Here is a 55944-nt window from a genome sequence, read left to right as displayed (position 1 = left end):
CCGGTCTGGGCGAGCCGGCGGGTCTCCAGCCCCAGACGGTTCAAGCTGGTGTTCACGGCGATCACCCCCGCCAGACCCTCCTGATACGCCAGCCGGGCGATCGTGTCGATGGCGTCGTCTTCCAGATCGGGAGCGATCTTCACCAGCAAGGGCGGGCAACCGGGCAGGCGGCGCAACCGCTCCACCAGCCGCCGCAACTGGGTGGCATCCTGCAGATCCCGCAGGCCAGGGGTGTTCGGCGAGCTCACGTTGATCACCGCGTAATCCGCCAGCGGTGCCAGCAGCTCCAGCGTCGAGGCGTAGTCGTCGGGGGCGCGCTCGAGCGAGGTGATCCTGGATTTGCCCAGGTTGAGGCCGAGCACGGCAGGCCGCTGGCCGGCAGGAGGCAGCTGCTGATCTTCCAGCGTGCGCTTGGCGGCCACGGCGCCGTTGTTGTTGAAGCCCATCCGGTTCAGGGCCGCCCGCTCCTGCGAAAGGCGGAACAGGCGGGGGCGCGGATTGCCAGGCTGGCCGTGCCAGGTGATCGTGCCGAGTTCGGCGGAACCGAAGCCGAACAGATGCCAGATGCCCGCCGCCACAGCGTTCTTGTCGAAGCCGGCCGCCAGGCCCACCGGGTTGCTGAAGCGGCAGCCGAAGAGGGTCTGCTCCAGGCGCAGATCCGGCCGCTGCAATTCCGCCCCCAGGCCCGCCAGGCTGCCGGACACCAGCGGCCAGTGCCGGCGCCGGGAGGCCAGCCCCAGGGCGGTGAGCGTGAGCTGGGTGAGCTGCTCGGCGTCGGCGCCGTCGTCGCGGGCCAGCAGGGGACCGACCCAGCGCCGGTAGAGCGCTTCGGTGCTGGACATGGGCGGGACCGAGGTCATGGCGGGTTCCATCAACGACGCTCCAGGCGCCAGCGGCTGGGATCGAGCGAGCGGACGTGCCAATCCCGCCACACCCAGTCACCGGGGCGCTCCGCCAGCCGGGCAAGGGGAAGATCCACCAGCTGGGCCAGCTCGGCTGCCGAGAGGGTAAACCCGCCTTCGGCCAGGCGATCCGCCAGTTCCAGGCGGCTGAGCAGGGCGGTCAGCGCCGGTGGCGCGGGGTCATCGTCGGGCGCGGGAGCCACCGCATCAGGGGCGGCGAGCGCTGGCCGGCCGCCGCGGGAAAAGGCCACGGCGATCACGTCGCAGCGGTCGTTGTCGGGGTCACCGCTGTGGCCGCGCACGTGCACGAGCGGCACATCCGGCAAGCGTGCCCGGTCCAGCGCCTCCCAGAGATCTTTGTTGAGCACCGGCCCCCCCGAGGCGGTGCGCCAGCCCTTGCGCTTCCAGCCGGCCATCCAGCGCTGCAATCCATCGATCAGGTAGCGACTGTCGGTGCGCAGGCGCAGATCCGGATGGCGCGGCAACTCCCGCAGGCGCTCCAGCACCGCCAGGGCGCCCGTCAGCTCCATGCGGTTGTTCGTGGTGGCCGGATCCGCCCCGCCTAGTTCAATCACGCTGCCGTCTTCAAAGCGCAGCAGAGCGCCCCAGCCCCCAGGGCCAGGGTTGCCACTGCAAGCGCCATCGCAGGCCGCTGCCACTACCCGTTTTGGCTCAGCACCCACTAGGCGTCAGGCAAAAAGTTCGGTAAACATTGGTTCTTTCTGCGGCCAGGACGCCAACCACCATGAAGCGAACTTACCTGGCCCTGGCAGGACTTGGCCTGGCGATGGCGGCCGGGCCCGCGCTCAGGGGCTCCGGCGCCCTGGCAAAGGGCGTGTTCAACAGCGTGCCGGTGGATGGGTCACGTTTTGCGGTGCTGGCCAAGCCGGTGGGCTCAGCCGACTGGTCGCTGCTGGTGCTTGAGCAGCTGGCCCCCCGGCCGCTGTGCTGGGAGCAGCGCCCGGACGGCCTGGTGGACCCCTCGCTCAACCGTTTCGATTTCAGCGGCATCTGCAGCCGCTACCTGGACAGCAACGGCTATTCCCTGCGCATTGCCGACCAAGATCTGGCCAGCAGCTACCGGCTGCGGCTGCGGCAGGTGGGCCAGGAACTCCAGCTGCAGGCCATGACCCCCATGGAAACCGCCGTGCTGGTGGTGGGGCGGGCCACGGTGCCGCAGCGCGACCGGGACGCATTCGTGGCGATCACGCTGGAACCCGACTGGCAGCTCAGCCGCCGTGCGTTCGGCAACCGCACCTTGAGCCACATGTATTTCGCCAACGGCACCCCCCTGGAGGAACTACTGGCAAGGGCCACCCAAGCGGAGGGTGGTTCCGCCGTGGCGCGCCGGCAACGCCTGCTGCAAGTCCGCGAGCGGCCACCGCTGGGCCGCAGGGATACCAGCAGCCCCTCCTACGAAGCGACCGATGGGCCGATCGCTCTGCAGGTGGTGCCGTTCGTGGAGTGAGCGCGCCGATGGCAGGGAATGGCAAGGCACCTGGCAGCGGTTGGCAGCAAAGCGGCGGTGACAGTTGAACCAGCGACCCATCCCGCCAGCTCCCCCCTTCCAACAACGTTATGGTTCGGGGGTGTGAGGGGTGAGGGACGACCTTCAAGGGTCGAAACAAGGACAGACTCCCTGAAACGTCCCACCTCTAAAGCCCTGCCTTCGGCGGGGCTTTTTTTTGCCTTGATGGCCTCACTGCCGCAGGGGCGGCCAACCGCTGGCGCAGGGGCGGCCAACGTTTCGCGCCCACAAAAAAGCCAGCCTCGGGGGCTGGCTTTTGGCCAGTAAAGGCCGGAAGCCGGTGGGGTGGGGCAGCCGTGGGGCCGCCCCCGGCGATCACTTGACGGTGACCTTGCCGCCCACGTCTTCGATGGCCTTCTTGATGGCTTCGGCTTCGTCTTTGGAGACGCCTTCCTTGATGGCCTTGGGAGCCGCTTCGACGAGAGCCTTGGCTTCGCCGAGGCCGAGGCCCGTGACTTCACGGACGGCCTTGAGCACCTTGATCTTGGAAGCAGCATCGAAGCCGTCGAGCACGGCATCGAATTCGGTTTGCTCCTCGACGGCTTCAGCGGCAGCGGCAGGAGCCGCCATCATCACGGCGCCGGCGGAAGCAGCGGCGGAAACGCCGAAGGCTTCTTCGATCTGCTTGACGAGCTCGGAAGCTTCCAGCAGGGAGAGGGTTTTGAGCGACTCGAGGATGGAGTCAGTGGTAGCGGACATGGTTGGGAATCAGCAACAGATCGGGGGAATGGGGAGCGAACGAATCAAAGATTCGCCGCAGTCGGCGGTCAGCCTTCGCCGGATTCGGCGTGCTGCTTGAGCGCTCGGGCAAGACCGGACGGAACTTCGTTGATGCTTACAGCCAACTTGGTGGCCACGGCGTTGATCGCGCCTGCGATCTGCGCCAGCAGCACCTCCTTGGAGGGCAGCTCACCGATGGCCTTGACGTCGTTCTGGGAAAGAAGCTTGCCTTCGAAAAGGCCTCCTTTCACTTCCGACTTCTTGGTGTCCTTCTGGAAGGACTGAACGGCCTTGACGGCTGTGCCGACATCGCCCTTGATCAGGACGAAGGCGTTGGTGCCGGTGAGCAGGGAATCAAGTTCCGACCAGGCACTGTTTCCATCGATCGCTCGGCGCATCAAGGTGTTTTTGGTCACCTTGCAGATGCCGTTGCTGGCCCGCAGGCGGGTGCGCAGGTCGGTCATCTCCTTGATCGACAGGCCCTTGAAATCAAGGACCAGTGCCATTTCCGATGCACCGAGGAGCCCCTTGAGCTCTTCGACGATCTGTTGCTTGCTCTCCAGTTTGCGGCCCATAGGAGTGGAACGAATCGGTGGGAACAAGCTGGGCCCGCGGCCCCTGAAGCCCTCCACTGGGTAGTGACGGACCCGCTCCCGTTTCAAACGGGGGCGCGACGAGGCCGCCTGACGATTCGCACCACCGAAAACCGGAGTGCCAAACCTTCCGCGAGCACCTCGGCAGGACTTATGAACAAACGGGCCACAGGAGAAACTCCCGGAAGCTCGATCGATCACCTGCTGTCTTGGGTTGGGCGCGTGCCCTCTGGACAAGCCAGTTGTTCAGCCTACACCGGCATCAGCACTGGTTCCGGGCCGCTGCCGCTCAGCTGTCGCGCTTGATGTCCTGCAGCAGGGTGACATCCACCTGCACCGACGGGCCCATCGTGGAGGTGAGGTAGAGGCTCTTCCAGTAGCGTCCTTTGGCGCCGCTGGGTTTCTGGCGGTCGATCACTTCCTGCAGGGCCTTGAGGTTCTCCAGCAGTTTCTCGACGCTGAAGCTGGCCTTGCCGAAGCGCACGTGCACGATGCCGGTGCGGTCGGCGCGGAACTCCAGCTTGCCCGCCTTGAACTCGTTGATCGCCGCCGCCAGATCAGTGGCCACGGTGCCGGCCTTGGGGTTCGGCATCAGGCCGCGCGGGCCGAGCACCCGGCCCAGCTTGGCCACTTTGGGCATCATGTCCGGGGTGGCGATCAGCAGGTCGAAATCGATCTGGCCGCCGGCGATGGCTTCCACCAGATCTTCATCACCGGCGAGGTCGGCACCGGCGGCCTTGGCTTCGGCGACCTTCTCGCCACGGGCGATCACGGCGATGCGGATGCTCTGGCCGGTGCCGTTCGGCAGGGCGACCGTGGTGCGGAGCTGTTGGTCGGTGTACTTGGGATCGATGCCGAGGCGGGCGTGGGCCTCGATCGTTTCGTCGAATTTCGCGGTGGCGTTGGCCTTGACGAGCTCTAGGGCCTCAAGGGGCTCATAGGCACGGTCTTTGACCGTTTCGGCCAGGGCGGCGTAACGCTTGGAAGGGTTTGGCATGGTGGGGTTGGGGTGCGGGCGACGGAGCCGGCGGGCGCTTGAGGCCCGGGCCCTGGGTCTCCCCCGGGTGGGGTGAAGAAGGAGGGAGCGGAGAAACTGGAGTTGGCGCAGGGGCCTCAGCCAGTGGCGCGATCAGGCCAGGGGCCTTCAGTCGCTGATGGCGACGCCCATGTTGCGGGCGGTGCCTTCGATGATGCGCATGGCCGCCTCGACATTGCTGGTGTTGAGGTCGGGGAGCTTGGTCTTGGCGATCTCCTCGAGCTGGGCACGGCTGATGGCACCGGCCTCTCCCTTGGCGGAAGTGGCGGCGCCTCTGGGAATGCCAGCGGCCTTGGAGATCAGCACCGACGCAGGCGGGGTCTTGGTGATGAAGGTGAAGCTGCGGTCTTCGAAGACCGAGATCTCCACCGGGATCACGTACCCGGCTTTGTCTTGGGTGCGGGCGTTGTACTCCTTGCAGAACGCCATGATGTTGACCCCGTGCTGACCGAGGGCAGGGCCCACGGGCGGTGCAGGGTTGGCTTTGCCGGCATTGAGGGCCAGCTTGATCACGGCTACGACTTTCTTGGCCATCGGCTGGTCTGGGGAACGGAAACTCCCTCGCGGGAGGTGGGGGCGTACGCCCCGGTGGGCTGGAGCGGATCTCCCCGGGGGGAGGTGTGCGGATCGCCGTTCGCGGGGAGCGGCGGTGTGGTGTGTCCGCCGCAGGCGGCGGACACACCCAGGGCCGCCCTCCGCAGGGAGGCGGCCCTGGTGATCAGCTCTGTTTGCTGATCTGGGCGAACTCGAGCTCCACCGGGGTTTCCCGGCCGAAAATCGAGAGCAGGGCCTTGAGCTTGCTGCGCTCGCCCGACACTTCGATCACCTCGCCCTGGAAATCCTTGAAGGGACCGGCGGTGACGAGGATCTGATCGCCCTCGGTGATGTCGACCTTCACCAGGGGCTTCTTCTCGGCGGCGCGCTTGAAGATGCGCTCCACCTCGGGCCGGGTGAGGGGCCGGGGCTTGATGTGGCCGCGGGCGCGGCCGGTGGCGCGGCGCTCCTCAGCCCCCACGAAATTGATCACGTTCGGGGTGCTCCGTACCGCCATCATCGTGTCTTCATCGAGCACCATGCGCACCAGCACATAACCGGGAAACACCTTCTCCTCGGTCGACTGCCGGCTGCCGTCTTTCTTGAGCTTGATGGCAGGCGTTTGCGGGATCTCGATTTCAAGGATGCGGTTGCTGACGCCGAGGGTGATCGCCCGCTGCTCCAGGGTGGCCTTCACCTTTTTCTCGCAGCTGGAGGCCACCTGAATCGCATACCAGCGGGCCACCTGCGGCTTGGTCTCGGCTTCAGGAGCTGCCGTCATGTCGGGGTCGGCTGCGCTCAGGGCGTCACCGTCCGTGAGGGCACCGGCGGCGAGATCAGCAGCAGCGAGTTCGGCGGCAACGGGGCTGGTGGCTGCGTGGTCAGCGGCAGCGAGATCAGCAGGGGCGAGTTCGGCTTCTGACACGGGGTTGGGGGAAGGACGACGAGGCGGCGTGGGGGGTGCGCGGCGGGAGGGTCAGCGGAAGATCTGGGAGGACAGCCAGCCGAAGAGGCGATCGATCGCGGCGATCGAGGCGGCCGACAGGCCCACCATCAGAATCACCGCCACCGATTCGCTGAACAGTTGCTGGCGGCTGGGCCAGACCACCTTGCGCAGCTCTTCCAGCAGCGAAGGGAAAAAGCCCGTGGCAACCGCCCCTGCCGGCGGCGTGGGCTCTGCCTCCGGCAAGGGTTCAGAGGTGGTGGTGGAGCGGGTAGGGGATTCCACGGTGGCCTGCGCACCGGTGCGATCGCACGAACCGGCAAACAGACACCCTACCGGACGTCACTGCCGTGCCCGTCAAGCGGTGTGAAGCGGAAGCGGGCCGCCGGGTCACCCTCGGCCGCATCGGCCAGGCTCACGCGCACACCCCAGGCGCCGCTGAAATGGTCAGCCAGCAGCTCGGTGGCCAGCGGATTCTCCACGCTGCGCCGCAGCAGGCGCCGCAGCGGCCGGGCGCCGTACTCCGGCTCGTAACCCTGCAGGGCCAGCCAGGCCACCACCCCGTCTTCCACCTGCAGCTGCAGGTGCTGCTCCGCCAGCAGGGCGGCCAGATCGGCCAGCTGCAGGCGCACGATGCGCGCCAGGTCGGTGGCGGCAAGCGGGCGGAAGCGGATCACCTCATCGATGCGGTTGAGGAATTCGGGCCGGAACTGGGAGGCCAGCGCCCGCTCCACCGCAGCATCGAGCGCGGCATCCAGCGCCAGGGCATCCGGCGGGGCGGCACCAGGGCTGCCGGGATCTGGGCTGCCGGGATCGGGGGCTGCGGCGGCACCAGCGCGGGCCCGCTCCAGGATGGCGCGGCTGGCCAGGTTGCTGGTCATCACCACCACGGTGTTGCGGAAGTCGACGGTGCGGCCCTGGGAATCGGTGAGGCGGCCGTCGTCGAGCACCTGCAGCAGCAGGTTGAACACCTCCGGGTGGGCCTTCTCCACTTCATCGAGCAGCAGCACGGCATAGGGCCGGCGCCGCACCGCCTCGGTGAGCTGGCCGCCTTCCTCGTAGCCCACGTAGCCGGGCGGAGCCCCCAGCAGGCGGGCCACGGCGTTGCGCTCCATGAACTCACTCATGTCGAGGCGCACCAGGGCCTCCTCCTCATCGAAAAGCGCCGCCGCCAGCGCCTTGGCCAGCTCGGTTTTGCCGACGCCGGTGGGGCCGAGGAACAGGAAGGAGCCCACCGGCCGGCGCGGATCCTGCATGCCGGCCCGGGCACGGCGGATCGACGCCGCCACCGCCGCCACCGCCTCGGGCTGGCCGATCACCCGTTCCCCCAGCCGCGCCTCCAGTTCCAGCAGCTTCTGGCGTTCGCCGGCCAGCAGCCGCTGCATGGGAATGCCGGTCCAGCGGGCCACCACATCGGCGATGTCGCCCTCCTCCACCTGCTCGCGCAGCAGGGCCAGCCCGCCTTGCTGGGCGCTCTGCAGCTCTTCCTCCAGGGCATTGCGCCGCTGCTGCACGCCATGGAGTTGGTCGTACTGCAGGCGGGCCGCCTCTTCCAGATCGCCGTCGCGTTCGGCTTCAGCGATGGCGTGGCGCAGGTCTTCGTCTTGCTGGAGCAGCTCGCGCAGCTCGGCCAGCCGCTCCCGCTCCGCCTGCCAGCGGTGCTGCAGCTCCTGCAGCCTGGCCAGGGCGAGGCGGCGCTCCTCCTGGCGCTGCATGCGCTCGGCCAGCGGGGCCGCCTCGGCCGCCAGCAGGGCCAGCTCCACGCGGCGCAGCTCGGCTTCGGCCAGCTCCACCACCTGGGGCTTGGAGGTGACCTCCATGCGCAGCTGGGCGGCGGCCTCGTCGATCAGGTCGATCGCCTTGTCGGGGAGGCAGCGATCGGCGATGTAGCGATCGGCGAGGCGCGTGGCCGCCACCAGGGCGCCATCGGTGATCGTGACGCCGTGGTGCAGCTCGTAGCGCTCCTTGAGGCCGCGCAGGATCTCCAGGCTCACCTCCAGGTTGGGCTCCCGGATCACCACCTGCTGGAAGCGGCGGTTGAGGGCCGGATCCTTCTCGACCGTGCGGCGGTAATCCTCGGGGGTGGTGGCGCCGATGCAGCGCAGGTCGCCGCGGGCGAGGGCCGGCTTGAGGATGCTGCCGGCGTCGGCGCTGGAGCGGTCGGTGCTCACCACGGTGTGCAGTTCGTCAATGAACAGCACCACGCCCGCATCGGGATCGCTCACTTCCGCCAGCACGCTGCGCAGCCGTTCCTCGAACTGACCGCGGAACTTGGCACCGGCGATCAGGGCACCGAGATCGAGGCCGATCAGGCGGATGCCTTTGAGCGAATCGGGCACTTCGCCGGCCACGATCCGCTGGGCCAGCAGCTCGGCGATGGCGGTTTTGCCCACGCCCGGTTCGCCGATCAGCACCGGATTGTTCTTGCCGCGGCGCGAGAGCACCTGGATCAGGCGGCGGATTTCGGTGTCGCGGCCGATCACCGGATCGAGCAGGCCGGCGCGGGCGGCGGCGGTGAGGTCGCGGCCGTAGTGCTCCAAGGCGGGCGGCTCGGCCTCCAGCCGCAGGCCATCCGAACGGTCGTCGGCATCGGGGCCTGAGCCAGGAGCCGGGCCTGAAGCAGGGCCAGCAGCAGGGATCGCCCGGGCGGCACTGGGGGCTGCAGCGCGGGCGACCGTAGGAGCGGCAGCACGGGCAGCAGCCGGGGCCGGGGCTGAAGGGGCCGCGGCGCGGCCGGCAGACTGGTAGGCGACAGGCGCAGGGGGAAGGGCGTCGATCCAATCGTCCGCTTCCCTGTCTCCCTCTGCATCCAGCTCCGCCTCAGCCGCTCCGGCGCCGGCAGAGGCGGCAGCGGACGGGGCGGCCAGGCGACGGGCTCCGCCGCTGGCCTCCGGCCGCAACAGGCGCAGCAGGCGTTCTTCGCTAAGGCCCTCATCGGCCAGCAGGCCGCCGCCGAGACGGGGTTCGTCCAGCAGGGCCAGCAGCAGATGGGGCACATCGATCAGGCGGGAGCCCCAGCCGGCGCGGCGTCGATCGGCCGCCTCCAGCAGATCCTCGAGGGCGTCGCCGACGAACAGCTCCTCCCCCGCAGCACCCGGCTGATCGGCGCAGAAGGCCTCGATGCGGTCGAGCAGACGATCGGCATCCAGCGGCAGCGGATCGATCCAGGTGGCATAGCGGGGGTCCTGGAAGAGCACCTGCAACAGGTGTTCCACATCCAGCTGGCCGTGGCGCCAGCGGCGGGCCTGATCCTGGCCGGCCAGCAGCAGCTCCCAGGCCGCCTCGCTGAAGCGGTCGGGATCGGCGGTGAGGCTGGCCGGCGGCGAGGCGGCAGCGGCAGCCGAGGCAGCAGCGGTCGTGACGGCGTAACGATCAGGCGGCTGCATCCGCCCCCACCGCAGCGGCCTGAGCCTCAGCAACTGGCGCCTCAGCGGGCCGCTGGATCAGCTCCACCTTGTAGCCGTCAGGGTCTGCCACGAAGGCAATCACGGTGCTGCCGTGCTTCATCGGCCCGGGCTCACGCACGACGCTGCCCCCCTTGCCGGCGATGGCGGCGCAGGTGCCGTAGATGTCTTCGACACCGATGGCGATGTGGCCGTAGCCACTGCCGATCTCGTAGCTGCTGGTGTCCCAGTTGTGGGTGAGTTCGAGCACGCAGGTGTCGCTCTCGTCGCCGTAGCCGACGAAGGCGAGGGTGAAACGGCCGGAGGGATAGTCGCGGCGGCGCAGCAGGCGCATGCCCAGCACCTCCGTATAGAAAACGAGGGAGCGCTCCAGATCGCCCACCCGGAGCATGGTGTGCAGCAGACGCATCGACGCGGAGCGGGATTGCCCCATTCTGGCCGTGTGCCAAGGCACAACGAACACAGCCAAGGGCCAGTGCTGTGCCAACCAGCACGCCGCGGGGGGAGGGGGTGCCCCATAAGATCCGCTCGCGTACCCGTTTGCCCCGAGGCCATCGTGATCGACACCCTCGACCTCGTGATCGACTCCATCGTTGCCCGGGAGGTGCTCGACTCCCGCGGCACCCCCACCGTGGAAGCGGAGGTGCGGCTGGAAGGCGGCGCCGAGGGCCACGCGATCGTGCCCAGCGGCGCCAGCACCGGCGCCCATGAGGCCCATGAACTGCGCGATGGCGGCAGCCGTTACTTCGGCAAGGGCGTGCAGCAGGCCGTCACCAACATCGAAGAAAAGATCGCCCCGGTGCTGTGTGGGCTGAGCGCCCTGGAGCAGGTCACGGTGGATGGCGCCATGGCCGAACTCGACGGCAGCGACAACAAATCGGCCCTGGGGGCCAATGCGGTGCTGGCCGTGAGCCTGGCGGTGGCGCGGGCGGCGGCCAATGGCGTGGGCCTGCCGCTCTACCGCTACTTGGGCGGCCCGATGGCCACGCTGCTGCCGGTGCCACTGATGAACGTGATCAACGGCGGTGCCCATGCCGCCAACAACATGGATTTCCAGGAATTCATGCTGGTGCCCCACGGCGCCCCCAGCTTCCGGGAGGCGCTGCGCATGGGCGCCGAGGTGTTCCACACGCTCAAGGGCCTGCTGAGCGCCCAGGGGCTGTCCACGGCGGTGGGCGACGAAGGCGGCTTCGCGCCGGATCTGGAGAGCAACGACGCCGCCGGTGCCCTGCTGGTGCAGGCGATCGAGCAGGCCGGCTACAAGCCGGGCGAGCAGATTTCCCTGGCCCTTGATGTGGCCAGTACGGAGTTCTACAAAGACGGCCTCTATGCCTTCGGCGGCGGCAGCTACAGCGCCGCCGAGATGGTGGATCAGCTCGAAACGCTGGTGAGCCGCTATCCGATCGTGTCAATCGAAGATGGCCTCGCCGAAGACGACTGGGAGGGCTGGGCCCTGCTCACCCAGCGGCTGGGCAGCCGCGTGCAGCTGGTGGGCGACGACCTGTTCGTGACCAACACCACCCGCCTGCAGCGGGGCATCGAGCAGAGCATCGCCAATTCGATCCTGATCAAGGTGAACCAGATCGGCTCGCTCACCGAAACCCTGCAGGCGATCGACCTGGCTGGGCGGGCGGGCTACACCAGCGTGATCAGCCACCGCAGCGGCGAAACCGAAGACACCACCATCGCCGACCTGGCGGTGGCCACCCGGGCCGGCCAGATCAAAACCGGTTCGCTCAGCCGCAGCGAGCGGGTGGCGAAATACAACCGCCTGCTGCGCATCGAAGACGAACTCGGCAGCCAGGCGATCTACGCCGGCGCTGAAGACCGGGGCCCGCGCGGCCGGGGCTGAGGGTGCTCCCTGGGAACCAGGTTTCCGGCCCGCTGCCAGCTGCTTTCATCGGGAGCAGCAGAGGCTCACGCCAGCCGGATCCGAAGCACCAGCCTCACTGAATGTGGCTAAAGCCTTTAGGCAACTCTCAGCCTTGCCTAAAAGCGTCGGTGCTACGGTCACAACTTCTAGTTATGGATTGCAGGGCGCACCTACGCGGGTTTGGCCCTCATTGCCGGATTTGCCGTTGCGGCTTGGGCTAATCCGGCCTCAGCGAGCGGCTTTCTCTACGGCGCCGGCACCGATGGCAACATCTACGAAATCAATACCCACACACGCACGTCCAAATTCCTCACCACTACGGGCTTCACGGGTCTTGGGCCCTACGGCACAGGCGCGGCCAATGCCCTTGCCAACGACCGTGTCCGCAACAATCTCTTTTTCATCACTCCCGACAACAACCTGAGGGTGCTTCAGCAGGGATCAAGCACCCCCACATTGGTTAGTGGTGCCACCCCTACAAACCTTGGAATCAAAGGGCAGCTTCAACCTCAAAACGGCGCCTTTTACAACAACGAATTCTGGTTCTTCTCCCGTCTGGAACCTGGCACCAAAGCCCATATCAACCCTGTCACGCTCAACCGTGTCAGCTTCTCCTACGAAGACAGCACCCCCTCCTTCCTCAGAAGAATTTCTTACAATCTTTCTGCGGTTCCCAATAACACCACCGGTCACAAGGGAATTCTTAAGAACAACTTCGGAGACATCAGCATCGTTACGGGCGGGCACAAAGATGGCTATCTCTTCGCAACAACAAACAACGATTACAACAACAACGGAAGATTCTTCCGGCTCAAGCTTGCCAATCTTTCTGAGGATCCAATCAAAGGCGCTGCTGCGCTCAATCACAGCTACAAGCAAATCAACGGCAACCTCGGAGCCGGCGCCCTGCAAACTGCCTTTGATAGCAGCTACAGCACCTTGTTCGCCAACGCATCCACCACTGGCAACTGGTTAACCGTCAACATCCACACCGGAGTTGCCAAAGCAATGGCTGTGCCCCTGACGGGCAAGTTTCCAGGGGCATTCCCCGGGGTTGTTGATCTGAGCGATTCAATCACCAATGTGCCCATTCCTGGCCCCCTGCCTTTGCTTGGCGCCGCCGCCGCCTTTGGCTGGAGCCGCAAAATGCGCAAGCGCATCAACACCACGTTCCCGTCAACAAATTCTGTCGGCTGACCAGCCCATCTTCACTTGACCGTGAATCAGGTCAAATCAAGCGGTGGGGCCCCGATGGTTCCACCGCTTTTTTAGGCTGATCATTGAAGGATCAGTTCAGCTGTGGCGGTGGCCACGACGGGAACATCGATGCAAGCGGTGGACTTTGGTGCCATAACCACGACCGTGCTCACTCCCACAGGCTTTAGCGATTTGGAAGGCCCCGGTGTGGCCGATGGGCCTGGCCAACAACCAACGACACGGCTCGCAACAACCTCTTCTACTTTGCTCCTAACAACAAGCTCCAGGCTCTCGGCCAGGGCCAGGGAAATTTCGGCAGGTGGCAAGTGCCCCACACAACCCAGCCTCAGAGGGCTCCCGCTCCAGAACGCGGCACTCTGGAACAACAGAGCCTGGGTCTTTTCGAGCGAATCAAACGCGCTGAAACTGGTAAGTCTCTTGCCCAGTGTTCAACACACCCATCTTTAACACCATCACGCCGTTCACACGCTGCAAGGCTCCCAACACGCTCAACAGATCCAGGTGCTCGGCACGCTGCTGCTGTGCTGGTGGAGGTTGCCGCAAGCATCGGCTCCTGATCGCGCCCCCACCTGCCGCTTCAGCCTCAGATGGGGGCGCGACTGGCTCCCAGAATCCCTGGCTGAGCCCAGAGCTCCGGTGGCAGGAGCAGGGGGGAGAGGGCAGGGCACCAGGGGCGATCCGCTCACCGACGGGCTGAGACAAAGCGAAGCGTTGCATGGTATAATAATTAGAATTCAACACTGGTTCATGAAGGGCTTACGGTCTTCCCTGGGTCTTGGGCTGCTGCTCGGCGCTTCAACCATCTTTCTTGGCGGCGAAGCCAAGGCCAATGAATTCATTTACGCAGCAGGCCGCGACGGCAATATCTATGAGGTCAACCTCCAACTCCCTCGAAGTTTCAGTTTTGTGACCTCAACGGGCTTTACAGGGGTTACCGGCACAGGCGTTGCCAACGGCCTAGCCGTCGACAGGGTCCGCAATAGCCTTTTCTACTTTGATCCGAACGGCAATCTGCAGGTATTGAGGCGGGACCAACCCATTGAACAAGTGGCAACCGCCACCCAACTCTCTCTCACGGCACAGCCCCAAAACGCTGCTTTTTATAACGGTGATCTATGGTTCTTCACGCGCACATCTAACGTACTGAACCGCATCGGCTTCACCTATTCAGGGAACACGCCAGTTTTCAACCCAGCTGACTCTGAGCAATTCACATTGAGCAGCGTTCCCAACGACCAAACTGTGGGCAACGTCAACTCAAACAGCTTCGGAGACATCGCCATAACGAGCGATGGGCTTCTTTTTGCGGCAACTTCCTATGCCAATCCAGCCCTCGGCACCGGCATCAATGATGGGCGCTTTTTCCAGCTGAATTTAACCATATTAAACGAAACTGCCATCAATGCTTCCTACACCCCACTGGATGCCAGCCTGGGAATTGGCAACCTTCAGATTGCCTTTAACCCGAATTATGATGTCCTCTACGGCAACGGCAATCCAGGCAACTGGGTCACCATTGATGTGACCAACGGGAATACCGCCGACTTGAGCCCGACGTTCACCACCGTTTCACCGGGCGGATCCCTTCCAAACGCAGCAGGTTTTGCTGACCTCAGTGATTCAGCCACCACTGTTAGCATCCCCGCTCCTCTTCCCGTGTTGGGCGCCACCGTTGCCTTCGGCTGGAGCCGCAAGCTGCGCAAACGCATCAACAGCTCGTTGCGATCTGAGTAGATCTCGCCTTAGGTTGAAGAGCCGAAAACCGGCAAAGAAAGCATCCACAGAGGCCAACGAGAAAGCCGCGATCGCCATTGAATGACCACAACTATTCTGTTGAGGTTGATGCTCCATCGCGTTGGCAACTCTCCGCAGCTGCGCTGCCTGATCGCATTGGATCTGGCAGGCCCAAGGGCCTGAACGTGCCTCGGGGTTGCTTGGTGTTTGCAGCTTGCTCTTCGCCTGGCTCTGCCGGCTGGTTCAGCCGCCGGCGCCCGGCAGTTTCTCCAAGCGGCCATCACGGCGGAGGCGCCCCTGCAGCTTCAGCCAGCTGAGCGTGACCGGCAACGCCGCCACCAGGGGCACCGCCACCAGGGCCGGGCGGGCGCTAGCGGCCAGTAACGCTGCCGACACCGCCAGGCCGCCGAGCAGGAATGACTGACCGGCCGCCTGCTGAGCCGTGGCGAGGCGGCGCAGGATGCGGTCGGTTTCGCCGGCGCGCATCTGCACCTGCAGATCGCCCTGCTCCAGGCGCGAGAGGCTGTCTTCCAGGCGGCGGGGTAGACCCAGCGCACGGCTGCCGATCTCGCCGGCCTGGCGGCTCAATTCGCCGAGGAAATCGTTGGGTCCAGTGCCGCCGGTGGTCATCAGGGGGAGGAGATAAGGGCGGGCAATCGACACCAGGCTAAAGGCGGGGTCTAGGCTGCGGCCGACCCCCTCAAAGGTGGAGAGGGCGCGCATCACGAAGATCAGCTCCGCCGGCAAGCGGAACGGCTGGCCATACACCAGGTCGTAGAGATCGCCGGAGAGCTTCTCCAGCACATTGGCGGAGAAGGGCGGGGTGAGCGCATCGGTGAGCATCACCCGCACCAGGCGCCGCACCGGGCCGGCATCGATGCCGGCAGCGATCACACCGGCCCCCTGCATCTCCTCCACCAGGGCGCCGGCATCCCGGGCTGCGGCAGCCCGCACCATGCGGCCCAGCCGCCCGCGCAGGCGGGCGGACAGCTGGCCCATCATGCCGAAGTCGTAGTAGATGAGCGCGCCATCGCTGGCCACCGCCAGGTTGCCGGGGTGGGGATCGGCGTGGAAAAAACCGAAGCGCACCAGCTGCTGGAGATAACTGGCCGCGCCCTTTTCCGCCACCGCTGCAGGATCAATGCCCGCCTCCACCAGCGCCGAGCGATCGTTGATCTTGATGCCCGGGAGATAATCGAGGCACAGCACCCGGCGGGTGCTCAGCTCCCAGATCACCGCTGGGATACGGATGCCGGGATCATCCAGAAATTGCTGCCGGAAGCGGGCGGCATGTTCCGCTTCGAGGCGAAAATCCAGCTCCCGCAGCAACACACGCCGGCACTCCTGGGCAATCGACACCCAATCGCGGCCCTGGCCCCAGCGGGGGTGGCGCTGCAGCACCGCCGCCACCTGCTGCATCACTTCCAGATCGAGCCGGAACAGACGCTCCAGCCCGGGCCGCTGGATCTTGAACACCACCTGGCGGCCACTGCGGAGGCTGGCGCGGTGCACCTGGGCCAGGCTGGCGGAGCCGAGCGGTTCCTCCGCCAGATCGATGATTTCGTTGCAGCGCTCGCCCAGTTCCTCCTCCAGCAGCCGCTGCACGGTGGTGAAGGGGAAAGCGGGCACCCGGTCCTGCAGGTGCGCCAGCTCTTCCACCCAGCCGGCGGGCAGCACATCGGGGCGGGCCGAGAGCAGCTGGCCCAGCTTGATGAAGGCCGATCCGAGGCTGAGCAGTTCGTTGGTGAGCCAGCGGGCGCGCTGGCGCTGACGCGCGGCCCGGTGCTCCGCGCTCGGCGGCCCCGCGCCCCGGTACGACCAGGCCCGGCCATCCAGCCACAGCCCCGCCAGCAGCAGCAGCACGGCGCGCCAGATGCGCAGCGAGCGGGACAGGCCCCGCCACCCTTTCAGCAGGCGCCCCATCAAGGCCGGTCCTCAAGGCGGCGCGACAGACCCGCCACCTGGGCCCGCAGGGCATCGATCTGGTCCTGGGGCGTGCCCCAGCCGGCCGTGGTGGCCACGGTCTCGGCCTCCACTGTGCTGGCACCAGCGCCGGGCGGCGGCGCCGCGCCAGCTGCCGGATCGGTTTCCAGCCGCTCCGCTTCCGCCTCCACTTCTTCGAGAAAGAGGCTCCATTCGTGGCGCAGCCGCTCGGGCACCTCCTGGGCAAGCACCGCCAGGGCTGCGGCGGTTTCCACCAGACCGCTGCCGAGCCTGGCACCCAACCTGTTGATGGCGGCCTGAACAATGGATTGGGGCGCGCTCATGGGGGGCCGTTGATTGGCGAAACTGTGGCAGATCAGGGCGTGGTGCCGTTGGGATCCCCAGCAGGCGGAGGCCCACTGTTCAGGATCACCGAATCGGAAGGGGGCAGGGGCTCGGCCGGCAGCAGTGGTGCTTCCGGCACAGGCTCCTCGCGGGTGCTGGCGTTCGGGTCGACGGGCGCCGGCTGGGCCCGCGCCGCGGCCTCCCGCTTCTCCTGTTCCTCGCGGCGGCGCTGCTCCTGCTCCAGCAGGCCCAGGTCGTCGATCGTCTCGCTGGGGGCGCCGAAGCGCATGCGCAGGCTCTCCAGGCTGGTGCCGGGGGTGGGCTTCACCTCGAAGCTCTCGCCGAGGCGGGCCGCAGCATCCGGGCGCAGATCCAGCAGCCGGCCGGTGACGCCATAGCCGAGCCCAAAGGTGACCCCCGCCACCAGCGCGAGGGTCCAGCCCGGCAGGGGCGGCGGGGCCGGCGGGCGGGCGCCGGGGGTGCTGTCCCTGGCGGGACGTCTTGGCCTGCGGCGCGCACCGGCCTGGGTCATTGATCACAGATGGAGGACCCCCATCCTGACCGTGCCGGTGCGGAGCCGCCACGGCTGGGCGGGGCGGAGCGCTATGGGGTGGCGGGCAAGGCCGCTGAACGCAGCTGCGTGGTAGTGGCGATGTGCTGTGGCTCCCATCACCTTCAGCGCTAGGGTTTTGATGCTCTTGCAGACCATTCAAGGTGACCTATTGCATCGGTTACTGGCTGGAAAAAGGGTTGGTGTTTGCGTCTGATTCCCGCACGAATGCCGGAGTCGATTACATTTCCAGCTACAGCAAGATGTATGTGTTCCAGCCGGCCTCCGATCGGCTGTTCGTGCTGCTGGCCGCCGGCAATCTCGCCACCACCCAGGCGGTGGTGAACCACATCCAACGGGATCTGGATCAGGAGATCGGCAGCCTCGCCAGCGCTGGCGAGGATCTGCGTTCGTGTCATTACCTGTTTGAAGCGGCCACCTACATCGGCGCGGTGAGTGTGGCCGTGCAGGAGAAACACCGCGCCGCCCTGCGGCAGGCGGGCACCAGTGCCGAAGCCAGCTTCATCCTGGGCGGACAGATCGGCAGCGAGCCCCACGGCCTGTTCATGGTGTATCCCCAGGGGAATGCGGTGATGGCCACCCCCCAGACCCCCTATCTCCAGATCGGTGAATCGAAATACGGCAAGCCACCGCTCGACAACGTGGGCTCCACCCATCTGTCGCTGGAGGATGCCGCCCGGCTCTGCCTGATCTCGGAAGTGCTCACCCACCGCTCCAACCTCACTGTTGGCCCGCCGTTCGAGCTGGCGATCGTGCCCCGCAATCAGCACACGGTGGCCCACCGCGCCACCTTCGAGGCGGAGGCGCCGGAACTGGCCGCCATGATCGACACCTGGAGCAGCGCCCAGCGGGAAGCCCTGCACCGGTTGCCCTGCTTTGCCTGGGAACAGTCCCAGGACCCGGCCTGACGCGCCCGCCTCTTTCCCCTGCCCTGCCTGCCGTTCGCCCCATGCACACCGTTTCCGAGTGGATCTCCACCGGCCATCTGCCTTCCGCCGAGGTGGTGGAGGCGCTGGTGCTGGAGGCCCATCAGCGCTATGGGCCCGTGCGCGATGGCAAGGTGGCCGATTACATCCCCGCCCTGGCCGCCGCTAATGCCGAGCAGTTCGGCATCTGCGTGGCGGGCTGCGGCGGGCAGCTGATCGAAGCGGGCGATTCCCGCGCCTCCTTCAGCATCCAGAGCATCTCAAAGCCCTTTCAGTTCGCGCTGATCTGCCAGGCGATCGGTGAAGACGAAGCCCGCGACAAACTGGGGGTGAACAGCACCGGCCTGCCCTTCAATTCCGTGCTGGCGGTGGAGCGCAGCAGCGAAGGGCTCTCCAATCCGATGGTGAATGCCGGCGCCATCGCCGCCACCAGCCTGGCGCCGGGCAGCACGCCAGAGCAGAAGTGGGCCTTCATTCAGGCGGGCTTCTCCCGCTTCGCCGGGCGGCCGCTGGAGGTGGATGAAGAGGTGTACAGCTCCGAGCTGGCCACCAACCGCCGCAATGCCGGCATCGCCAGCCTGCTGAGCGCCCAGCAGCGCCTCTGGTGGGATCCGGAAGAGGCCACCGATCTCTACACCCGGCAGTGCTCGCTGCGGGTCACCAGCGCCGATCTGGCCGTGATGGCGGCCACGCTGGCCAATGGTGGGCGCCAGCCGATCACGGGGGAGCAGGTGATCGATGCCATCCATTGTCAGCACGTGCTGGCGGTGATGGTCACCGCCGGGCTCTACGAAACCTCCGGCGACTGGCTCTACGCCACCGGCCTGCCCGGCAAGAGCGGCGTGGCCGGCGGCATGATCACGGTGGCGCCGGGCAAGGGCGGGCTGGCCACCTACGCGCCACCACTCGATGAAGCCGGCAACAGCGTGCGCGGCCAGCTCACGGCCCGCTTTCTCTCGGAAACCCTCGGCCTGAACCTGTTCGCCTCCAGGCCAGAGAGCCACCAATGATCAGCACCACCAATCTTGTGCGCTATCTCCTCCTGGTGGCCTGTGTGGGCGTGACGGTGGTGATCTTCAATTACTTTTCCGGCACGATTGCGGTGTTCACGGTTGCCGCGATTGTGGCGGCGCTGCTCAACATGCCGGTGACCTGGCTCAGCCGTTACATCCCATGGGGTTGGGCGATTGCCATCGTTTCGCTCAGCGCCCTGATCCTCCTGGTCGGCTTCGTCACCGGCATTGGCCTGCAGGTATTGAACCAAGGGCAAGGCCTGCTGCTGGATCTGCAAGGCGCCATGAAGCGGCAGGATCTGGCGCCGCTGCACAACTACCTCGAAACCTATGGGTTCGAGCGCATCACCGCCTTGCTGCAGGAGGGGTTGCTGACGGGGCTGGGGTTGGTGCAGAGCGTGTTCTCCGGGGTGTTCACGGGCATTTTCAGTGCGGTGATCAGCCTCTACATGCTGATCGATGGGAAAAAGCTCTGGAATGGATTTCTGCGGATGATTCCGGAAACGCACCGGGATCGTTTTGCCTTCACCTTTCTGCAGAGCGTGCTGGGATTCATTCGCGGGCAGCTGCTGCTGATGGTGTTTCTGACCCTCTCAACGGCCGTGGTTTTTCCACTGCTGGGTGTGAGGTACAGCCTGATCCTGGCGGTGATCGTGGGGGTTCTTGATGTGATTCCCGGCATCGGCGCCACCCTCGGCATCGTGTTGGTGTCTGTGATGGTTTTCGCCTCCCAGGGCGTGGACATCGGCCTGCGGGCGTTGATCGCCTCGCTGCTGCTCGGCCAGATTCAGGACAACATCGTTCACCCCAGGGTGATGGGCCGGGCGATGGAGCTCAATCCGGTGCTGCTGTTTCTCTCCCTCTTCATCGGTCAGCGGGTCGCGGGCCTGCTGGGCGTGTTCCTGGCGATCCCGATCGCAGGCATGATTGGCCTCTGGCTCCATACGGAACGCGAGCAGCGGGAAGCCATCGCGCTTACCCCGGCGGACGACGCGTAGGTGCGCTGCTTGGGTGGGCTTGTTTGGTGGGCAGCTTGTGCGCGCAGGTTTGGTGGGCCGCTTTGTTGTACAGGGTTGCTGCGGAAAGGGCTGCTTGCGCACGCTCCTCTCGCCTCTGGCGCTGCTCGCTTCCATCCCTCCAGGCTCGGGGTGTGCCTGGCTTCCCTTGCTGCTGGCTTCAGGCGTTCCTGGCTTGAGGCGCTGAGGGGCGCACTGATGCAGTCTGCTGCCATGCTGCTGCCTGGATACGAGCTGTTCCGATGGTTTCGATGCGCCTGATCCCGCCGATTGTGCTCACCGCCGTGCTGGCTGGCGCCAGCGGCATCAGCAGCGCCGAGGCCCGCTGCCGCTTTCTGATGCCGCTCGGCGGCAGTGGCGAGCCGGTGGTAGCGAAGCGGATCGGTCCGGATCGGCTGCTGGGCAGCACCAACTGGAACACCGATTTCATCGTGGATCGTCCCTTCCGCAGCTATCAGTTCTTCTTCACCTCAGCCTCCACCGAGCGGGCCACCTTCCCGGTGGCCGCCTTCATGCGCTTCACCGATGGCACCAGCCTGCAGGTGGTGAATGAAACGCCCACCTTTGAACCGGGTTCCGGGCGGAAGTTCGGCCCGTTTCCGGCGGTGCCGGGGAAGCGCACCAACCTGATGAACTTCCGGGTGGGCTCCAGCACCAGGCCCGCCGCCGTGGGCTTCAGCTACCGGATCTCCGTGCAGGGTTGCGACTGAAGCGCCTGCCCAGCTGAGCTTCGCGAGACCACTTCCCCACCCCCATGCAATTCGAGAGCTTCGCCACCTTCAACATCGCCATCGTGGTGCTGGCCATCGGCCGCTGGTTGAACCGGAAGGTGGCGTTTCTGAGGGAGTTCAATATTCCCGAACCGGTGACCAGTGGCCTGCTGGTATGCGTGCTGCTGGCGGTGGTTCACGCCGTTTCGGGCATTGAGATCGGCTTCAACCTGCTCACCCGTGATTTTCTGCTGCTCTATTTCTTTGCGGCGATCGGTCTCAACGCCGATGTGCGCACGCTGCTCTCCGGCGGCCGCCCTCTGCTGATCCTGATCGCCACCACGGTGGTGTTCATGCTGCTGCAGAACCTCACCGGCATCGGCGTGGCCACAGTGCTGGGCCTGAATCCGCTGGTGGGGGTGCTGGGCGGTTCGGTGTCGCTGCTGGGCGGCCACGGCACCGCCATCGCCTGGGCACCGCGCTTCGCGGAAACGCACGGCATCAGCAATGCGCTGGAAATCGGCGTGGCCTGCGCCACCTTCGGCCTGGTGCTCGCCTCGCTGATGGGCGGGCCGATCGCCCGGCTGCTGATCCAGCGCAAGAAGCTGCAGCCGCCGGCCTGCGTGGTGGAAGACGCCACCGCCGAGGGCAGCGCGCTCGAACGGGTGACCTATTTCACGCTGCTGCGCACCCTCTTCTGGCTCAACATGAGCCTGGGCCTGGGTGAACTGCTCTTTGAGGGCTTGCAGGCCCTGGGCAGCAATCTGCCCCTGTTCGTGTGCTGCCTGTTCGCCGCGATCTTTCTCACCAACACCGTGCCGCGGTTGGTGAAAGTGCGCGAGCTGGCGCCGGCGCGCTCCCTGGCCATCGTGTCCGACATCGCCCTGGGCATCTTTCTGACGATGTCGCTGATGAGCCTGCAGCTGTGGACCATCGCTGCGCTGGCGGGCCCGATCATCGCCATCCTCACCGCCCAGTTCGTGCTGTCGTTCCTGTTCGCCCTGTTCGTGGTGTTCCGCGTGATGGGCCGCGATTACGAAGCGGCCGTGATGTGTGCCGGTTTCGGCGGCATTTCGCTCGGGGCCACACCCACGGCGATGGCGAACATGTCGGCGGTGGCGCAGAAGTATGGGGCAGCGCGGCGGGCGTTCATCGTGGTGCCGCTGGTGTCGGGTTTCTTCGTGGACATCAGCAATGCGGTGATCATTCAGCGCTTCCTCAATCTGTTCGGCTGATCCGTCCACGGGTGTGACCGGTGCTCGGCTTCAGCCGGCCACCGCTGCAGGGAGGGTGCCCATGAAGCGCTGCAGCTGACGCGTTTCCAGTGCGAGCACGCGCTTGGCGAAGTCCTGGTCGCGATCGAGCAGGGCATCGAAGCCATCCACCGGCACCGCCAGCAGGCGCGTGCCGTCCTGTGCCGCCACGATCGTGTTCTCGGTGGTGCTGTGGGTGAGCACCTCAAGCTCATCGAGCATCTGGCCCGGCCGGAAGCGCTCCTGCCGTGCGCCGGCGCCATCGCCGCTGGGATCGCCATCACCATCGCGGTAATGCACCAGGGCTTCGCCTTCGATCAGCAGCAGCAGTTCGCGGCAGGTGTCGCCGGTTTCGGTGATCAGGGCGCCGGCGCTGTAACGGCGCAGCTCCGAGAGTTCCGCCAGGGCGTTGATGGTGTCGAGCTGGAGGCCACGGAAGGCCTCGCTGGTGGCCAGGACCACCCGCTTTTCAAGCTCGGGGCAGGCCTCCAGGCTGGGTGGGGTGTCTCCAAGGGCCAGCAGGCGCTCGGCCGTGCTGGCCGGCAGCGAGCCGGCCGCGCCGCCGCGCAGCGCCGCGGCCTGCGACTGGCCCTTCGGGCCATCCAGTCGGGCAATCAGGAACAGGGCGGACGCCTGGATCAGCGGATTGCGGTCCTGCAGCAGGGTGTCGAGGTGGTGCAGGGTGACCGGCAGGGGAACCACCAGCGAGCAACTGGCGCCTGGGCCCGGCTGGGTGAGTGCCGCCAGCACCTCCGCCGGCAGGCGCTCCTGCCACGGCTCCTGCTCCAGCAGCTCCAGCAGCACCAACGGCGAGAGCTGCTGCAGATCCGCCACCAGGGCGGGCACGGCGGGATCCTGCTGCAGGGTGACCAGGGCCCAGAGGATCGCCCGCAGACTCAGTTGCTGGCGGTGGCGGATGTGCCCGCTGAGCAGGGCGCGCACCACCGGCGCCTCCGGCAGCGACGGCTGCTGCAGGGCGCGGAAGGCTTCGATCAGCTCCGGCAATCGCTGCAGCAGCACCTCGGCTTTCTGGGCGGCGCCGGCCTGCGGCGACAGCCCCCCCAGGATCTCCTCCTCCTCCGCGGCGGTGATGCCGTAGCGGCGGCGCAGCGAGCGGATCGCCTTGGTGTCACCCTGTTCCTGGGGCAGGCTCTGCAGCCGCATCAGCCGATCAAGCGACTTGCGGTAGCCGTTGAGCCGCACCTGATCCTCCAGGCTGCGGCGGTTGTCGGGATCGAGCAGGGTGGGGTCCTCCACTCCCAGCTCTTCGAGCAGTTGCTCGTGCTCCTCATCGGAGATGCCGAGCTCAAGGCGCATCTGCTGCAGCACCTCCAGGCTGGTGGCCACGCTCACGTAGCCCTCCTCGAGCGCCTCCCGCACCACACCCTTGTAGGCCTCGCGGCGCTTCTCGCTGCTGAAGCCCGGCAGCACCTTCGCCAGCACGTACACCTCGTGGACGTTGAGGTCGCCGAGGGTGCGGCCATCGAGGAAACGGCCCACATCGAGCTGGAGCCGCTCCAGTTGCTTGCGGAAGCGGCTGGCCAGGTTCTCGCGGCTGTAGATCTCGGGGTTGCGGCGCCAGGCCTGTACCAGCCACAGGGTGCTGAGGGTCACCAGGACGCCGTCGAAGAGGTATTGCACCCAGGCCGGCAGCAACAGCAGCAGCGGCCGGCCCGCGAACAGGAAGAAGACGTTGAACACCAGGAAGGTGGCCACCACGAAGATGCGGTGGCGGAGCTGGTCGGGCGGCAGCGGTGTGGCACCGGTGCGGGCGGCAAGGCGCCGTTCCCGGCGGCGCGCCCAGGCTTCGATCCAGCGCCCCCCTACCAGCCCCAGCCAGGTGAACACCCCCAGCACCAGGGGCACCGCCACCAGACGGGGAATGGCGATCGCGCGGCCGAACAGGAACAGGCCCGGGCTGAACAGGTTGGCGAGCTGGTCGCTCTGGCGGACCCAGATCCCGGAGAAGTAATAGTCCCAGTTGCCGGCATAGAGATAGGAATAGAGGAAGTAGCCCAGCACCAGACCCACGTAGCCATAACGCTCGAAGGCGAAGGCCGGTGTGGGGATGCGGGCCCAGTACATGCGCTCGGCGTCGATGTCGATGCAGGGCTGCTGGCAGGCCACGCAGGCGCTCTGCTCGCTGCCATCGGGCAGCGCGGTGCGGCACATCGACTGGGTGATCGGCTGCGCACTCAGGTGGGCCTTGCTGCCCAGCAGCCCCGAGGGGGCGGAGAACACGCTCTGCACCGGCGCCATCGGGCAGAAGTACTGGCACCAGGCCTTGCCGCCGTATAACCAACCCACCGCCATCGCCACCCCGATCGTGCCCAGCAGCCAGGCGGCCAGCACCAGGCGGTCGGCGTTGAAGAAGAACAGGCGGCCGCAAAGGCCCGCAAACAGCCAGCCGAACTGCACCGCGGAATAGTGGCGGGCCAGCCAGGAATCGGCGGGTACCTTGGCCAGCTGGAGCCGGCGCTCGCCGGTGCGGGGATTGACCCTGGCGATCTGGCGTTGCAGGCCCAGGGCGCGGGGGATCTGGGAGAGGAAGGAGAGGGGGCAGATGCGCCGCCACAGCTCATGGCCGAACACCAGCAGGATGAAGATCCCCGACGGCACCACCGCCCCCCAGAAGAGCGTGGTGCCCAGCGGATAGGGCTGCTCCACCAGGCAACGGTCCTGCACCGGCACGCAGGCCTCACGCAGGCGCAAGGGGCTCCAGGGGTGGCCTGGTTCGGTGAGCGCGGCGCTCCAGGGGTCGTAGAACAGAGAGGCGATGATCAACAACCAGCCGGTGGTGAGAATCCAGCGGATGACATGCATCCGGGATTCACGCAGCTGAATCGCCATCGGGCCCTGAAATCGGTGGGCTGACCTTAGCGATCAAACATTCGCGCCACCCACTGAGGTCCATGGGAATCAGGTGGTGTAGTCGGCGTTGATGCGCACATATTGATCCGAGAGGTCGCAGCCCCAGGCCAGGCCCTGGCCCGGGCCGTCGCCCACCAGCAGCCGGATGGCCACGGTGTCGCCCGCAGGGCCCGGGCCACCGAGATAGGTGCCGGCGGCGCAGGCGCGCAGATAGGTGCTGGCGGCGGGGCGATCGAAGGGCAGGGGCTGGCCGGCGGCCATCAGCTGGTGCTCCCCCAGCCAGAGCGCCACCGCCTCGGGATCGAAGGGCACGCCGGCGCGGCCGGCGGCGGCCACGATCCTGCCCCAGTTGGGATCACGGCCGTGGATGGCGCACTTCACCAGCGACGAGCCACAGACGGTGCGGGCAATGGCGCGGGCGCCAGCCTCGGTGGCGGCCCCTTCCACCTGCACCTCGATCAGGCAGGTGGCCCCTTCGCCGTCACGGGCAATGGCGCGGGCCAGGTGTTGCGACACCGCCATGAGGCCGGCCTCCAGCGCCTCGAAGTGCTCGGGGCTCAGGGGTTCACCGGCGGCAAAGGCCAGGAACGTGTCGTTGGTGCTGGTGTCGCCGTCCACCGTGATCGCATTGAAGGAGCGGTCGACCGCACGCTGCACCATGCCCCGCCACAGCTCCGCCGGCACACCGGCATCGCAGCTGAGGTAGCCCAGCATGGTGGCCATGGCCGGGTGGATCATGCCCGAGCCCTTGGCCATGCCGCCGAGGCGCACGGTGCGGCCGCCCAGGTGGGCCTCCAGGGCGATCTGCTTGTCGACCAGATCGGTGGTGAGGATCGCCGTGGCGGCGGCGGCGCCCCCCTCGGGGCTGAGGGCCGCCACCAGCGGATTGAGGCCCGCCAGCAGGGTGGGCATCGGGATCGGCACGCCGATCACCCCGGTGGAGCAGATCAGCACCTGCTCCGGCGCCAGCTCCAGCCGGGCGGCGAGGGCGGCGGTGGCGGTGAGGCTGTCGGCCAGGCCGCGCTCGCCGGTGCAGGCATTGGCCTGGCCTGAATTGGTGAGCACGGCGCGCGCCCGGCCGCCGCTGGCCGCCAGCCGCTGCTCACAGAGATCCACGCAGGCGGCGCGCACCCGGTTGGTGGTGAAGCTGCCGGCGCACACCGCCCCTGCCGGGGCCAGCAGCAGGGAGAGATCGGGCTTGCCGGAGGCCTTCAGCCCGGCGGTGCTGCCGGCCGCCAGGAAGCCGCTGGGGGCGGTGAGACCACCCGGCACGGGCAGCCAGGGGGCGGGGATGGGGGTCATGGGGCGCCGGCAGCTGCTGCTGCCATCTTCGGGGGGCGGGGGATGGGAGACGGCCAGCGGCTGGAGGTGAGATGAGCGGGCGGCTCAGCAACCCGGCAAATGGATGGGGAAAGTCACACAGCCGAGAGGCGAGGAGCCCTGGGGAGGGTGAGAACAGGTGCTAGTTTTTCGAAGAGCTGTGACTTGACAATGCCGAAAGCTGAGTATCTCAAGTTGTTCGCAGGTGACACCAGCGCGATGGTGGCACTGTTCACTTCAGACCTAGGCTGGATTGAAAACATCCCGGCAGATCGCGTGTTCAGCGGTGATATTCCAAACGAGCTTCAGTACGAAGTCATGGTATCGATCGGCAACTTTTCGGCTGATCAACTCAAGCCAGACTTCATCGCTCAACACACCAATATCGCAGCAACAGCGCCTACAGAGGCAACAATCATTGGCATTAATCAAATCATTACCAACGTCTCGATAAAAATGAGCCTGTCTCCAGTCGAGGCGCGCGCGTTCACAGCGGAACTCTTTCGGCGTATGCGGATTCACCTCGCCGCTGGGCGCTCTCTTGATTCCAGCTTTGCGGTGGTGAATGCAAGCGACAAAACTCCGACTGGTTGGGTTTTGCAATTCAAATAATGCTCTGAGCACGGATCATCCACGTGATGCTCCACAACCAGCGTCGCATCGGCCTCACCGGTGGCATCGCTACAGGGAAAAGCACTGTGGCCCGCTTGTTGGAGGAAAACTTTGGTTTGGCGGTGCTTGACGCCGATCGCTATGCCAAGGACGCGCTCGCTCCCGGCACTGCTGCCACCCAGGCTGTTATCAGGCGCTATGGGCAGAACGTGCTGATGGCCTGCGTTGCGCCTTCCACTTCCGGTGCAACACCGAACAATGCGAACGTCATTGACCGGCAAGCCCTCGGCCAGTTGGTATTTGCCGATCCGGTGGAGCGACGCTGGCTGGAACACCTGGTGCACCCATTGGTGCGCCAAAGGTTTGAACAGGAACTGGCGGCGTTGGCGGAGGCACCGGCTGTGGTGCTGATGATTCCTCTGCTCTTTGAAGCGGGCTTTGAGCCACTCTGCTCGGAAATCTGGCTGGTGGATTGCGACGCCGCAGAACAACAGGCCAGGTTGATGGCGCGCGATGGCCGTTCTGCGGCCGAATCCAGGGCCAGAATCGAGGCCCAGTGGCCCCTGGAGCGCAAACGTGCCCTGGCCGATGTGGTGATTGACAATCGCAACGGAGCAGAAGGGTTAGCTGCTCAGTTGGCCAGGGCCGTGAGCGGCTTAAAGGCCTCGTAATATCCGCCGTGACGACCACTGCAGCCCCTTACGGATTCGCCGCAGAATTAAGGGCTGGCCCATCACGGCACCAAGTGCGAAGGCGAAGGCATAGGCCAGGCTGGAGACACCGATGCGGATACCGCTCTGCACCAGCTCCATGATGGCCTTCTGATCGAGGCCGCTGAGCTGTTGGTTCATCACCGCTTCGGCGCGAAACAGCGCTCGCATGGTCTGCTCGCGCAGGGTGGCGATCGGCAATTTGAGCTGCTCCTCGCTGATCGTGGGGCCACGCAGGGCGCGCATCTGCAGCTTCAATGCCTCAGGAGTGCCGGCCCTTTGCACGGCTTCGCGCAAGGTCACGAAGGTGGCCTCAGTGGTGGCCCTGCGTTGCTCCAGCTGATTCTCATCTCTTGAGAGGAGTGTCCAGATGGCCACACATTGGAGGGGGACCAGCACCACGAAGCCGATGGCGGCGAGCAGCGCCCGCTGCCGGGCCGTGGCCAGGCGAACCCCATAGCGGGACTGCTGCGGATCCAGATGGGCGGCTCCATGCAATAACACGAATCCCAGCAAGGCCAAGGGGGCTCCGTTGATCACACCGCCGATCAGGCGCAGCTGCCAGGAGGGGTTGGTGGGATCGAGCGGCAGGAACAAGGTGAGCGCGGTGATCGCGAACACGATGAACAGACAGGTGGCGGCTCCATTCAGCACGGCACTGACCGGAACCGGCTGACTGCCCGGTTCAGAGAACGGCTTCGTGAGCGTGGAGAGGCTGGGGCGAGCAGGGTTCACATCAGGTTCGCGGCGGGAATCGTGAAACGGCCGGCGGGTGCTGCACACCCAGGCAGGGACCAACGCCATGGGGCCGGCTGGCGTCCAGGGGTTGACCGATCAGCCCACTCTCATGGGTCTATCAGGAAGCCGGCCGCACAAGGAGGGATCCAGCCGGAACAAGGCCGCCCAAAGGGGGCAATGGACAGGAAATATACATGCTTCTCTCAGTCTTTACAAAGTTTGTCATCATGCGTTCATATGGCACCGTTCAGCGTCGCACCTGGGTCAACGACGGCATTGAGCCTCGCCCTTGCGAGCGTCGGGCCGACAGGGGGGATTGAGCAACCCGGTAAAGACAGCCGCGCGCGGTGGCGGGTGCCGGGTTCAGACCTCAGCCGTTCAGCTTGGCGATCAGGATCTGGTTGGCGAGTTTGGGGTCGGCCTTGCCGCCGGTGCGCTTCATCAGCTGCCCCACGAAGAAGCCCTGCAGCTTGTTCTTGCCGCCGCGAAAGGCGGCCACTTCCTCGGGATGGGCCGCCAGCAGTTCCTCCACGATCGCCGTGAGTGCTGCGGGGTCGCTGATCATGCCGAGGCCGCGCTCGGCCACGATCGCCTTGGTGGAGCCGCCCTTCTCCAGCAGCTCCGGCAACAGCTCCTTGGCGATCTTGCCGCTGATCACGCCGGAGTCGATCAGCTGCACCATTTCGGCAAGCTGCTCCGGCTTGAGCGGCAGCTCCGCCAGCGCGAGGCGGTTGGCATTCACGTGGGCGGCGATGTCGCCCGTCACCCAGTTGGCCACCCCTTTGGGATCGGCGCCGGCCGCCACCGCCGCTTCGAAGTATTCGGCCATGCCCCGCTCATCGGTGAGCACGCGGGCGTCGTAGATCGACAGCCCCAGCTGCTCGGCGTAGCGGTGGCGCTTGGCGGCGGGCAGCTCGGGCAGTTCGGCCCGCCAGGCTTCGCGCCGCTCTGGCGTGACCTCGATCGGGCCCAGATCGGGCTCGGGGAAGTAGCGGTAGTCGCTGCTGCCCTCCTTGCTGCGCATGCTCTTGGTGAGCTGCTTGCTCTCATCCCACAGCCGCGTTTCCTGGTGGATCGGTTCACCGGCCTCGATCGCCTTGATCTGGCGCGCGATTTCGTAATCGCAGGCTTTCTGGATGGCGGAGAAGGAGTTCATGTTCTTGATCTCCACCTTCACGCCAAACGGTTCATCGGGCCCGCGGCGCACGGAGATGTTGACGTCACAGCGCAGCGAACCTTCCTGCATGTTGCCGTCGCTCACCCCCAGATAACGCATGATCCGGCGGATCTCGGAGGCGTATTCCGCCGCCTCCCGGCCGGTGCGCAGATCGGGCTTGCTGACGATCTCCGCCAGGGCCACACCGGCGCGGTTGTAATCCACCAGTGAGTGGGTGCTGCCCGCCAGACGGTCGCTGCCGGCGTGGACGAGCTTGCCGGCATCTTCCTCCATGTGGAGCCGTTCGATGCCGATCGTTTTCAGGTAGGTGTCTTTACCCTTCTCGGCCACTTCCACCTCGATCCAGCCGTTTTCGGCGATCGGCTGGTCGAACTGGGAGATCTGATAGTTCTTCGGCAGATCGGGGTAGAAATACTGCTTGCGGTCGAACTTGCTGTGCTCGGCCACCTGCAGATTGAGCGCCAGCGACGCTTTCACCGCATACTCGAGCACCTTGGCATTGAGCACCGGCAGCGTGCCCGGCAGGCCCATCACCACCGGATCGATGTGGGTGTTGGGGTCGTCGCCGAAGTTGGTGGAGGCGGCGGTGAAGATCTTGCTGGCGGTGCCCAGCTGCACGTGGGTTTCCAGACCGATCACCGCCTCCCACTCCCCGCTCGCTGGCCCATTTGCCGCACCACTTGCCGCCCCGCTTGCTGCACCGTCAGCCACCATGAGCCCATCGCCTGCCGATCAGGGCCGATCCTATGGAAGTGGTTGCGGCACTCCACCGCTTCGTGTGGGGTCTTCTGGCCGACTGGGTGTGCTTCGTGGCGGTGTTCCTGTGCCTGGGGCTCAACTTCGGCCCCTGGCGGCTGATTCCCTACGGCCTTCGCCAGCTCTGGAGCAGCCTGCGCAACCCGGGGCCCGCCATCGGCAGCGCCGGCCAGCCGGGCGCCGCGGACGGCGAACTGGACAGCTGGACGGCCTTTCTGGTGACCCTGGGGGGCACCGTTGGCATCGGCAACATCACCGGCACCGCCGTGGCGGTGACCCTGGGCGGGCCCGGGGTGCTGGCCTGGCTGTGGGCCGTGTCGCTGGTGGGCATGGCCCTGAAATTCGCGGACACGGCCCTGGCGGTTCGCTTCCGCAGGCCCCAGGGCGATGGCAGCGTGCTGGCCGGCCCGATGCTCACGATCCAGCGGGGGCTGCACCGGCGCTGGCGCTGGCTGGCGGTGCTCTTCGCCGCGATGACGGTGCTCTCGGCCTTCGGCTCCGCCAACGGGCTGCAGGTGGGCCAGCTGGCCGCTGTGGCGGCCCAGGACCTGGGCAGTCCTCCCCTGCTTACCGGCCTGGTCACAGCCCTGGCCACGGCGGCGGTGCTCAGTGGCGGCCTGCGGCGGGTGGGCCGTTTGTCGGCGGTGCTGGTGCCCCTGATGGTGCTGGGCTATGGCCTGGCCATGGCCGTGCTCCTCCTGGAGCACGCCGCTGTCCTGCCCGCGGCACTGGATCAGGTGCTCAAGGGGGCGCTCTCCCCTGGCGCGATCGCCGGCGGCGGGGTGGCCGTGACGGTGAACACCGCGGTGCGCCTGGCGGTGTTCTCCAGTGAGGCCGGCACGGGCAGTGCGGCGATCGTGCTGGCGGCCGCCAGGCCCGCCGATCCCCTGCGCCAGGGCTCGATCGCCATGCTCGCCAACCTGCTCGACACGGCCCTGTGCACCGCCCTCGGCCTGCTGCTGATCGCCAGTGGCGTCGCCGGCGGCAGCGCTGCTGGCCGCGGTCCCCTGGCCCTGGTGGATGCGGCGATGACCTGGGCCGGGCCGGGATGGCTGGGGGTGAGCCATCTGGCCATCGTGCTGTTCAGCTTCACCACCATCCTCAGCGCCGGCGTCGTGGCCGAGCGCTGCGTGCTGTTCCTGGGGGGAAACCGCTGGCGCCTCCCCTACCGCTGCTGCTGGTGTGGGGCTCTGGTGCTGCTGGCCCCGGTGGGCGGCGGCAGCCTCTGGCTGTTCGCCGAACTGGTGGAAGCGCTGGTGGTGCTGCCCAACCTGCTCAGCCTGCTGCTGCTCTCCCCCTTCCTGTTCCAGTGGTTCGCCGACCAGGCGCCACCGCTGGCCCCTTCTCCCAGCCCCAACCCATGACCCCGAGCGAACCCGTGGCCACCGGCCTGCAGCTTTCCCTGCCCGGAGTTCTGGCCATCATCTCCGCGACGTACCTGGCCACCCTGGTGGCCAGCCGGGTGGCGGTGCAGCTGCGGGTGCCGGCCATCCTCGGCATCCTCCTGCTCGGTGTGGCGATCCAGCCCGGACCCAGCCTGCTGTCGGTGACGGCGGTGGATGCCCTGAACACCGTGACCCTGAGCATGCTGCTGTTCGTGGCGGGGCTGAACTCGGACACCCAGCACATCCGCGGATTCCTGGGGTACGGCGTGCTGCTGGCGGTGGGCGGGGTGGCCGTGTCGTCGCTGCTGCTCGGCGGCCTGATCTGGCTGGTGTTTGCCGGGCTGGGCAACCCCATCCCGCTCACCCTGGCCCTGCTGGTGGCCGCCTGCCTGGGCTCCACCGATGCCGGCGCCACCCTGAGCGTGCTGCGGGGGGTGCAGGACCGCATCCCGGTGCGGGTGCGCTCGCTGCTGGAGTTCGAGTCGTCGGTGAACGATCCGGCCGCCATCCTGTTCCTGTTTCTGATCCTGGGTCTCAGCGGCCAGGGGGGCAGCGAAGGCGGGGCGCTGCTGGATCAGTTGCAGGGCTTCATCAGAAGCGTGGGCAGCGGCATCCTGGTGGGCCTGATCCTCACCTACCTGGCCCAGTTCGTGCTCAACCGCCTGATCACCAGCCAGGACCAGATCCTGGTGGTGGGCATCGCCATCGCCCTGGCCTCCTATGGCTTCGCCAGCCTGCTGGGGGGCTCGGGGTTCATCGCCGCCTACGTGACGGGCCTGTTCCTGGCCAACAACATCTACGACAACAAGCTGATCACCCCGGAGCTGCTGGAGCACAGCCTCGAACCGTTCAACACCACGATGCAGATCACGGTGTTTCTGCTGTTCGGCGTGCTGATCGATGCCACCAGCATTCCCGGCGCCCTGCTGCCCGGCGCGCTGGTGGCCCTGGGTCTGATGCTGGTGGCCCGCCCCCTCAGCGTGCTGGTCTTCCAGCGCTGGTCGCCGTTCGACTGGCGGGCCGGCGCCCTGATCTCGTGGTGCGGCCTGCGCGGGGCGGTGCCGATCGCCCTGGGCTACAGCGTCACCAAGTCGCTGCCCTCGCTGCCAGGGCTCTCCTCAACCGAGCTTCCCCAGCTGGAGAACCTGGTGGAAGCCGTGATCTTCGTGGTGGTGTTCTTCAACCTTTGCGTGCAGGGGCTGAGCCTGCCGTGGCTGTGCCGGCAGCTGAAGCTGGAAACGGAAGCCTGAACCGTGCACCTGAGCTGGGATCCCGCGCAGGCGGCCCGGACGTGCCCGGGTCTCAGCGGAGGCCCTGAAAGAACTCCCACTGATCGAGGGGGCCCACGTAGCTGATTGCGCACCGGTCAGGGTGATGGTGGCGTCGTCACTCGCTCCGTAGGCTGCGGGAAAGTTGTGAAGGGATCCTTGGGGCCGAATACAGTGGCACCCCAAGATTCAGCGGTGGGAAAGGGATACACACCTTTCAAGATAAAGACGGGACCGTAATCACTCGTAAAAGGATTTAGCCGACCGAGAATAGGCGAATCAACGTTACAGCGATTCTGACAATCAAACCTACTGCCCACGGCATTCGCGAAGCGCTCAGCCTTGGCCTGGTCGCCACACCATGGCGGAGCGGCAAGCAGGGACTCATGGTTTTGAAGGGTCGATTGGGTAGATCTCACTACCCGGGGCGAACCGCCCACCTCCACGATCACAGCCGCCAACGCTGAGGAGGCTGCCAGCACGGCCAGAGCTGATGCGGCCGCCGGGCTGGTGGTCACACCCCCCAGGAGTGCCCTTGATGGGCTTCTGCTGAATGAGTCGTGGCAGTGCTGCCATCGGGCTGGGCGGGAGAGTGGAGCGCTAGACATCCCATCGATCCCCCCAGTGCAGCGATGCCGGCAGCGGCCTGCGACCCCCTGTTGATCCTCGGCGGCGGCCTGATCGGTCTGTCGGTGGCCCACCAGCTGGCGCGCCGCGGCCGGGCCGTGACCGTGCTCAGCCGGCGGCGCAGCGAGGCCGCCGGCTTCGTGGCCGCCGGCATGCTCGCCCCCCATGCCGAGGGGCTGAGCGGCCCGCTGCTCGCCCTCGGCCAGGCCAGCCTGGGGCGGATTCCGGCCTGGGTGGCGCAGATCGAAGCCGACAGCGGCCTGCGCTGCGGCCTGCGCGCCTGCGGGATCGTGGTGCCCTTCCGCTCCGCCGCCGAGCGCGACACCTATCCCACCGCCGCGGTGGGGGAAGCGCTCGACCGGACGCGCCTGGAGGCGGAGGTGCCCGGGATCGGGCCTGACTTCCGCGCCGGCCTGCTGTTCGCCCAGGACGGCCAGATCGACAACCGCCGCCAGCTGATGCGGGCCCTCGAGCGCGCCTGCGTGGAGCGGGGTGTGGCCTTCGAGGAGGGCGCCGAGGTGCTGGAGCTGCTCACGGACGATCCTGTCCCGGGCGCCACCGGCCGCAGCCACCTCCGCGGCGTGCGGCTGCGGGGCGCCGACGGGGAGGAGCGCCGCCTGGGCTGCGAGCAGGCGGTGCTGGCCTGCGGCGCCTGGAGCGCCGACCTGTTGCCCGCGCTGCCGGTCCATCCGGTCAAGGGGCAGATGTTGTCGTTGCAGGGCCCGCGCCAGGCGCTGCAGCGGGTGGTGTTCGGCCCCGGCACCTACCTGGTGCCGCGCGAGGACGGCCTGGTGGTGGTGGGGGCCACCTCTGAAGCGGAGGCCGGCTTCGCGGACGGGCTCACCCCGCGCGGGCAGCGCCAGCTGGAGGACAACCTGGCCGCCCTGCTGCCGGCCGCCGCCGGCTGGCCGCCGATGGAGCGCTGGTGGGGCTTCCGGCCCGGCACCCCGGACCAGTCGCCGCTGCTGGGGGCCAGCCCGATCGAGGGGCTGTGGCTGGCCACCGGCCACTACCGCAACGGCGTGCTGCTGGCCGCGATCACCGCCGAGCTGCTGGTGCCGTTGCTGCTGGGCCAGAACCTGCCTGCCAGCGCAAGAGAACTGCTGGCAGCCTTCCGCTGGGACCGGCCGCTGCCACCCCCAGCCGCTTCCCATCCGGCAGCCGAATAGCGCCCGGTCGTGATCGCCACCCTGGCGGCGGAAGCTGGGGCCGTCAGGCCTCCGCGCCCGGAGCAGGAGGTGGCAGAGAGCGATCCGAGCCTTCGGAACTGCTTGCCTGCCAGCACACACCCCGCAGGCCGAACACCTCCAGCGGCTGGGGCCAACCCTTGAGCGTGTGCGCCCCCAGCGGCACCACATCCAGCTCGCCGGGGAGCAGGGCCAGCAGCTCGCCGCTGATCAGAATCGGCTGCTCAGGGAAGCGGCGGGTGAGGCCCTCCAGGCGGCTGGCCACGTTGACGGTGGTCCCCACCACGGTGAATTCCAGCCGCTGGGCCGCGCCGAGGTTGCCGGCAATCACCTCCCCCACATGCAGGCCGATGCCGTGGCGCAACGGCGGCCGGCCCACCGCTGCCAGCTCCCGATTGAGCGCCTCCAGGCCGCTCTGCATCGCCAGCGCCGCCCGCACCGCCGCGCGGGCCTCTTCGCGGTCGCCGCGGCTGCGGGGCACGCCGAATTCCGCCATCACCGCATCCCCGATGAATTTGTCGAGCAGGCCCTGCTCCGCCAGCACGGCGCTGGCCATCAGCTCGAAGTAGCGGTTGAGCAGGGTGAAGAGCTCGGTGGCAGGCAGGCCCGCACTCAACGAGGTGAACCCCACCAGATCGCTGAACAGCACCACGCAGCGGGCACGGCTGCCCCCGGCCTGGGTCCAGATCGGCCCAGGGTTGCGCAGGATGTCGCGCAGCAAGGTGGGCGACACGCGCCGCGAGAGCAACTGGTGCAGGTAGGCCCGCTCCCGGCTCTCCACCAGCACCTGCCCCATCGCCAGCGTTCCCCCTCCCGCCAGCGTTCCCAGCAGCAGGGCGGCCAGGGGCAGCCGCAGCAGCCCTCCGGCCCAGAACCCCCAGCCGGCCAGCAGCGCCAGCGCCACCAGCGCCACCATCACCAGCAAGCTGCGACCGGCGGTGCTGCTGCGGCTGAGCCACCACCAGGCGCCGATCCCCCAGAGCAGCAGCAACCCCGCCTCGAGCGCCGGCGGCAACGCGAGCACCCCCTGGCCGGAGAGGGCATTGGCGATCGCCACGCCCAGCACCTCGGTGCCGCTCTGGGGGCCGAAGGGGGTTTCCTGCTGATCCCCCAATTCCGGCGTGGTGGCGCCGAACAGCACCGTGCGGCCGCGCCAGAAGCCGGTGGGGGTGTCGAGCACCTGCCAGGCGGGCACGCGGGGCAGGCTGCCGGAGGGGCCAAGGTAATTGAGGCCCGTCGGTGCCTGGGGCAGGGGCCTCTCGTTGACCAGAAAGGCCATCGGGTGTGGGTGGGGCAGCGGGAAGCCGGCCAGGTGCTGGTCGAGCCAGGCCTGGCCGGGCACCGCTTCCGCCATGCCCTGCGGGGACTAGAGCAGGGTTGTCAGCCCCGGCGCCCCGAGGGCAGGAAGCGGCCGCGCCAGCACCACCTGCTCAACCCCCTGGCGCTCATTGCGCCCATAGCGGACGGCCAGGTGCACCCGCTCGCGCCAGGGGGCCAGCGTCGCCTTGAAGGCCGCGTCATCGGCCGGCCCGAACGGGCTGGGCTGGCTGTACTCGATGTTGACCAGCACCCTGGCCGCCCCCTGCTCCAGCACCTTGGCGATCAGCTGCGCCTGCAGGGCCCTGGGCCAGGGCCAGGGCCCCATCTGCCGCCACAGCGGGGAGGCGGCCCGATCGGCCGGGCTGAGCAGGGCCGCGAGTTGGAGCGAATCGGCGTCGATGGCCAGCAGCACCGGGTCCGGCGGGGCGGGGCGGGCGCCGCGCAACCGGAACGCGAGCCAGGCGATCTGGCCATCGGCCAGCTGCAACGCCTGACCGGCGGGCGTGATCGGCTGTTGGTCGAGCCCAGCCAGCAGGGGCAACGCCAGGGCGAGCCACCAGAGCCGCCGCCAGCGACCCGGCCCGAGCGGCTTCAACGGTCGAGGCCGAGTTCGCGCTCGATCACCGGCAAGGTGGCCATCGGTGCAGAGAAGCCGTTCAGCAGCACACTGGTGCGGCGGCGCAGGCGCACCTCGTCGATGCTCAGCCGGCGGGGGCCCACCCAGGTGCCAGCGGCGGTGGCGGTGAGGATCTCGCCACTGTTGAGCGTGAAGCGGCGGCCATCGTTGGCTTCCACCTGCACGGTTCCTTCCCAGCTCAGGAAAAGCACATCACGGGGGAGATCCTCAATGAAAACGGTGGTGCCCTGAATCGAGGCCGTGCCCACCCGGGTGCGGACCTTCAGCGGCAGGAGGCGAGTGGCGTCGGGATCGATCCAGGCAATGATCTGGCCGCGCTTCAACGCAGGACCGCCGGGGTCAAGCCGCAGCAGGGCGTCGCCGCCAAGGCGGAAACTGCGGCCATCGGCCAGCTGCACCTGCATCCGTCCCGGCCGCTGGGTGCGGAGCTCCGTGCGGGAAGGCAGCACCTGGCCGGTGTTCGCCTGTTGTTCCAGGCGGCCGGGAGGCCTGATGAAAGCGGGCCGTTCCGCCACATCAATCACCCGGGGCAGCCGCAGGGCGGCCGGAGCGCCGCCGGGAAGCCCCAGCACCGCCACCAGCGCCGCACCGGTGAACAGGCCCGCGGCTGGGGCCAGCCTGATGGAGCTCGGCATCGGGCGCGCTGATACGGCACCCAGGATGAAGGCTCAGCCTTCGGCGCGCCACACCTGGTCGGCCGGCGTCCAGTCGCTGAGCTCGGAGGCTTCGAACCAGAGGCCGATCTCGAAGACGGCGGTTTCCGGCGCATCGGAGCCGTGGATCACGTTGCGGCCGATGTTCACGGCCAGATCGCCGCGGATCGTGCCCGGCTCCGCCTCCAGGGGCTTGGTGGCGCCGATCAGCTTGCGGGCGCTGGCAATCACGCCATCGCCTTCCCACACCATCGCCACCACCGGGCCGCTGGTGATGAACTCCACCAGGCCGGCAAAGAAGGGGCGCTCGCTGTGCACGCCGTAATGGCTCTCCGCCAGTTCGCGGCTGGGCACCAGTTGCTTGAGGCCCACCAGCTTGAAGCCCTTGCGCTCGAAGCGGCCCAGGATCTCGCCCACCAGCCCGCGCTGCACCCCGTCGGGTTTGATCGCGAGGAAGGTGCGTTCGGTGGCCATGGCAGGTGCTCTTGGGGATGGCGCCATCGTCCGCGCTGGGCCTGCCGCTTGGCAAGCAACCCCGATGCGGACAGGCGCCCTGCGAACGGCTTTCCCAGGCTCCGCTGCCGCACCGAGCCCCAGTGGGGCCGGCCGGGTTGCTGGTCGTTCCCTGCGCCGCAGGTGGGGGCTGACGCCTGCGGCGCCCTGAACCTGGCCCGTTTTCGCTGACTAAGCTGCCGTGGGCCGCTTTCCTCCTGCCCCCCCGCGCATGCCTGCTGAAACCGTTGCCGCCGCTCCCTCGGGCCTGGCTTGGAGCGTGGCCGACAGCAGCCGCCTGTACGGCCTTAACGCCTGGGGCGATCCCTATTTCACCGTGAGCGCCCGCGGCCACGTGATCGTGCAGCCCCGCGGCGAACGCGGCGGCTCTCTCGATCTGGTGGAGCTGGTGCAGGAGCTGCAGGGGCGCAACCTCAGCCTGCCGCTGCTGATCCGCTTCGACGACATCCTTGAAGACCGGCTGGAGCGGCTGCATGGTGCCTTCGAGCGCGCCATCGCCCAATACGGCTACGCCGGCCGCTATCAGGGCGTGTTTCCGGTGAAGTGCAACCAGCAGCGCCACGTGGTGGAGCAGCTGGTGGAAAGCGGCCGGCAGTGGCACTTCGGCCTGGAGGCCGGCAGCAAGGCGGAGCTGCTGATCGCGCTCTCGCTGGTGAACGATCCCCAGGCGCTGCTGATCTGCAACGGCTACAAGGATCAGCGCTACATCGAGACGGCGATCCTGGCGCGGCGGCTTGGGCGGCAGCCGGTGGTGGTGATCGAGCAGGCCGATGAAGTGGAGCGGATCATCAGCGCCAGCCGCGCCCTGGGGGCGGCGCCGCTGATCGGCATCCGCGCCAAGCTCTCCACCCGCAGCACCGGCCGCTGGGGCAGTTCGGTGGGCGAGAAGGCCAAGTTCGGCCTGTCGGTGCCCGATCTGCTGGCCACGGTGGAGGCCCTGCGCGCCGCCGACCTGCTGGGCGAACTGCGCCTGCTGCACTTCCACGTGGGCAGCCAGATCAACGACATCGCCGTGCTCAAGGACGCCCTCCAGGAGGCGGGGCAGATCTATGCCGCGCTCACCCGGCTGGGGGCGCCGATGGGCTACCTGGATGTGGGCGGCGGCCTGGGCGTCGACTACGACGGCAGCCGCACCGCCACGGCCGCCTCCAAGAACTACTCCCTGCAGAACTACGCCAACGACGTGGTGGCCACCGTGCGCGAATGCTGCGACGGCGCCGGCATCGCCGTGCCGACGCTGGTGAGCGAGAGCGGCCGGGCGCTCGCCAGCCACTTCTCGGTGCTGGTGTTCGACGTGCTCGGGGCCAGCGGCCTGCCGGGAGCGGTGCCGGCAGCCAGCGGCGAGGAGGCCCTGATCCTGCGCAACCTGCGCGACACCCATGCGGCGATCGAGGCGGTGGCGGCCGCGGATCCCGCCGCGATCGCCCTGGCCCTGGAGCGGTTGCAGGAGGCCTGGAACGACGCCCTCAAGTTCAAGGACGACGCGATGGCGGCCTTCCGCCTCGGCTACCTGGGCCTGCCGGAGCGGGGCCTGGCCGAGCAGCTCACCTGGGCCTGCTGCCAGGCGATCGCCGAACGGCTGGCCCTGCTGCCAGCTGAAACACCGATCCCCCAGGAGCTGCGCACCCTGCCGGCGGCCCTGGCCTCCACCTATTACGCCAACCTCTCGGTGTTCCGCTCCGCGCCCGACACCTGGGCGATCGATCAACTGTTCCCCGTGATGCCGCTGCAGCGGCTGGACGAGCGGCCGTGCCGGCTGGGCAGCTTCGCCGATCTCACCTGCGATTCCGACGGCAAACTGGCCCGCTTCATCGACCGCGGCCAGGTGAAGACCCTGCTGGAACTGCACCCGCTGAGGGCCGGTGAGCCCTACTGGATCGGCCTGTTCCTGGCCGGCGCCTACCAGGAGGTGATGGGCAACCTGCACAACCTGTTCGGCAGCACCGATGCCGTGCACATCCGCCTGGCGCCCGGCGGCGGCTACCGGGTGGATCACGTGGTGCGCGGCGACACCAACGCCGAGGTGCTGCAGGCGATGGAGCACGACCCCCAGCTGCTGCTGGAGCGGCTGCGCATGGCCAGCGAGGCGGCGATCGCCCAGGGGCAGCTGGGCATCGGCGACGCACGCCGCCTGATGGATCACCTGGAAACCAGCCTGCGGCAGACCACCTACCTGCAGGCGCGCTGAACCGCCCGCTCAGCAGGAGCTGAATCACCCGCTCAGCAGGAGGCGGCGGGGCAGAGGTAGCGCTCGATGTCGACGTCATCGAGCTGCTCGGGCTTGAGGAAGGCCTCGGCATAGGTGCGGTACACCCCGGAGCGCAGGAACAGTTCAAACAGATCCGGGTCGATGTGGCGGCGATCGCGGAAGCCGGCGAGGATCTCGATGCTCTCTGAGGGCGTCTTGGCGCGCTTGTAGGGGCGATCGGCCGCCGTGAGGGCCTCGAAGATGTCGGCGAGGGCCAGGATCCGCGCCGGGATCGAGAGCTGCTCGGCGCTGAGGCCACGGGGATAGCCGCGGCCGTCGAGGGTTTCGTGGTGGCCACCAGCGATCTCGGCCACCCGGGCCAGCTTGCGGGGGAAGGGCAAGCCCTCGAGCATCTGGATCGTCTGCACGATGTGGTCGTTGATCACGTAGCGCTCCTCCTCGGTGAGCGTGCCGCGCGAGACGCTCAGATTCGTGAGTTCGCCGAGGTTGTAGAGCAGCTCCGGCACCGGCAGGCGAAAGCCATGGCGGGGATCGGGGCGCTGCTGGGCGGGCCGGGGCACACGATGCCAGGGCTTGTCGGCCAGCAACGGCTCCTCCACCGGCAACGACTCGGCCGGCCGGCGGCCACCATCGGTGCGGCGCTCGTGCTCCTCCCAGGCCAGGCCGAGCGTGTCGTCGAAATGGCGCTGCCAGCTCTGCCGGGCGATCTGCTGCAGGCGCGCCACCTTGCCGGCATCGAAGAACTCCGCGCCCAGGTTGCTGGCGGCCACAAAGGCGAAGTCGTCCTCCAGCTGGCGGCGCCGGGCCTCATAGCCGGCCGCCAGCGCCTGCGGGTCACCACCGGCCAGCAGCCCCTGCAGCCGCGCGATCTCCGCATCCCGCAGCAGCACCTCGAAGCGGGTGCGGATCTCGTGGATGCGGTTGACGTTGGTTTCCAGCTTGGTGGCCTTGTCGACCACGTATTCCGGGGTGGTGACCTTGCCGCAGTCATGCAGCCAGGCGCCGATGCGGAACTCCCGCCAGGCGGCGTCGTCGGCGAAGCCGAAGGCGGCGAGCGGCCCGCTGCTGCAGGCGGCCGCTTCCTTGGCCAGCATCTGGGCCAGCTCCGGCACCCGCGAACAGTGGCCCCCGGTGTAGGGGCTCTTGGCATCAATCGCCCCGGCCAGGATGGCGATGATCGCGTCGATCAGGCGTTCCTGGTTCTCAAACAGCTGGGTGCGCTCCACACACACCGCCGCCTGGCTGGCCAGAGCTTCGATCAGCCGCTGGTCGTCGGCGTCGTAAGGACGCACCAGCTGGCTGGCCACGCTCGGTGTGATCCGGGCGGCCGGATCATGCTTGCGGTTGATCAGCTGCATCACCCCCACGATCTCGCCACTGGTGGAGCGCAGCGGCACGGTGAGCATCGACACGGCCCGGTAACCGAAGCGCTCATCGACGCTGCGATCGAAGCGATAGGGCAGCTGGGGGTCGAGCTGATAAGCATCGGCGATGTTGAGCACCTCGCCGGTGATGGCGCACCAGCCCACCAGCCGCTCGGCGGTGAGCGGATAACGAATGGCGAGCAACTGCTGCTCCCCCTCGGCGATCTGCACGCTGTCGTTCTGCGCGGCCGCAAACCAGAGCTGGTCTTCCGCCTGCGGCTCCCGGCGCGGATCGGCCCGCTCCACCAGGAAGATGCTGCCGGCATCGCTGTGGGTGAGCTGGCGGGAGGTGGTGAGGATCCGGTGCAGCAGCGTGCGCAGATCCGTGGCGCCACTGAGAGCGGTGGCCACGCCCAGGATCTCCACCAGGGCCTGCTCCTGTGCACGGCCGGAGGCACTGTTGCTCATCGATTCCGGGGCGCGACTCAGGGACGCGGCAGGTTCAGGAGAGCGCCAGCCTGACACCGGTCTGCGCGGCGATGGCCGCCCACAGCACTTTGCAGACCAGGTGGAAGATCTGATCGCGGCCGAGCTTGTAATAGCCCGCACATTTTCCCCAGTCGATCAGGGCATGCAGCACCCATTCGGCCACACCCAGCCACACGATTCCCGTGAGCAGGGCCACCAGGAAGCCATGGACGCCGGCGTGGGCGGTGAGCCACCAGGGCCAGGGGAGGGTGTGATCGCGGCCCCTGCATTTCTCCACAGCCATGCGATCGCTCTGGAGGGCGAAATCACCGACGAAGTGCCCCATCGCCAGCAAAAAGAACAGCTCCAGACCCGGGAGGCTGTGCACAAGGCCCGAGAGCATGGCTGGCTCCGTGATGCCGACAGAGAATCAGCATGACGGCACACCAGGCGGCCAGACCTCCGGGCGTGGAACATGGCTCACGCAGCAGGCTCAGCCCCGGACCCGCTCAGCGGGCGCAGAAGGTGGCCTGCAGCGCCAGCCGATCCACGGGTCCAGGCAGTTCAGCCGGATCGAAGCCCACGCTTTCGCTGGCCACGGTTCGCATCAGCAGGGGGCGCATGCCGCCTTCAAGCACCACGCTCAAGGGGGTGACCGTGCGCAGGCCAATCGCGTCGGCCAGGTCCCGCGCCTGGGTGAGGGCGTCCTGGTAGGCCCCCTTGAGCAACTGGCGCCGGGCGGCCGCATCGCCGCCCACCGATGGCTGGGTGCTCACCGGCGCCAGCTGCACCCCCGGCAGCCCCCCCACCTGACGAATCAGCGCCTGCAGCCGGGCCGGGGCGAGTTCGCCACTCACCTGCAGCCGGGCCTGGATCGCCGCCGGCTTCTGTTTGGTGGCCGGCCGCGACCAGGTGGTGGGCGAGGTGACCTCCAGCTCGCTCACCTGCAACGCCTGCAGGGCGGTGCGCACGGCCGCCAGCCGTGTCTGCAGCTGGGCCAGGGCGGCATCGTTGCCGGCCGCTTCTGACTGCAGCTCCAGGGAGAAGCGCAACCGATCGGCGGCCCGCTTCAGCTCGGCGCTGCCCCGCACCTCCAGCGTGGCGCCGTCGCAGCGAAGCGCTTGCGGCTGCGATTGCGCCATGGCCGGCAGCGCCAGCAGCAGGCAGGCCGGCAGGCAGGCACCGGTGGTGAGAGCGGAGAAGGCGCGACGCATCGCAGGGATGTCAGTGGGGCAGGGCGGTCAAGCCCCTGTGCAGCTTGGGGCCTGAACAGCTGTTTGCCGCCTCCAGACGCATGGGGTCAGACCTTCGTGATCCCTCGCCTGAACACCCCTAGGGTGCTGCCCGCAGGTCCGTTCCACCTGGAGCCGGCCGCTCCGCCACCGCCCCTTCTCTCACCATGCATCTGCTGCAGGTGTGGCTGATCGCCCTCAGCACCCTGGCCCTGCTGCTGTTGGTCCGCAATCTCTGCCGGGTGGGGCGCTGGCCCCCCTTCCCGCTGCAGCTGCCGGTGGTCGCCACGGTGGTGTGGGCGATCAGTCACTCGCTGTCGCCCCTGGTGCTGCCGCTGGGGTACCGGCCCTGGTTCGCCCTGCTTGATGAGCTGGCGCTGATCTATGCCGCCATCAGGCTCTGCCTGTGGGTGGGCCTGGAGCTGCCAGCGGCCCTGAAACTGTGGCAGCGCCCACCTGAAATCCTGCTGCAGTTGCTGATGCTGGCCAGCGGCACGGTCGCCACCGTGGTGGTGTTCAAGGAACTGGCCCGTTTCGATCTGCTCGGCCTGGTGACCACCTCGGCCGTGCTCACCGCCATGATCGGCCTGGCCGCCCAGGAACCGCTCAAGGATCTGTTTGCGGGCCTGGAATTACAGCTTGATGAGCATTTCCGGCAGGGAGATTTCATGTGGCTGGAAGATGGCAACGCCGGGGTGATCGTGGCGATCAACTGGCGGGATACCTGCCTGCGGGATCTCACCGGCACGCTGCTGATCATTCCCAACACCAAGATCACCTCCGAGGTGGTGCGCAACCTGGGCGCCTTCGGTTCGATGGGGAACCGCTTCAGCATCGGCCTTGATTACGCCTTCCCCACCACCCAGGCCAAGCAGTTGCTGCTGGAGAGCGTGCGTCAGCATCCGCGCGTGTTGGCAGAGCCAGAACCGATTGTGTGGGTGAAAGAGTTCGCCGACAGCACGATTCTCCACGAGATCATGGTGTTTCAGGCTCCCGGCGGACTGGCCGATCAGCTCTCGCTCCGGAGCGATCTGCTCGAACAGATCTGGTATCGGCTGGAACGCGCAGGCCAGAGCATTCCCTATCCCGTGCGGGAATTGCGGCGACGAGCTCCTCAGGTGAAGGCGAACCAGACGGGCAACAGCGCCGGAACGGAGCGCAGGTTATTACTGGCTCTCAATCCTCTGTTCAAAGAATTGGAAGGAGCGGAACTCGATCGCCTGGCCGGCAACACCCGCTGCGTGCGTTTCGCCGCAGGGGAAATGATCGTGCGGGAGGGAGATCGAGGCGGGGCGCTGTATCAGGTGGTGAAGGGAAGCGTCGATGTGCTGAAGCGCAACGCCGGAGCCGCGCCGATCCACGTGGCCAGCCTGCAGGCGGGAGATCTGTTCGGGGAAATGGCGATGCTGGCGGACAGCACCCGCAGCGCCTCCGTGCAGGCCACAGAGGAATGCCTGTTGCTGGAGGTGAACCGCGAACACATCGCGCCGCTGCTGCAGGACAACCCGGAACTGATGGAACGGCTGGCGAAGCTGGTGAGCGATCGCCGGGCCGAGCTGGAAGGGATGGCGCTGGCGAACCGGCTGGCGCAGCAGAACCAGCTGCTGAGGGCCATGCAGCAGCTGTTCACCACGCTGAGTTTCAGCGCCGAGCGCCCAGAAGCCGGGGATGGCCAGGGGCCCGCGGGCCGCACTTGAGGAAGAGCAGGAGATTGTGGCGACGGAGCGACTGGTGGATCCCGAACTGCAACTGCAACTGCAGCGGCAGCAGGCTTTTCTTGCAGTTGCTATAAGTTCAAGCTCGAGATGTCGTGGCCATGACGTCCCCTTGTGACTCGGTGCCACCACGGCGTAGCGTGATGAAGCCATGCGCAGGCAGGCTCATGCAGCTGCGTCGATGACAGACGGCGCCGAGATCGCAACGCCGAGCAACTGGTCGGAGCCTGTAATGGAAGCCTCCCAGGAAGATCCTGTAAGGTACGCCTCAGCCATCGCTGCGGAGCAAGTGAGCCCGGCTCACATCACTCCTCTGCGGTCGATCAGCGCTCTCCGGGCCATCCTTCCGGCCGCTGGCTAACGCTCATCACATAACGAGAGCCTTCAACAGTTGCGGCGTCCTTCTGTCGGCATCATCGGTGCAGGTCCCGCAGGCCTAACAGCTGCCTATCTGCTGGCCAAGCAGGGATGCAGGGTGGATGTGTGGGAAGCCGATCTCACCTATGTGGGCGGCATCTCACGAACGGTGGTGCACAAAGGATTTCGCTTCGATATCGGCGGCCATCGCTTCTTCTCCAAATCAGGCGAGGTGGAAGCGTTCTGGAGCGAAATCCTGGGCGACGACATGCTCACCCGAGATCGCTTGTCGAGAATTTTCTACGACGGAAAATTCTATAACTATCCTCTTGAAGCCAGCGAGGTTGTGAGAAATCTAGGCAAGCGGGAATCCTTGCTGAGCGTAGTCTCCTACCTCACTAAAAAACTGTTTCCAACCCACCAACCCGCCAACCTGGAAGAGTGGGTCACCAACAAATTCGGCTATCGGCTCTACGCCAAGTTTTTCAAGTCCTATACGGAAAAGGTCTGGGGAGTGCCCTGCAGCGAGATCGCTGCAGATTGGGCCGCCCAGCGCATCAAGGGGCTGTCGCTCACCCGGGCCGCCCTGGCGGCCTTCTGGTCTCCCCCCGCCACCGAGGCCGGCAGCGATCGTTCCAAGGTGATCAAATCGCTGATTGGCTCTTTCCGTTACCCAAGGCTCGGGCCCGGAATGATGTGGGAAGCCACGGCGGAACGTGTGCGCGCGCTGGGCGGGCAGGTCACCCTCGGCGCCCGGGTCACGCAGCTCACCCGAATGGATGGTGCGGCCGACGAGACGGTGGATGGAAGGGCGGACAGGGCAGCGAACGGGGCGGCGCAGGGGCAGAAGTTGGCGGGCTGGCAACTGGAGGTGGAAGGTCCGGGGCTGGGTGGGGCGGGCCTGGAAGCCGGCACCAGGACCTACGACCAGATCATCTGCTCGGCGCCGCTCAGCTGGCTGGTGCGCTCTATTCGCCCGAGCCTGCCGCCGGAGGCACTGGCGGCCGCCGCCGCCCTGAAATACCGCGACTTCATCACCGTGGCCGTCATGCTCAAATCCAGCACGGCCTTTCCCGATCACTGGATCTATATCCATGACCCAGACATCCGGGCCGGGAGAATTCAGAACTTTGCCAATTGGTCACCGGAGATGGTGCCTGATCCCACCATCACTTGCCTGGGTCTGGAATACTTCTGCTTCGAGGGTGATGACCTCTGGGCCATGGCCGACGACGACCTCATCGCGCTGGCGGCCCGTGAACTGGTGACCCTGGGGCTGGCCGGCAACGAAGCGATCGTGAATGGCGCCGTGGTGCGCCAACCCAAGGCCTATCCCATCTACGACGACACCTACAAAACCCACATCCAATCGATTCGGGCAGCCCTGACCAGCGCCGGCGAAGGCTTGCAGGTGGTGGGCAGAAACGGCATGCACAAATACAACAACCAAGACCATTCCATGATGACGGCCATGCTGGCCGCCAAGAACATTCTCAACGATCAGCCGATCTATGACGCCTGGAATGTGAACCAGGATGCCGAGTACATCGAGGCCACAGGCAAGGTCACAGACGAGGCCACGCCATGACATCCGGCCAGCGCCACGCTGCCGTGGGCAGCAGGCTCACCTGCTCGGTGGTGATGCCCACGATCGCCTGGGACGGATTCTTCGTGGACTGCGCCCAACGCGTGCTGGAGATGCTTGATTCGCCCGAGGGCCAGATCGACAGCTTCCTGGTGGTGTTCGACGGCGTGCCGCCCGCAGTGCCGGCCTGGCTGGCCCAATCGCGGGCACAGCTGCTGGCCACCGGTCACCGCTCCGGGCCGGCGGTGGCCCGCAACCTGGCGGCCGAAAGCGCCGCAGGCGACATCCTGGTGTTCGTGGACGCCGATGTGGAGCTGCACCCCGACGCCCTAGGCCGCATCCGCCGGCACTTCGAGGGCGACCCCCAGCTCGATGCCGTATTCGGCAGCTACGACGACCGCCCCGCCGCCCCCGGACTGGTGAGTCAGTTCCGCAACCTGCTGCACCACCACACCCACACCAGCCATCCGGGCCGGGCCCGCACCTTCTGGGCCGGCTGCGGCGCCATGCGCCGCAGCCGCTTCCTGGCCCTCGGCGGCTTCGATCGCCACTACGAACGCCCCAGCATCGAAGACATCGAACTGGGCATGCGCCTGGCGGCGGCGGGCGGCAGGCTGCTGCTCGATCCCACCATCCTCTGCACCCACCACAAGCACTGGAGCCTGCGCTCGATGGTGGTCACCGACATCTGCCAGCGGGCCGTGCCGTGGAGCCGCCTGCTGCGCCGCCGCCCGCACGGGCCGGTGGGGCTCAACCTCACGCCCGCCGCCCGGTTCAGCGGCCTGCTCACGCTGGTGCTGGTGGCCTGCCTGGTGGCCCTGCCCTGGGCGGCGGCGGCCGGTTGGGGCGCCCTGGCCTGCCTGCTGGCGCTGCTGGGGCTGAACCGGCGCTTCTACGGCTTCTGCCTGCGGGTGCGGGGGCCTGGGTTCCTGCTGGCGGCGATTCCGCTGCACCTGCTGTATTTCTTTTATTCCTCGCTCAGCTTTGCGCTGGTGGCTGTCGAGCACTGGTGGCGGCCGGCGCGGGCCCCGCAGCCTGCGGCCCCATGAAGGGGCTCAACCGCCCCTGGCTGAGGGCCTTGGGCTTGACGCTGCTGGCGCTGCTGACCATGGCCACCCTGCTGAACGGTCTGCTGCTCGCCTGGCTGGCCCCCGGCGGCGACATGTACCTGCGGCTGAACGAATACGGCTACTTCCGCAGCGGTGTGTTCCCCCACCCGCTGCTGGCCCTGCGCAAGGGACTGGAAATCACCGCCGTCAGCGTTTATCCGCCTTATGCCATGCCGATGTTCGCCCCATTTTTTCACCCGGGTGGTGCCCTGCAGGGCCGTGTGGTGATCCAGGCGCTGAGCCTGCTGAGCCTGGGCCTAATCGGCTGGGTGGGCCAGCGGCTGCTGAGGGGAGCAGGTGCGGCCGCCGGAGTGCTCGGAGCCCTGGCTGGTGCCGCCATCTCCGGCAACAGCAATGCGCTCGCCCAAGGCCAGTTCTCGCTGATCTGCATGGGACTGATCACGGTCCAGTGGCTGCTGCTGGCGCGCCAGCGGCGGATACCGGCGGGCCTGTGCTGGGCCCTGGCGATGATCAAACCCCAGATCACCTTGCCGTTCGCCCTGCCCTTCCTGCGGGCGCGGCGGCTGCGCGGCCTTGTGGTTGGGATCGCCCTGCTGCTCACTCTCAGCGCCGTGGCGTTCTGGCACACGGGCGTCACGCCGCTCGACTATCTGCAGGTGTGGACGCGGCCTCAGTCGATGGATTTCATCCGCGGCGGCAGTCGGTCGGCAGCGGGGGATCTGGCGGACAGCCTCGGCCTCAGCGCCGCCGCCAGCCAGCTGCTGGTGACCGGGCTCACGGCCACCGCTGTGAGCCTGTGGTGGTGGTGCCGCCGCCAACAACCGGACGACCCGCTGCAGACCGCCGCGGTGTGTGCCGCGGCCAGCGCCGTGGGCTTCTATCACCTCAACTACGACAACATCCTGTTGTTCCCGGCCCTGCTGATGACGCTGCGGCTGGCGATCACGCGCCAGCGCCCGCTGTGGCGCCTGCTGGCGGTGGCCATGGCGCTCTCGCTGTGGACCCCGCAACGGATCATCGAGCGCGTGCCGCTGGGCGGGCAGGCCCAGCTGCTGCTGTGGCTGCTGGTGGGGGTGGTGTTGGCCCTCCAGGCGCCGGAGCCAGAGGCCGGAGCGCTGCAGTGAGGCGCGCCATGCTCCACGCGGTGGGCATTCCGTTCGTGGCCACCACGCCGATGGCCCGCATGATCCGCACCACGGCACGCCAGCAGTGGCGGCTGCTGGCCGTGAACATGGCCACCACACTGCTGCTGGCCGCCGCCGAGTTCGGCAGCTTCGCGGTGATCTTCCGGGCGGCGGGCCTGCTGGCCGGCGCTGCCCCTTCCGGCCCGTGGGGGCTGGCCGCTCTGCCCCAGGGCACCCTGTTCCTCGTGTATTTAGGCGCCGCCTTGGTGCTGCAGCTGCTGGCCAGTGGCAGCCGCTACCTGAACGGGATCACGGCCGGCTACTTCGCCGCCCGCTGCCAGGCCTGCATCACCCCGGAGCTGCATCGCCACATCCTGAGCCTGAGCTATGCCTGCGCCAGCCGCTTCAAGGTGGGCGACCTGGTGCACCGGGCCACGGTGTCGCCCCAGGCAGTGCAGGTGGAGATTGAGCAGCTGGGGCAGATCTGCTCCAACCTGGCGCTGGTGCTGGCCTACGTGGCGATCCTGGCGGTGCTGTCGCCGGCGCTGCTGCTGGTCGCGCTCGGCCTGGGTGTGGCGGTGGCAGCGCTGCAGCGCACCCTCCGCCCCAGGCTCGGCCAGGCCAGCAGGGTGCTGGAGGCGAGGCGACGCGAGGTGGCGGCCCGCATCACTGAAGACATCCAGGTGCTGCGGCTGCTGCACAGCAGCGCCGCCACCGGCAGCGCTCGGCGGGAGGTGGCGGCTCAGATGGCCAGCCTGGAAGCGCCGATGCGGCAGCTGAGCCGTCTGATGAGCATCCAGGAGCCGGTCAGTGACCTGCTGCCCGTGGTGGCCGCACTGCTGATCGTGGGACTCAGCTGGCAGCTGTTCGGCGCCAGCACCGAAACGGTGATTCCCCAGCTGGTCACCTTTGTGCTGGCCCTTCAGCGGCTCAATCTGCGTCTGATCCGAACCGCCGCCAACTTCAACCATCTGGCCCAGAACAGTGGCCGGATCGAGCAGCTCGACGACCTGCTCCAGACCGGCGACAAAAGCTTCCGGCGCCACGGTGGCATCCCCTTCACGGGCCTGCGGCACGGGGTGCGCTTTGAGGGGGTGGGGCTGTGCTTCGAGGGCCGCGCCGAGCCCAGCCTCGAGGGCATCAACCTCTGGATTCCCGCCGGCAGCACCGTGGCCCTGGTGGGGCCGTCCGGGGCGGGCAAGTCGTCGTTGGTGGATCTGGTGGTGGGCCTGCAGGATCCCAGCAGCGGCCGGGTGCTGATCGATGACGTTGACCTGCGCCGCCTCGATCTCGACAGCTGGCAGCGGCAGCTGGGCGTGGTGAGCCAGGACGTGTTGCTGCTGAACGCCTCGATCCGCGACAACATCGCCTTCGGCAGCGCGGGCAGCAGCGAGGCCGCGATCGAAGCGGCCGCCCGCACCGCCGGCGCCCATGGCTTCATCAATGAACTCCCCAACGGCTACGCCACCGCCATCGGTGAACGGGGCTACCGGTTGAGCGGCGGGCAGCGGCAGCGGCTGTCACTGGCGCGCGCCCTGCTGCGCAACCCGCAGCTGCTGATCCTCGATGAAGCCACCAGCGCCCTCGACAGCCACAGCGAGCACGGCATCCAGCAGGCGCTGGCCGCCTTCCAGGGGCCACGCACGGTGCTCACGGTGGCGCACCGGCTCAGTTCGATCGTGCAGGCCGATCAGATTGTGGTGATCGAGCAGGGGCGGATCGTGGAACAGGGGCGCCATCAGCAGCTGCTGGCGGCCGGCGGCGCCTACGCCCGCCTCTGGCTGCGGCAGAGCCGGGCCGGGCAACGGGCGGAATGACCGGGGAGGCCGACCACCTGAGACGAACTCAGACGGCTCCTGAGGCATCCCTGCCGTCATCGCGGAGGGGCCTGAAGAGGGGCGGTGCTGCCGTTCCAGGAAAACGACTTACCTGATCGGCTCCACTGCGACGGCGGCCTGGCGCATGACGAGGCGGGAGCCGCAATCCGGGGTTGTTGGTGCTCTCGCTCGAACATGGTGACCTCGAGCGCAAGCACCTACTCCGCTGGAGAAGCCAGAAGACTCAGTGGCATTATCCGGTGATGCTCTGCCTCCATTCCGCAACGATTCCCGCGCACCTCCGCTTGCAGCATCCGGTTGCACTTCAACCTGTCAAGCTTGAACGCAGGGATTTGATACGTGAAATCTCCCACCTGCAGCGAAGAGGATGCCCATAACTCGCTTCTTCATAGCCTGACAGCCCCGCACCGGAAGCAACTGGCTCTGCAGCCTGCTACGATCAAATCAGCAGATCCTCTGCCACCGGGAAGTCTTCCACCCAAAAGCGCTTTACTTCGACCGGCACTTCCGCAGGCGCCTTGAGACCCTCGGCGGGCTCGCCGCGCGTGATGCAGACCCCCTTGCTTTTGCTAAACGTCTCTGGGAGGCGGACTTCGGCCACGGTGCGGTGGGTTTCAAGTTGCTAACGGGGCAGGCACCAGCACTGCTCGCCCAACTGCTCGATGAAGCCGGGGTGAAGAAAGTCCTATTACGACGCAGAAGCCGCCTGCGTGCCTACATTTCATTATTGCGTGCGCGCGCAACAGGAAGCTGGTCGAACAAATCTTATAGCCACCTGCCAGTGAGCGTTGAGCCGCAGAGTCTGCTTGAGTTTGCACAACGCTACGATGATTACTACGCCGAGTTGAGAGCTGCGACGCTGATACAGCCCGTGCGCGAGGTGATCTATGAGGATCTACTTGCTGATCCAGCGGAACTTCAACAACTGCTTGCGTTCCTCTAGGTCCGCTCGACAGGGAAAAAGCTGAGGGCTTCCAACAAGCGCCAGAGCAACGATTCACTGCGTACGGCAGTCTCCAACCTTACGGTACTTCGGTCTGGGCTGAGCGGAACTGAGCTCGAAGCTGAGTTCGAAGCTGAGCCAAAGTACGACTTCCAGAGGAGTATATCGCTACCGCACGAAGTTCGCGCCACAATAAAGAGATTTTTGATTCGCAAGAAGAATTGATTTTGGATTCCACTCTGCTGGCAACAACTGGATGCGGCTCACAGCGAGAGGGTGGCCAGAAATGACGCAATCACCGAAGAGACTTCGACGAACCTCGTGCACCGCCCGATGACCGATCCGGTCGCCCGACTGGTGGCGACACTGCCCGCTCTCTCGCGGAACCTGGACGAGGCCTTCCTTCCCTTCTGGTTTCCACGCAGCGTGGACCCCATCCACGGCGGCTATCACCTGGCGCGGCTTGAGCTGAAGGGGCCCTTCGCTCGACGGCCGTTCGCTCAGCGACCGAAAACCCTGGTGACCCAGGCGCGCATGGTCTGGCTGTTCGCCCGGCTGGCGTCGATGCGGCCCGGGGCGCTCGGCCTGCGGCAGGCGGCGGAGCAGGGCTACCGCTTCCTGGTGAATCACCTGCGGGACCCGGTCCACGGCGGCTACGTGTGGGCCGTGAACCGGAGCGGAAATCGCGTCACCGATGCCACGAAGGTGACCTACGGCCAGGCCTTCGCGCTCTATGCCCTCTGCGGGTACCACTGCAGCACCGGCGACCCCGAGGCTCTGAAGAATGCCACCCACCTGTTCGAACGGATCGACCGCCACAGCCACGACCCCGTCCATGGCGGGTATTTCGAGATGTTCGAACGCGACTGGTCTGCGCCGTCCTCGCGCAGGACCTCCCCCATCGGCGGCCCCCCTGGAGCCAAGCTGATGAACACCCATCTGCACCTGCTCGAAGCGGTGACGGCCTACTACCGCGCCAGTGGGTGTTCACGGGCGCAGCGGCGGCTGGGCGAGTTGATCACCATCCAAAGCAGCGCCGTGGTACACGACGGAATCGGTGCCTGCACCGACTGGTATCTGCCCGATTGGACACCCATCCTGCAGGGCGCGTGGGCCCAGGTGTCTTACGGGCACGATCTCGAGAACATCTGGCTGCTGGCAGACGCCGTTGAGGCGATCGGCTCATCGAACCGCAACTGGATCGACCTCTTTAGCCAGATATTTAACCATGCCCATCGATACGGCTGGGATACCCGGCATGGGGGCTTCTTCTACTGTGGGGCCCTCAACCAACCGGCGCTGGAGCAACAGAAAGTGTGGTGGGTTCAGGCGGAAGCACTGCTGGGCAGCCTCACCCTGTTTCGACTCACGCAATCACCGAGATACGTAGAGGTATTCGAGCAGACCCTTCACTGTGTGATGGAGCGGCAGACCGACTGGCGAAGAGGGGAATGGCACGCCGAAGTGCACCCGGACGGCTCGGTGCGCGGGGCCAAAGCCAATCGGTGGAAGGAGGGCTACCACAACGGCAGGGCACTGATCTTCAGCATCGAGATCATCAACAGCCTGCGGAATGCCCTGAGCAACGACGGACAGGCGAGGAGTGGGCAAGAGAGGGGTGGACCAGATCAACGCTAACGCCTGCTGCGTAAACGCTGGGTGCGCAAAAGCCTTGTGCACCGAAGCGCTTCACCAAGCATGATTCACTTCATATCCAAGCCGAATAAGTGCATCATCAAAACAATCAATGAACAGAGCCTTCAGGCGTTCATCAAAGACCTGAACCCACTGCTTGGCGCTGCCATCCCTGACATGCCCCAGGCAATCAGCGCCACCGTGAAAGATGCTCACACTTCTGGCAATGGCCACAAGCTCGGGCAAGGCATCCTGCGGATAACACAAGAAAGCAAAGGTTTTAGCCATGCGCTCCATCCCGTCGTCGCCAATCAAGTCTTCATACTTGGCCTCAAAAATCAAGGGGTTCGAATAGGTCCAGGACAACATCTCCCGAATCGTACGCCCGCCCTCATGGCGCATTTCAAAGGCAATGGCATCAGCCAGAGATCGACATCCGCCAATCGCCTGCTGACAGGTCCGTCCCATAAACCTCGCCTGCCGAGCATGGAGCCACGCCTCATCAGAGCGACCGTGATAATGAGCACCCGAGATCAACACATCCCTAGGATCGCGAATCAGGTGAAGGCCTCGATAGGGCCTAGCCAGATCAGGGAGCACAAAACGACTATGATCTTGTAGACACACATGGGCCTCAGCTGGCAACCCATTCTGTTCACCTTGATAATATTTAAATTCATAATGAGAGCAGACCTTCGAGGAGAGCTTCTGCATCCAAACGGTGCCAGTCTTGTGATGGGTTCCCATAAGGATCAGAGGCTGGGCAGGATCTGCTGCCATCAAGGGTCCACACCGGCGGCATCCATGGCCCCGGCAAAGACAGTGGCCATGGCCTCCAGCCCGTGCTCGCGCTCGACCCAGCCCCGGGCTTTGGTGGCAAGGCGCTGGCGCAGCGCTGGATCGACAGCGAGGGCGAGGCAGGCGGCAGCCAGGGCCGCCGCACTGTTAGCCAGCAGCAACTGCTCGCCATCCTCCACATCCAGACCTTCGGCTCCCTTGGCGGTGGACACCACGGGGGTGCCGTGCTGGAAAGCTTCCAGGATCTTGATGCGGCTGCCGCTGCCGGCCCGCAGCGGCACCACCAGCATCCCGGCCCGGGCGAATTCCGGCGCCGTCTCCGGCACGGGCCCCACGAGCGTCACGCCCGGCAGGGCGGCGAGGTCCACCAGGGAGGGCGGCAGCCCCACCCCCACCACCCGCAGCGACATGGCGGCATCGGCAGCGTGGAGCAGGGGGAGCACCTCGCGAACGAAGAAGGCGACGCCGTCTTCGTTGGGAAGGTAATCGAGCGTGCCGATGAACAACATCCCGCGGGGATCGGCCATCCCCTTGGTGCAGGGCGTCACCGATCGAATCACGTTGGGAAGGTGCACAAAACAACGATCGGGATAGCGCTGAGCCAGCAGCCGGCAGTCGGCGGCATTGGCCAGAAACACCTGATCGAAGCGCTGCAGCAGCAGCCCACGGAAGCGTTCCATTCGCCCCCGCTCCGCCCGCAGGCGCTCCGCTCGCTCGCTCCGGCCGGCAGCCTGCTCCAGCGCCGCGTACTCCAGATCACGGGCGCACTCGTCGTCGTCGAGATCCAGCAGCAGCCGCGGCCGCGCGGCAGCCGCCAGCCCCAGGCAGCGCAGCGCCAGCGGGGCCACCACCAGGCGGAAAGCATGGATGAGCCGCACGGGCTGGTCCGGCACACAGGCGCTGAGCGCCGCCTCCACCCGCTCGCTCAACTGCGGCAGCTCGGCGGCAGTGATGCGCACCACCGCAGTGGCGTGGCGATGCACCCAGTTGGGATCAAACAGCTCCGAGTGGTCTCCCCACACCGGCAGATGCACCACGATCACCGGACCCAGCTGCGCCAATACCTCCAGCACGGCGCTGACGCGCATGGCCGAGCCACCGCCTGTGGGGCTGGGCAGCAGGGGAGTGAACAACAGGGCGGTCATGGGGTGGCTGGGCTGGGGCCATGGCTGCGGCGCCGTTGGATCAGCCAGTGCATGGCGGCGGCGTAGTCGCGAAGGGCGCCGGCAGCGCGGGTGGTGTTGCTGGCGTGCACCCGGCGGCGTACCAGTAGCTCAGGCACGAGGCCGGAGGCCAGCGCCAGGGTTTTCGTCCAGCCGATCCAGGCGATGAACTCGCCGCTGGCCACGGGAGGGAAGGGCCCGGCAGCCTCGAAGGCGGCGCGCCGGGCGAGCAGCGCGCTGGCGATCAGCAGCGGCTGGGCCGGGCGGCAGGGGAAGGCGCCGGGGGGATCACTGAACTCATCGCCATGGCAGAACACCAGGGCCTGCTCGGGGTGCGCGGCAAGCCAGCGGCACTGCAAGGCCAGCTTGCCTGGCCGCCAGAGGTCGTCGGCATCGAGAAAGGCGATCAGCGGGGCCGTGGCCAGTG

51 protein-coding genes (2 of these 51 running past the window's edge) are annotated in these 55944 nt (G+C 67.0%); 23 read left to right on the top strand and 28 right to left on the bottom strand.

The genetic code is table 11. The features are described 5' to 3' along the window. Together KBY97_RS06250 and KBY97_RS06245 are read right to left on the bottom strand one after the other, a co-directional pair. On the bottom strand, nucleotides 1-872 hold the 5' portion of the coding sequence (locus tag KBY97_RS06250; RefSeq protein WP_255145834.1) for a quinone-dependent dihydroorotate dehydrogenase. It extends 319 nt beyond the left edge of the window; 872 of the gene's 1191 nt are visible here — the first part of the coding sequence; its start codon is at nucleotides 870-872; the stop codon falls past the left edge of the window. Next, nucleotides 872-1585: a ribonuclease H gene (locus tag KBY97_RS06245; protein WP_255145833.1), complete on the bottom strand. Its 714-nt coding sequence runs from the start codon at nucleotides 1583-1585 to the stop codon at nucleotides 872-874. The genes KBY97_RS06250 and KBY97_RS06245 overlap by 1 nt, the downstream gene beginning before the upstream one ends. A 62-nt stretch (nucleotides 1586-1647) precedes the next feature. Here KBY97_RS06245 and KBY97_RS06240 point away from each other — a divergent pair, with 62 nt between their 5' ends. Next, nucleotides 1648-2370, top strand: a complete 723-nt coding sequence (locus KBY97_RS06240) for a DUF3747 domain-containing protein (protein ID WP_255145832.1) — start codon at nucleotides 1648-1650, stop codon at nucleotides 2368-2370. A gap of 375 nt (nucleotides 2371-2745) precedes the next feature. Here the strand turns inward: KBY97_RS06240 and rplL are convergent, their stop codons facing one another. The 8 genes from rplL to gloA form a co-directional block, all read right to left on the bottom strand. Beyond that, entirely contained in the window at nucleotides 2746-3129 is a 384-nt protein-coding gene (gene rplL / locus KBY97_RS06235) for a 50S ribosomal protein L7/L12 (protein ID WP_255145831.1), read from the bottom strand. 68 nt (nucleotides 3130-3197) lie between these two features. Beyond that, nucleotides 3198-3725, bottom strand: a complete 528-nt coding sequence (gene rplJ, locus KBY97_RS06230) for a 50S ribosomal protein L10 (protein ID WP_255145830.1) — start codon at nucleotides 3723-3725, stop codon at nucleotides 3198-3200. 307 nt (nucleotides 3726-4032) lie between these two features. Then, the gene (rplA, locus tag KBY97_RS06225) at nucleotides 4033-4740 is read right to left on the bottom strand and encodes a 50S ribosomal protein L1 (protein ID WP_255145829.1); all 708 of its coding nucleotides are present in this window, start codon (nucleotides 4738-4740) and stop codon (nucleotides 4033-4035) included. A 147-nt stretch (nucleotides 4741-4887) separates the two neighbouring features. After that, complete coding sequence (gene rplK, locus KBY97_RS06220) at nucleotides 4888-5313, bottom strand: 50S ribosomal protein L11 (protein ID WP_255145828.1); 426 nt, start codon at nucleotides 5311-5313, stop codon at nucleotides 4888-4890. A gap of 184 nt (nucleotides 5314-5497) precedes the next feature. Then, nucleotides 5498-6094 carry a transcription termination/antitermination protein NusG gene (gene nusG, locus KBY97_RS06215; protein WP_255145949.1) on the bottom strand — a complete coding sequence of 199 codons (597 nt, stop codon included), beginning with the start codon at nucleotides 6092-6094 and terminating at the stop codon, nucleotides 5498-5500. 195 nt (nucleotides 6095-6289) lie between these two features. Next, complete coding sequence (gene secE / locus KBY97_RS06210; RefSeq protein WP_399217383.1) at nucleotides 6290-6541, bottom strand: preprotein translocase subunit SecE; 252 nt, start codon at nucleotides 6539-6541, stop codon at nucleotides 6290-6292. Between the two features lie 47 nt (nucleotides 6542-6588). Continuing rightward, the gene (locus KBY97_RS06205; RefSeq protein WP_255145827.1) at nucleotides 6589-9642 is read right to left on the bottom strand and encodes an ATP-dependent Clp protease ATP-binding subunit; all 3054 of its coding nucleotides are present in this window, start codon (nucleotides 9640-9642) and stop codon (nucleotides 6589-6591) included. Then, complete coding sequence (gene gloA, locus KBY97_RS06200) at nucleotides 9629-10069, bottom strand: lactoylglutathione lyase (protein ID WP_255145826.1); 441 nt, start codon at nucleotides 10067-10069, stop codon at nucleotides 9629-9631. The genes KBY97_RS06205 and gloA overlap by 14 nt, the downstream gene beginning before the upstream one ends. Before the next feature lie 147 nt (nucleotides 10070-10216). Between gloA and eno the strand changes: the two genes are divergently transcribed. The 3 genes from eno to KBY97_RS06185 all read left to right on the top strand — a co-directional run bounded on the left by eno (nucleotide 10217) and on the right by KBY97_RS06185 (nucleotide 14485). Next, on the top strand, nucleotides 10217-11512 hold the full coding sequence (gene eno / locus KBY97_RS06195) for a phosphopyruvate hydratase (RefSeq protein ID WP_255145825.1): 1296 nt from the start codon (nucleotides 10217-10219) through the stop codon (nucleotides 11510-11512). A gap of 201 nt (nucleotides 11513-11713) precedes the next feature. Beyond that, the gene (locus KBY97_RS06190; protein WP_255145824.1) at nucleotides 11714-12730 is read left to right on the top strand and encodes a hypothetical protein; all 1017 of its coding nucleotides are present in this window, start codon (nucleotides 11714-11716) and stop codon (nucleotides 12728-12730) included. Nucleotides 12731-13498: 768 nt separating this feature from the next. Next, the gene (locus KBY97_RS06185; RefSeq protein ID WP_255145823.1) at nucleotides 13499-14485 is read left to right on the top strand and encodes a hypothetical protein; all 987 of its coding nucleotides are present in this window, start codon (nucleotides 13499-13501) and stop codon (nucleotides 14483-14485) included. A 243-nt stretch (nucleotides 14486-14728) separates the two neighbouring features. On the opposite strand, the gene KBY97_RS06180 is transcribed toward KBY97_RS06185, so the two are convergent. The 3 genes from KBY97_RS06180 to KBY97_RS06170 are packed head-to-tail and all read right to left on the bottom strand — an operon-like array spanning nucleotide 14729 to nucleotide 17285. Then, entirely contained in the window at nucleotides 14729-16408 is a 1680-nt protein-coding gene (locus KBY97_RS06180; protein ID WP_255145822.1) for an AarF/ABC1/UbiB kinase family protein, read from the bottom strand. After that, nucleotides 16408-16752, bottom strand: a complete 345-nt coding sequence (locus KBY97_RS06175) for a hypothetical protein (RefSeq protein WP_255145821.1) — start codon at nucleotides 16750-16752, stop codon at nucleotides 16408-16410. Before KBY97_RS06175 ends, KBY97_RS06180 begins: the two co-directional genes overlap by 1 nt. A 32-nt stretch (nucleotides 16753-16784) precedes the next feature. Next, on the bottom strand, nucleotides 16785-17285 hold the full coding sequence (locus KBY97_RS06170; RefSeq protein ID WP_255145820.1) for a hypothetical protein: 501 nt from the start codon (nucleotides 17283-17285) through the stop codon (nucleotides 16785-16787). A 9-nt stretch (nucleotides 17286-17294) separates the two neighbouring features. Between KBY97_RS06170 and KBY97_RS06165 the strand changes: the two genes are divergently transcribed. From KBY97_RS06165 to gltS, 6 genes are all read left to right on the top strand, one after another. Continuing rightward, on the top strand, nucleotides 17295-17438 hold the full coding sequence (locus KBY97_RS06165; protein ID WP_255145819.1) for a hypothetical protein: 144 nt from the start codon (nucleotides 17295-17297) through the stop codon (nucleotides 17436-17438). Between the two features lie 29 nt (nucleotides 17439-17467). Next, entirely contained in the window at nucleotides 17468-18232 is a 765-nt protein-coding gene (locus tag KBY97_RS06160) for a 20S proteasome subunit A/B (RefSeq protein ID WP_255145818.1), read from the top strand. Nucleotides 18233-18273: 41 nt separating this feature from the next. Then, nucleotides 18274-19260: a glutaminase A gene (gene glsA / locus KBY97_RS06155; RefSeq protein ID WP_255145817.1), complete on the top strand. Its 987-nt coding sequence runs from the start codon at nucleotides 18274-18276 to the stop codon at nucleotides 19258-19260. Further along, on the top strand, nucleotides 19257-20261 hold the full coding sequence (locus KBY97_RS06150) for an AI-2E family transporter (RefSeq protein ID WP_255145816.1): 1005 nt from the start codon (nucleotides 19257-19259) through the stop codon (nucleotides 20259-20261). The genes glsA and KBY97_RS06150 overlap by 4 nt, the downstream gene beginning before the upstream one ends. Before the next feature lie 269 nt (nucleotides 20262-20530). After that, the gene (locus KBY97_RS06145) at nucleotides 20531-20989 is read left to right on the top strand and encodes a hypothetical protein (RefSeq protein ID WP_255145815.1); all 459 of its coding nucleotides are present in this window, start codon (nucleotides 20531-20533) and stop codon (nucleotides 20987-20989) included. Nucleotides 20990-21033: 44 nt separating this feature from the next. Next, nucleotides 21034-22224: a sodium/glutamate symporter gene (gene gltS / locus KBY97_RS06140; RefSeq protein WP_255145814.1), complete on the top strand. Its 1191-nt coding sequence runs from the start codon at nucleotides 21034-21036 to the stop codon at nucleotides 22222-22224. A 30-nt stretch (nucleotides 22225-22254) separates the two neighbouring features. On the opposite strand, the gene KBY97_RS06135 is transcribed toward gltS, so the two are convergent. After that, nucleotides 22255-25092: a cyclic nucleotide-binding domain-containing protein gene (locus KBY97_RS06135; RefSeq protein WP_255145813.1), complete on the bottom strand. Its 2838-nt coding sequence runs from the start codon at nucleotides 25090-25092 to the stop codon at nucleotides 22255-22257. Nucleotides 25093-25161: 69 nt separating this feature from the next. Then, nucleotides 25162-26415, bottom strand: coding sequence for a bifunctional glutamate N-acetyltransferase/amino-acid acetyltransferase ArgJ (gene argJ / locus KBY97_RS06130; RefSeq protein WP_255145812.1), 1254 nt, complete (start codon nucleotides 26413-26415; stop codon nucleotides 25162-25164). A gap of 189 nt (nucleotides 26416-26604) precedes the next feature. Between argJ and KBY97_RS06125 the strand changes: the two genes are divergently transcribed. Further along, nucleotides 26605-27045, top strand: a complete 441-nt coding sequence (locus KBY97_RS06125) for a hypothetical protein (RefSeq protein WP_255145811.1) — start codon at nucleotides 26605-26607, stop codon at nucleotides 27043-27045. A 26-nt stretch (nucleotides 27046-27071) separates the two neighbouring features. Further along, entirely contained in the window at nucleotides 27072-27716 is a 645-nt protein-coding gene (gene coaE / locus KBY97_RS06120; protein ID WP_255145810.1) for a dephospho-CoA kinase, read from the top strand. Here coaE and KBY97_RS06115 read toward each other — a convergent pair. Both KBY97_RS06115 and gatB read right to left on the bottom strand, forming a co-directional pair. Next, the gene (locus tag KBY97_RS06115) at nucleotides 27702-28559 is read right to left on the bottom strand and encodes an HpsJ family protein (RefSeq protein WP_255145809.1); all 858 of its coding nucleotides are present in this window, start codon (nucleotides 28557-28559) and stop codon (nucleotides 27702-27704) included. The two genes, coaE and KBY97_RS06115, sit on opposite strands and share 15 nt — an antisense overlap. Nucleotides 28560-28863: 304 nt before the next feature. Beyond that, the gene (gene gatB / locus KBY97_RS06110) at nucleotides 28864-30384 is read right to left on the bottom strand and encodes an Asp-tRNA(Asn)/Glu-tRNA(Gln) amidotransferase subunit GatB (protein ID WP_255145808.1); all 1521 of its coding nucleotides are present in this window, start codon (nucleotides 30382-30384) and stop codon (nucleotides 28864-28866) included. Between the two features lie 32 nt (nucleotides 30385-30416). Here gatB and KBY97_RS06105 point away from each other — a divergent pair, with 32 nt between their 5' ends. The 3 genes from KBY97_RS06105 (at nucleotide 30417) to KBY97_RS06095 (ending at nucleotide 34875) form a co-directional block, all read left to right on the top strand. Further along, complete coding sequence (locus KBY97_RS06105) at nucleotides 30417-31790, top strand: sodium:alanine symporter family protein (protein ID WP_255145807.1); 1374 nt, start codon at nucleotides 30417-30419, stop codon at nucleotides 31788-31790. Then, nucleotides 31787-33061, top strand: a complete 1275-nt coding sequence (locus KBY97_RS06100) for a cation:proton antiporter (protein WP_255145806.1) — start codon at nucleotides 31787-31789, stop codon at nucleotides 33059-33061. Before KBY97_RS06105 ends, KBY97_RS06100 begins: the two co-directional genes overlap by 4 nt. Nucleotides 33062-33711: 650 nt before the next feature. Continuing rightward, on the top strand, nucleotides 33712-34875 hold the full coding sequence (locus KBY97_RS06095; protein ID WP_255145805.1) for an FAD-dependent oxidoreductase: 1164 nt from the start codon (nucleotides 33712-33714) through the stop codon (nucleotides 34873-34875). 43 nt (nucleotides 34876-34918) lie between these two features. Here KBY97_RS06095 and KBY97_RS06090 read toward each other — a convergent pair whose 3' ends face one another. From KBY97_RS06090 to ndk, 4 genes are read right to left on the bottom strand one after another with little or no spacing between them, the layout of a single operon-like run. Next, nucleotides 34919-36247 carry an adenylate/guanylate cyclase domain-containing protein gene (locus KBY97_RS06090; protein ID WP_255145804.1) on the bottom strand — a complete coding sequence of 443 codons (1329 nt, stop codon included), beginning with the start codon at nucleotides 36245-36247 and terminating at the stop codon, nucleotides 34919-34921. A gap of 12 nt (nucleotides 36248-36259) precedes the next feature. Beyond that, nucleotides 36260-36808, bottom strand: coding sequence for a CHASE2 domain-containing protein (locus tag KBY97_RS06085; RefSeq protein WP_255145803.1), 549 nt, complete (start codon nucleotides 36806-36808; stop codon nucleotides 36260-36262). Next, nucleotides 36805-37485 carry a FecR domain-containing protein gene (locus KBY97_RS06080; protein ID WP_255145802.1) on the bottom strand — a complete coding sequence of 227 codons (681 nt, stop codon included), beginning with the start codon at nucleotides 37483-37485 and terminating at the stop codon, nucleotides 36805-36807. Before KBY97_RS06080 ends, KBY97_RS06085 begins: the two co-directional genes overlap by 4 nt. Before the next feature lie 33 nt (nucleotides 37486-37518). Then, nucleotides 37519-37977 (bottom strand): nucleoside-diphosphate kinase, encoded by a 459-nt coding sequence (gene ndk, locus KBY97_RS06075; RefSeq protein WP_255145801.1) that lies wholly within the window; start codon nucleotides 37975-37977, stop codon nucleotides 37519-37521. 250 nt (nucleotides 37978-38227) lie between these two features. Between ndk and speA the strand changes: the two genes are divergently transcribed. After that, nucleotides 38228-40204, top strand: coding sequence for a biosynthetic arginine decarboxylase (gene speA / locus KBY97_RS06070; RefSeq protein WP_255145800.1), 1977 nt, complete (start codon nucleotides 38228-38230; stop codon nucleotides 40202-40204). A gap of 32 nt (nucleotides 40205-40236) precedes the next feature. On the opposite strand, the gene KBY97_RS06065 is transcribed toward speA, so the two are convergent. The 3 genes from KBY97_RS06065 to KBY97_RS06055 all read right to left on the bottom strand — a co-directional run bounded on the left by KBY97_RS06065 (nucleotide 40237) and on the right by KBY97_RS06055 (nucleotide 43271). Continuing rightward, the gene (locus KBY97_RS06065) at nucleotides 40237-42057 is read right to left on the bottom strand and encodes an HD family phosphohydrolase (protein WP_255145799.1); all 1821 of its coding nucleotides are present in this window, start codon (nucleotides 42055-42057) and stop codon (nucleotides 40237-40239) included. A 34-nt stretch (nucleotides 42058-42091) separates the two neighbouring features. After that, entirely contained in the window at nucleotides 42092-42460 is a 369-nt protein-coding gene (locus KBY97_RS06060; protein ID WP_255145798.1) for a DUF3307 domain-containing protein, read from the bottom strand. A 106-nt stretch (nucleotides 42461-42566) separates the two neighbouring features. Then, nucleotides 42567-43271 carry an SIMPL domain-containing protein gene (locus KBY97_RS06055; protein WP_255145797.1) on the bottom strand — a complete coding sequence of 235 codons (705 nt, stop codon included), beginning with the start codon at nucleotides 43269-43271 and terminating at the stop codon, nucleotides 42567-42569. Nucleotides 43272-43456: 185 nt separating this feature from the next. Here KBY97_RS06055 and KBY97_RS06050 point away from each other — a divergent pair, with 185 nt between their 5' ends. From KBY97_RS06050 to KBY97_RS06030, 5 genes are all read left to right on the top strand, one after another. Next, a complete protein-coding gene (locus KBY97_RS06050; RefSeq protein ID WP_255145796.1) occupies nucleotides 43457-44986 on the top strand; it encodes a mechanosensitive ion channel family protein in 1530 nt (509 codons plus the stop codon). A gap of 409 nt (nucleotides 44987-45395) precedes the next feature. Continuing rightward, on the top strand, nucleotides 45396-46949 hold the full coding sequence (locus KBY97_RS06045) for an NAD(P)/FAD-dependent oxidoreductase (protein ID WP_255145795.1): 1554 nt from the start codon (nucleotides 45396-45398) through the stop codon (nucleotides 46947-46949). Then, nucleotides 46946-47995 carry a glycosyltransferase family 2 protein gene (locus KBY97_RS06040; protein WP_255145794.1) on the top strand — a complete coding sequence of 350 codons (1050 nt, stop codon included), beginning with the start codon at nucleotides 46946-46948 and terminating at the stop codon, nucleotides 47993-47995. Before KBY97_RS06045 ends, KBY97_RS06040 begins: the two co-directional genes overlap by 4 nt. Then, nucleotides 47992-49140: a glycosyltransferase family 87 protein gene (locus KBY97_RS06035; RefSeq protein WP_255145793.1), complete on the top strand. Its 1149-nt coding sequence runs from the start codon at nucleotides 47992-47994 to the stop codon at nucleotides 49138-49140. Before KBY97_RS06040 ends, KBY97_RS06035 begins: the two co-directional genes overlap by 4 nt. 8 nt (nucleotides 49141-49148) lie before the next feature. Beyond that, a complete protein-coding gene (locus tag KBY97_RS06030; RefSeq protein ID WP_255145792.1) occupies nucleotides 49149-50957 on the top strand; it encodes an ABC transporter ATP-binding protein in 1809 nt (602 codons plus the stop codon). 460 nt (nucleotides 50958-51417) lie between these two features. Here the strand turns inward: KBY97_RS06030 and KBY97_RS06025 are convergent, their stop codons facing one another. Next, the gene (locus KBY97_RS06025; protein WP_255145791.1) at nucleotides 51418-51579 is read right to left on the bottom strand and encodes a hypothetical protein; all 162 of its coding nucleotides are present in this window, start codon (nucleotides 51577-51579) and stop codon (nucleotides 51418-51420) included. A 6-nt stretch (nucleotides 51580-51585) separates the two neighbouring features. Here KBY97_RS06025 and KBY97_RS06020 point away from each other — a divergent pair, with 6 nt between their 5' ends. Further along, entirely contained in the window at nucleotides 51586-51921 is a 336-nt protein-coding gene (locus KBY97_RS06020) for a sulfotransferase (RefSeq protein WP_255145790.1), read from the top strand. Between the two features lie 333 nt (nucleotides 51922-52254). Beyond that, on the top strand, nucleotides 52255-53559 hold the full coding sequence (locus KBY97_RS06015) for an AGE family epimerase/isomerase (protein WP_255145789.1): 1305 nt from the start codon (nucleotides 52255-52257) through the stop codon (nucleotides 53557-53559). A gap of 51 nt (nucleotides 53560-53610) precedes the next feature. Here the strand turns inward: KBY97_RS06015 and KBY97_RS06010 are convergent, their stop codons facing one another. The 3 genes from KBY97_RS06010 to KBY97_RS06000 form a co-directional block, all read right to left on the bottom strand. Continuing rightward, complete coding sequence (locus KBY97_RS06010; protein WP_255145788.1) at nucleotides 53611-54270, bottom strand: hypothetical protein; 660 nt, start codon at nucleotides 54268-54270, stop codon at nucleotides 53611-53613. Nucleotides 54271-54335: 65 nt separating this feature from the next. Beyond that, entirely contained in the window at nucleotides 54336-55499 is a 1164-nt protein-coding gene (locus KBY97_RS06005) for a glycosyltransferase (protein ID WP_255145787.1), read from the bottom strand. Then, nucleotides 55496-55944 carry the 3' portion of a glycosyltransferase family A protein gene (locus tag KBY97_RS06000; protein WP_255145786.1) on the bottom strand. It continues 235 nt past the right edge of the window, so the window shows 449 of its 684 coding nt (coding positions 236-684); its start codon lies off the right edge, out of view — the gene reads right to left on this strand; its stop codon occupies nucleotides 55496-55498. Before KBY97_RS06000 ends, KBY97_RS06005 begins: the two co-directional genes overlap by 4 nt.

Origin of the sequence: Synechococcus sp. ATX 2A4, from assembly GCF_024346375.1 — a bacterium.
Classification (GTDB): domain Bacteria; phylum Cyanobacteriota; class Cyanobacteriia; order PCC-6307; family Cyanobiaceae; genus MW101C3.
This window is presented reverse-complemented; position numbering and strand designations above follow the sequence as displayed.

Bases quoted from the DNA above. Each gene is read 5' to 3' on its own strand.
- KBY97_RS06240 (WP_255145832.1), top strand. From the start codon at position 1,648: ATGAAGCGAACTTACCTGGCCCTGGCAGGACTTGGCCTGGCGATGGCG.
- rplL (WP_255145831.1), bottom strand. From the start codon at position 3,129: ATGTCCGCTACCACTGACTCCATCCTCGAGTCGCTCAAAACCCTCTCC.
- rplJ (WP_255145830.1), bottom strand. From the start codon at position 3,725: ATGGGCCGCAAACTGGAGAGCAAGCAACAGATCGTCGAAGAGCTCAAG.
- rplA (WP_255145829.1), bottom strand. From the start codon at position 4,740: ATGCCAAACCCTTCCAAGCGTTACGCCGCCCTGGCCGAAACGGTCAAA.
- rplK (WP_255145828.1), bottom strand. From the start codon at position 5,313: ATGGCCAAGAAAGTCGTAGCCGTGATCAAGCTGGCCCTCAATGCCGGC.
- nusG (WP_255145949.1), bottom strand. From the start codon at position 6,094: ATGACGGCAGCTCCTGAAGCCGAGACCAAGCCGCAGGTGGCCCGCTGG.
- KBY97_RS06205 (WP_255145827.1), bottom strand. From the start codon at position 9,642: ATGCAGCCGCCTGATCGTTACGCCGTCACGACCGCTGCTGCCTCGGCT.
- gloA (WP_255145826.1), bottom strand. From the start codon at position 10,069: ATGCGTCTGCTGCACACCATGCTCCGGGTGGGCGATCTGGAGCGCTCC.
- KBY97_RS06185 (WP_255145823.1), top strand. From the start codon at position 13,499: ATGAAGGGCTTACGGTCTTCCCTGGGTCTTGGGCTGCTGCTCGGCGCT.
- KBY97_RS06180 (WP_255145822.1), bottom strand. From the start codon at position 16,408: ATGGGGCGCCTGCTGAAAGGGTGGCGGGGCCTGTCCCGCTCGCTGCGC.
- KBY97_RS06175 (WP_255145821.1), bottom strand. From the start codon at position 16,752: ATGAGCGCGCCCCAATCCATTGTTCAGGCCGCCATCAACAGGTTGGGT.
- KBY97_RS06170 (WP_255145820.1), bottom strand. From the start codon at position 17,285: ATGACCCAGGCCGGTGCGCGCCGCAGGCCAAGACGTCCCGCCAGGGAC.
- KBY97_RS06165 (WP_255145819.1), top strand. From the start codon at position 17,295: ATGGAGGACCCCCATCCTGACCGTGCCGGTGCGGAGCCGCCACGGCTG.
- glsA (WP_255145817.1), top strand. From the start codon at position 18,274: ATGCACACCGTTTCCGAGTGGATCTCCACCGGCCATCTGCCTTCCGCC.
- KBY97_RS06150 (WP_255145816.1), top strand. From the start codon at position 19,257: ATGATCAGCACCACCAATCTTGTGCGCTATCTCCTCCTGGTGGCCTGT.
- KBY97_RS06145 (WP_255145815.1), top strand. From the start codon at position 20,531: ATGCGCCTGATCCCGCCGATTGTGCTCACCGCCGTGCTGGCTGGCGCC.
- gltS (WP_255145814.1), top strand. From the start codon at position 21,034: ATGCAATTCGAGAGCTTCGCCACCTTCAACATCGCCATCGTGGTGCTG.
- KBY97_RS06135 (WP_255145813.1), bottom strand. From the start codon at position 25,092: ATGGCGATTCAGCTGCGTGAATCCCGGATGCATGTCATCCGCTGGATT.
- argJ (WP_255145812.1), bottom strand. From the start codon at position 26,415: ATGACCCCCATCCCCGCCCCCTGGCTGCCCGTGCCGGGTGGTCTCACC.
- KBY97_RS06125 (WP_255145811.1), top strand. From the start codon at position 26,605: ATGCCGAAAGCTGAGTATCTCAAGTTGTTCGCAGGTGACACCAGCGCG.
- coaE (WP_255145810.1), top strand. From the start codon at position 27,072: ATGCTCCACAACCAGCGTCGCATCGGCCTCACCGGTGGCATCGCTACA.
- KBY97_RS06115 (WP_255145809.1), bottom strand. From the start codon at position 28,559: ATGGCGTTGGTCCCTGCCTGGGTGTGCAGCACCCGCCGGCCGTTTCAC.
- gatB (WP_255145808.1), bottom strand. From the start codon at position 30,384: ATGGTGGCTGACGGTGCAGCAAGCGGGGCGGCAAGTGGTGCGGCAAAT.
- KBY97_RS06105 (WP_255145807.1), top strand. From the start codon at position 30,417: ATGGAAGTGGTTGCGGCACTCCACCGCTTCGTGTGGGGTCTTCTGGCC.
- KBY97_RS06100 (WP_255145806.1), top strand. From the start codon at position 31,787: ATGACCCCGAGCGAACCCGTGGCCACCGGCCTGCAGCTTTCCCTGCCC.
- KBY97_RS06095 (WP_255145805.1), top strand. From the start codon at position 33,712: ATGCCGGCAGCGGCCTGCGACCCCCTGTTGATCCTCGGCGGCGGCCTG.
- KBY97_RS06090 (WP_255145804.1), bottom strand. From the start codon at position 36,247: ATGGCGGAAGCGGTGCCCGGCCAGGCCTGGCTCGACCAGCACCTGGCC.
- KBY97_RS06080 (WP_255145802.1), bottom strand. From the start codon at position 37,485: ATGCCGAGCTCCATCAGGCTGGCCCCAGCCGCGGGCCTGTTCACCGGT.
- ndk (WP_255145801.1), bottom strand. From the start codon at position 37,977: ATGGCCACCGAACGCACCTTCCTCGCGATCAAACCCGACGGGGTGCAG.
- speA (WP_255145800.1), top strand. From the start codon at position 38,228: ATGCCTGCTGAAACCGTTGCCGCCGCTCCCTCGGGCCTGGCTTGGAGC.
- KBY97_RS06065 (WP_255145799.1), bottom strand. From the start codon at position 42,057: ATGAGCAACAGTGCCTCCGGCCGTGCACAGGAGCAGGCCCTGGTGGAG.
- KBY97_RS06060 (WP_255145798.1), bottom strand. From the start codon at position 42,460: ATGCTCTCGGGCCTTGTGCACAGCCTCCCGGGTCTGGAGCTGTTCTTT.
- KBY97_RS06055 (WP_255145797.1), bottom strand. From the start codon at position 43,271: ATGCGTCGCGCCTTCTCCGCTCTCACCACCGGTGCCTGCCTGCCGGCC.
- KBY97_RS06050 (WP_255145796.1), top strand. From the start codon at position 43,457: ATGCATCTGCTGCAGGTGTGGCTGATCGCCCTCAGCACCCTGGCCCTG.
- KBY97_RS06040 (WP_255145794.1), top strand. From the start codon at position 46,946: ATGACATCCGGCCAGCGCCACGCTGCCGTGGGCAGCAGGCTCACCTGC.
- KBY97_RS06035 (WP_255145793.1), top strand. From the start codon at position 47,992: ATGAAGGGGCTCAACCGCCCCTGGCTGAGGGCCTTGGGCTTGACGCTG.
- KBY97_RS06030 (WP_255145792.1), top strand. From the start codon at position 49,149: ATGCTCCACGCGGTGGGCATTCCGTTCGTGGCCACCACGCCGATGGCC.
- KBY97_RS06015 (WP_255145789.1), top strand. From the start codon at position 52,255: ATGACCGATCCGGTCGCCCGACTGGTGGCGACACTGCCCGCTCTCTCG.
- KBY97_RS06010 (WP_255145788.1), bottom strand. From the start codon at position 54,270: ATGCAGAAGCTCTCCTCGAAGGTCTGCTCTCATTATGAATTTAAATAT.
- KBY97_RS06005 (WP_255145787.1), bottom strand. From the start codon at position 55,499: ATGACCGCCCTGTTGTTCACTCCCCTGCTGCCCAGCCCCACAGGCGGT.